Source organism: Acidovorax bellezanensis (assembly GCF_025421555.1).
GTDB lineage: Bacteria > Pseudomonadota > Gammaproteobacteria > Burkholderiales > Burkholderiaceae_C > Comamonas > Comamonas bellezanensis.
Window position 1 is genome coordinate 1 of the sequence record NZ_JAODYH010000007.1, and the last position, 56,631, is coordinate 56,631.

Annotated in this window: 50 protein-coding genes, 2 tRNA genes and 1 riboswitch (1 of these 53 only partly in view); of the genes, 31 read left to right on the forward strand and 21 right to left on the reverse strand. The window is 64.4% G+C overall.

Features of this window, described 5'->3' with window-relative positions; genetic code table 11:
- Window positions 1-26 precede the first annotated feature (26 nt).
- From N0K08_RS23250 to N0K08_RS14075, 4 genes are all read left to right on the forward strand, one after another.
- The gene (locus N0K08_RS23250) at window positions 27-2,972 is read left to right on the forward strand and encodes a type I secretion C-terminal target domain-containing protein (RefSeq protein ID WP_315968010.1); all 2,946 of its coding nucleotides are present in this window, start codon (window positions 27-29) and stop codon (window positions 2,970-2,972) included.
- 154 nt (window positions 2,973-3,126) lie between these two features.
- Window positions 3,127-3,843, forward strand: a complete 717-nt coding sequence (locus N0K08_RS14065; RefSeq protein WP_261501020.1) for a transglutaminase-like cysteine peptidase — start codon at window positions 3,127-3,129, stop codon at window positions 3,841-3,843.
- An 88-nt stretch (window positions 3,844-3,931) separates the two neighbouring features.
- Window positions 3,932-5,911 (forward strand): bifunctional diguanylate cyclase/phosphodiesterase, encoded by a 1,980-nt coding sequence (locus N0K08_RS14070; protein WP_261501021.1) that lies wholly within the window; start codon window positions 3,932-3,934, stop codon window positions 5,909-5,911.
- A gap of 108 nt (window positions 5,912-6,019) precedes the next feature.
- Window positions 6,020-6,094 (forward strand) — tRNA-Val (locus N0K08_RS14075).
- A gap of 75 nt (window positions 6,095-6,169) precedes the next feature.
- Here N0K08_RS14075 and N0K08_RS14080 read toward each other — a convergent pair.
- Together N0K08_RS14080 and N0K08_RS14085 are read right to left on the reverse strand one after the other, a co-directional pair.
- Window positions 6,170-7,036, reverse strand: coding sequence for an ADP-polyphosphate phosphotransferase (locus tag N0K08_RS14080; RefSeq protein WP_261501022.1), 867 nt, complete (start codon window positions 7,034-7,036; stop codon window positions 6,170-6,172).
- An 82-nt stretch (window positions 7,037-7,118) separates the two neighbouring features.
- On the reverse strand, window positions 7,119-7,754 hold the full coding sequence (locus tag N0K08_RS14085; protein ID WP_261501023.1) for a YbhB/YbcL family Raf kinase inhibitor-like protein: 636 nt from the start codon (window positions 7,752-7,754) through the stop codon (window positions 7,119-7,121).
- 354 nt (window positions 7,755-8,108) lie between these two features.
- Between N0K08_RS14085 and N0K08_RS14090 the strand changes: the two genes are divergently transcribed.
- From N0K08_RS14090 to N0K08_RS14105, 4 genes are all read left to right on the forward strand, one after another.
- Complete coding sequence (locus N0K08_RS14090) at window positions 8,109-8,666, forward strand: cytochrome b (protein WP_261501024.1); 558 nt, start codon at window positions 8,109-8,111, stop codon at window positions 8,664-8,666.
- Window positions 8,667-8,688: 22 nt separating this feature from the next.
- On the forward strand, window positions 8,689-9,396 hold the full coding sequence (locus tag N0K08_RS14095) for a VIT1/CCC1 transporter family protein (RefSeq protein ID WP_261501025.1): 708 nt from the start codon (window positions 8,689-8,691) through the stop codon (window positions 9,394-9,396).
- A 199-nt stretch (window positions 9,397-9,595) separates the two neighbouring features.
- Complete coding sequence (locus tag N0K08_RS14100; RefSeq protein ID WP_261501026.1) at window positions 9,596-10,363, forward strand: phosphatase PAP2 family protein; 768 nt, start codon at window positions 9,596-9,598, stop codon at window positions 10,361-10,363.
- Complete coding sequence (locus N0K08_RS14105) at window positions 10,360-12,036, forward strand: phosphoethanolamine transferase (protein ID WP_261501027.1); 1,677 nt, start codon at window positions 10,360-10,362, stop codon at window positions 12,034-12,036. Before N0K08_RS14100 ends, N0K08_RS14105 begins: the two co-directional genes overlap by 4 nt.
- A 9-nt stretch (window positions 12,037-12,045) precedes the next feature.
- On the opposite strand, the gene N0K08_RS14110 is transcribed toward N0K08_RS14105, so the two are convergent.
- Together N0K08_RS14110 and N0K08_RS14115 are read right to left on the reverse strand one after the other, a co-directional pair.
- The gene (locus N0K08_RS14110) at window positions 12,046-13,026 is read right to left on the reverse strand and encodes a tripartite tricarboxylate transporter substrate binding protein (RefSeq protein WP_261501028.1); all 981 of its coding nucleotides are present in this window, start codon (window positions 13,024-13,026) and stop codon (window positions 12,046-12,048) included.
- Window positions 13,027-13,071: 45 nt separating this feature from the next.
- Complete coding sequence (locus N0K08_RS14115) at window positions 13,072-14,163, reverse strand: threonine aldolase family protein (protein ID WP_261501029.1); 1,092 nt, start codon at window positions 14,161-14,163, stop codon at window positions 13,072-13,074.
- 84 nt (window positions 14,164-14,247) lie between these two features.
- On the opposite strand from N0K08_RS14115, the gene N0K08_RS14120 reads away from it, so the two are divergent.
- Window positions 14,248-15,165: a LysR substrate-binding domain-containing protein gene (locus tag N0K08_RS14120; protein WP_261501030.1), complete on the forward strand. Its 918-nt coding sequence runs from the start codon at window positions 14,248-14,250 to the stop codon at window positions 15,163-15,165.
- Here N0K08_RS14120 and N0K08_RS14125 read toward each other — a convergent pair whose 3' ends face one another.
- From N0K08_RS14125 to N0K08_RS14155, 7 genes are all read right to left on the reverse strand, one after another.
- Complete coding sequence (locus N0K08_RS14125; RefSeq protein ID WP_261501031.1) at window positions 15,166-16,146, reverse strand: Bug family tripartite tricarboxylate transporter substrate binding protein; 981 nt, start codon at window positions 16,144-16,146, stop codon at window positions 15,166-15,168.
- Between the two features lie 168 nt (window positions 16,147-16,314).
- Window positions 16,315-17,289, reverse strand: a complete 975-nt coding sequence (locus N0K08_RS14130) for a Bug family tripartite tricarboxylate transporter substrate binding protein (protein ID WP_261501032.1) — start codon at window positions 17,287-17,289, stop codon at window positions 16,315-16,317.
- Between the two features lie 34 nt (window positions 17,290-17,323).
- On the reverse strand, window positions 17,324-18,061 hold the full coding sequence (locus tag N0K08_RS14135) for an enoyl-CoA hydratase/isomerase family protein (RefSeq protein ID WP_261501033.1): 738 nt from the start codon (window positions 18,059-18,061) through the stop codon (window positions 17,324-17,326).
- Window positions 18,062-18,105: 44 nt separating this feature from the next.
- Window positions 18,106-20,229 carry an acetate--CoA ligase family protein gene (locus N0K08_RS14140; protein WP_261501034.1) on the reverse strand — a complete coding sequence of 708 codons (2,124 nt, stop codon included), beginning with the start codon at window positions 20,227-20,229 and terminating at the stop codon, window positions 18,106-18,108.
- A gap of 35 nt (window positions 20,230-20,264) precedes the next feature.
- Window positions 20,265-21,026, reverse strand: coding sequence for an enoyl-CoA hydratase/isomerase family protein (locus N0K08_RS14145; protein ID WP_261501035.1), 762 nt, complete (start codon window positions 21,024-21,026; stop codon window positions 20,265-20,267).
- Window positions 21,023-21,613 (reverse strand): cysteine dioxygenase family protein, encoded by a 591-nt coding sequence (locus N0K08_RS14150; protein WP_261501036.1) that lies wholly within the window; start codon window positions 21,611-21,613, stop codon window positions 21,023-21,025. Before N0K08_RS14150 ends, N0K08_RS14145 begins: the two co-directional genes overlap by 4 nt.
- Entirely contained in the window at window positions 21,613-22,779 is a 1,167-nt protein-coding gene (locus N0K08_RS14155) for a CaiB/BaiF CoA transferase family protein (protein WP_261501037.1), read from the reverse strand. The genes N0K08_RS14150 and N0K08_RS14155 overlap by 1 nt, the downstream gene beginning before the upstream one ends.
- A 319-nt stretch (window positions 22,780-23,098) precedes the next feature.
- On the opposite strand from N0K08_RS14155, the gene N0K08_RS14160 reads away from it, so the two are divergent.
- Together N0K08_RS14160 and N0K08_RS14165 are read left to right on the forward strand one after the other, a co-directional pair.
- On the forward strand, window positions 23,099-23,863 hold the full coding sequence (locus N0K08_RS14160) for an IclR family transcriptional regulator (RefSeq protein ID WP_261501038.1): 765 nt from the start codon (window positions 23,099-23,101) through the stop codon (window positions 23,861-23,863).
- An 84-nt stretch (window positions 23,864-23,947) separates the two neighbouring features.
- Window positions 23,948-26,296 carry a molybdopterin guanine dinucleotide-containing S/N-oxide reductase gene (locus tag N0K08_RS14165; protein ID WP_261501039.1) on the forward strand — a complete coding sequence of 783 codons (2,349 nt, stop codon included), beginning with the start codon at window positions 23,948-23,950 and terminating at the stop codon, window positions 26,294-26,296.
- A 10-nt stretch (window positions 26,297-26,306) separates the two neighbouring features.
- On the opposite strand, the gene N0K08_RS14170 is transcribed toward N0K08_RS14165, so the two are convergent.
- The 3 genes from N0K08_RS14170 to N0K08_RS14180 all read right to left on the reverse strand — a co-directional run bounded on the left by N0K08_RS14170 (window position 26,307) and on the right by N0K08_RS14180 (window position 29,850).
- A complete protein-coding gene (locus N0K08_RS14170) occupies window positions 26,307-27,287 on the reverse strand; it encodes a Bug family tripartite tricarboxylate transporter substrate binding protein (RefSeq protein ID WP_261501040.1) in 981 nt (326 codons plus the stop codon).
- Between the two features lie 68 nt (window positions 27,288-27,355).
- A complete protein-coding gene (locus N0K08_RS14175) occupies window positions 27,356-28,123 on the reverse strand; it encodes a 3-oxoacyl-ACP reductase (protein WP_261501041.1) in 768 nt (255 codons plus the stop codon).
- Window positions 28,120-29,850, reverse strand: coding sequence for an acetolactate synthase catalytic subunit (locus N0K08_RS14180; RefSeq protein ID WP_261501042.1), 1,731 nt, complete (start codon window positions 29,848-29,850; stop codon window positions 28,120-28,122). Before N0K08_RS14180 ends, N0K08_RS14175 begins: the two co-directional genes overlap by 4 nt.
- 120 nt (window positions 29,851-29,970) lie before the next feature.
- On the opposite strand from N0K08_RS14180, the gene N0K08_RS14185 reads away from it, so the two are divergent.
- The 7 genes from N0K08_RS14185 (at window position 29,971) to N0K08_RS14215 (ending at window position 37,308) form a co-directional block, all read left to right on the forward strand.
- Window positions 29,971-30,720 carry a GntR family transcriptional regulator gene (locus tag N0K08_RS14185; protein ID WP_261501043.1) on the forward strand — a complete coding sequence of 250 codons (750 nt, stop codon included), beginning with the start codon at window positions 29,971-29,973 and terminating at the stop codon, window positions 30,718-30,720.
- A gap of 157 nt (window positions 30,721-30,877) precedes the next feature.
- Window positions 30,878-30,952: transfer RNA gene (locus N0K08_RS14190), tRNA-Val, on the forward strand.
- Window positions 30,953-31,071: 119 nt separating this feature from the next.
- Window positions 31,072-31,324, forward strand: a riboswitch (cobalamin riboswitch).
- Window positions 31,325-31,540: 216 nt separating this feature from the next.
- Window positions 31,541-33,589 (forward strand): TonB-dependent receptor, encoded by a 2,049-nt coding sequence (locus tag N0K08_RS14195; RefSeq protein ID WP_261501044.1) that lies wholly within the window; start codon window positions 31,541-31,543, stop codon window positions 33,587-33,589.
- 3 nt (window positions 33,590-33,592) lie between these two features.
- Window positions 33,593-34,654 carry an ABC transporter substrate-binding protein gene (locus N0K08_RS14200; RefSeq protein WP_261501045.1) on the forward strand — a complete coding sequence of 354 codons (1,062 nt, stop codon included), beginning with the start codon at window positions 33,593-33,595 and terminating at the stop codon, window positions 34,652-34,654.
- A complete protein-coding gene (locus N0K08_RS14205) occupies window positions 34,651-35,745 on the forward strand; it encodes a FecCD family ABC transporter permease (RefSeq protein WP_261501046.1) in 1,095 nt (364 codons plus the stop codon). Before N0K08_RS14200 ends, N0K08_RS14205 begins: the two co-directional genes overlap by 4 nt.
- Window positions 35,742-36,533, forward strand: coding sequence for an ABC transporter ATP-binding protein (locus N0K08_RS14210; RefSeq protein ID WP_261501047.1), 792 nt, complete (start codon window positions 35,742-35,744; stop codon window positions 36,531-36,533). Before N0K08_RS14205 ends, N0K08_RS14210 begins: the two co-directional genes overlap by 4 nt.
- The gene (locus N0K08_RS14215; protein WP_261501048.1) at window positions 36,523-37,308 is read left to right on the forward strand and encodes a (2Fe-2S) ferredoxin domain-containing protein; all 786 of its coding nucleotides are present in this window, start codon (window positions 36,523-36,525) and stop codon (window positions 37,306-37,308) included. The genes N0K08_RS14210 and N0K08_RS14215 overlap by 11 nt, the downstream gene beginning before the upstream one ends.
- On the opposite strand, the gene N0K08_RS14220 is transcribed toward N0K08_RS14215, so the two are convergent.
- Entirely contained in the window at window positions 37,298-38,296 is a 999-nt protein-coding gene (locus N0K08_RS14220) for a Bug family tripartite tricarboxylate transporter substrate binding protein (RefSeq protein ID WP_261501049.1), read from the reverse strand. The genes N0K08_RS14215 and N0K08_RS14220 overlap by 11 nt on opposite strands.
- Between N0K08_RS14220 and N0K08_RS14225 the strand changes: the two genes are divergently transcribed.
- The 6 genes from N0K08_RS14225 (at window position 38,295) to N0K08_RS14250 (ending at window position 46,148) form a co-directional block, all read left to right on the forward strand.
- Window positions 38,295-39,470 (forward strand): AraC family transcriptional regulator, encoded by a 1,176-nt coding sequence (locus N0K08_RS14225; protein ID WP_261501050.1) that lies wholly within the window; start codon window positions 38,295-38,297, stop codon window positions 39,468-39,470. The two genes, N0K08_RS14220 and N0K08_RS14225, sit on opposite strands and share 2 nt — an antisense overlap.
- Before the next feature lie 206 nt (window positions 39,471-39,676).
- The gene (locus N0K08_RS14230; protein WP_261501051.1) at window positions 39,677-40,657 is read left to right on the forward strand and encodes a quinone oxidoreductase family protein; all 981 of its coding nucleotides are present in this window, start codon (window positions 39,677-39,679) and stop codon (window positions 40,655-40,657) included.
- Between the two features lie 26 nt (window positions 40,658-40,683).
- A complete protein-coding gene (locus N0K08_RS14235) occupies window positions 40,684-41,532 on the forward strand; it encodes a TauD/TfdA dioxygenase family protein (protein ID WP_261501052.1) in 849 nt (282 codons plus the stop codon).
- 46 nt (window positions 41,533-41,578) lie between these two features.
- Entirely contained in the window at window positions 41,579-43,234 is a 1,656-nt protein-coding gene (locus N0K08_RS14240; RefSeq protein WP_261501053.1) for a fatty acid--CoA ligase, read from the forward strand.
- Between the two features lie 274 nt (window positions 43,235-43,508).
- Window positions 43,509-44,726 carry a porin gene (locus N0K08_RS14245; RefSeq protein ID WP_261501054.1) on the forward strand — a complete coding sequence of 406 codons (1,218 nt, stop codon included), beginning with the start codon at window positions 43,509-43,511 and terminating at the stop codon, window positions 44,724-44,726.
- 57 nt (window positions 44,727-44,783) lie between these two features.
- Window positions 44,784-46,148: an MFS transporter gene (locus N0K08_RS14250; RefSeq protein ID WP_261501055.1), complete on the forward strand. Its 1,365-nt coding sequence runs from the start codon at window positions 44,784-44,786 to the stop codon at window positions 46,146-46,148.
- A 33-nt stretch (window positions 46,149-46,181) separates the two neighbouring features.
- On the opposite strand, the gene N0K08_RS14255 is transcribed toward N0K08_RS14250, so the two are convergent.
- The 5 genes from N0K08_RS14255 to N0K08_RS14275 form a co-directional block, all read right to left on the reverse strand.
- Window positions 46,182-47,117, reverse strand: coding sequence for a BKACE family enzyme (locus N0K08_RS14255; protein ID WP_261501056.1), 936 nt, complete (start codon window positions 47,115-47,117; stop codon window positions 46,182-46,184).
- Between the two features lie 57 nt (window positions 47,118-47,174).
- A complete protein-coding gene (locus tag N0K08_RS14260) occupies window positions 47,175-47,933 on the reverse strand; it encodes an SDR family NAD(P)-dependent oxidoreductase (RefSeq protein ID WP_261501057.1) in 759 nt (252 codons plus the stop codon).
- 117 nt (window positions 47,934-48,050) lie between these two features.
- On the reverse strand, window positions 48,051-48,461 hold the full coding sequence (locus N0K08_RS14265; RefSeq protein WP_261501058.1) for a carboxymuconolactone decarboxylase family protein: 411 nt from the start codon (window positions 48,459-48,461) through the stop codon (window positions 48,051-48,053).
- A 13-nt stretch (window positions 48,462-48,474) separates the two neighbouring features.
- Window positions 48,475-49,464 (reverse strand): Bug family tripartite tricarboxylate transporter substrate binding protein, encoded by a 990-nt coding sequence (locus tag N0K08_RS14270; protein WP_261501059.1) that lies wholly within the window; start codon window positions 49,462-49,464, stop codon window positions 48,475-48,477.
- Window positions 49,465-49,537: 73 nt separating this feature from the next.
- On the reverse strand, window positions 49,538-50,596 hold the full coding sequence (locus N0K08_RS14275) for a BKACE family enzyme (protein WP_261501060.1): 1,059 nt from the start codon (window positions 50,594-50,596) through the stop codon (window positions 49,538-49,540).
- Window positions 50,597-50,781: 185 nt separating this feature from the next.
- Between N0K08_RS14275 and N0K08_RS14280 the strand changes: the two genes are divergently transcribed.
- From N0K08_RS14280 to N0K08_RS14310, 7 genes are all read left to right on the forward strand, one after another.
- Window positions 50,782-51,777 (forward strand): AraC family transcriptional regulator, encoded by a 996-nt coding sequence (locus N0K08_RS14280; protein ID WP_261501061.1) that lies wholly within the window; start codon window positions 50,782-50,784, stop codon window positions 51,775-51,777.
- A gap of 126 nt (window positions 51,778-51,903) precedes the next feature.
- Window positions 51,904-52,215 carry a DUF883 family protein gene (locus tag N0K08_RS14285; RefSeq protein ID WP_261501062.1) on the forward strand — a complete coding sequence of 104 codons (312 nt, stop codon included), beginning with the start codon at window positions 51,904-51,906 and terminating at the stop codon, window positions 52,213-52,215.
- Window positions 52,216-52,243: 28 nt separating this feature from the next.
- A complete protein-coding gene (locus tag N0K08_RS14290; RefSeq protein ID WP_261501063.1) occupies window positions 52,244-52,639 on the forward strand; it encodes a phage holin family protein in 396 nt (131 codons plus the stop codon).
- Window positions 52,636-52,977 carry a hypothetical protein gene (locus N0K08_RS14295; protein WP_261501064.1) on the forward strand — a complete coding sequence of 114 codons (342 nt, stop codon included), beginning with the start codon at window positions 52,636-52,638 and terminating at the stop codon, window positions 52,975-52,977. Before N0K08_RS14290 ends, N0K08_RS14295 begins: the two co-directional genes overlap by 4 nt.
- Before the next feature lie 352 nt (window positions 52,978-53,329).
- Window positions 53,330-53,776 carry a universal stress protein gene (locus N0K08_RS14300; RefSeq protein WP_261501529.1) on the forward strand — a complete coding sequence of 149 codons (447 nt, stop codon included), beginning with the start codon at window positions 53,330-53,332 and terminating at the stop codon, window positions 53,774-53,776.
- Window positions 53,777-53,805: 29 nt separating this feature from the next.
- On the forward strand, window positions 53,806-54,078 hold the full coding sequence (locus tag N0K08_RS14305) for a hypothetical protein (RefSeq protein WP_261501065.1): 273 nt from the start codon (window positions 53,806-53,808) through the stop codon (window positions 54,076-54,078).
- Window positions 54,079-54,165: 87 nt separating this feature from the next.
- Complete coding sequence (locus N0K08_RS14310) at window positions 54,166-55,710, forward strand: methyl-accepting chemotaxis protein (RefSeq protein WP_261501066.1); 1,545 nt, start codon at window positions 54,166-54,168, stop codon at window positions 55,708-55,710.
- 33 nt (window positions 55,711-55,743) lie between these two features.
- Here the strand turns inward: N0K08_RS14310 and N0K08_RS14315 are convergent, their stop codons facing one another.
- Window positions 55,744-56,631: the 3' portion of a quinone-dependent dihydroorotate dehydrogenase gene (locus N0K08_RS14315; RefSeq protein WP_261501067.1), read on the reverse strand. Its footprint extends 159 nt past the window's final position; 888 of the gene's 1,047 nt are visible here — the last part of the coding sequence; the start codon falls outside the window, past its right edge — the gene reads right to left on this strand; the stop codon is at window positions 55,744-55,746.

A 56,631-nucleotide genomic window follows, 5' to 3' on the forward strand; every position in this document is an offset into this window, starting at 1 on the left:
TCTTCAACATCAGCCTGAGCCACGGCGTGGACACCATCACCAAGCTGAGCTTCACGCTCAGCGGCCAGGTGGATGCGGGCGACATCGGCATGCCGACCGTCACCGTGGGCGGCACGGCCGTCACCGTGACCCTGGCCGGCGGGGTGTATAGCTTCGACCTGCCGATAGGCGTGACTGGCGGCATCGTCGTCACGGTGCCGACCACCGACGACGCGGTGTTCGAAGGCAACGAAAAACTCGACCTGACCGCCACGCTGAGCGGCAACACCGTCACCGGCACGCCGCTGCCGGCCGGCATCACCGACACCGGCCATGCGACCGTCGTCGACCTGAATCATCTGCCTGTGGCCAAACCAGACACGGGTACAGGCAACGAAGACCAAGGTCTGATTACCGGCAATGTGCTGAACAACGATACGGACGCCGACGTCAATCAGACCTTGACGGTGGTGAATTTCACGATCGGGGGAGTGGTCTACGCGGCCGGAGCGACGGCCACACTGGCGGGCGGAACGCTGACCATTGGGAGCAATGGCGCATTCACCTTCACGCCGGCTGCGAACTGGAATGGCGTCGTGCCGCAAGCCAATTACCAGGTGACGGACGGGGTGACGTCCGTCAGTTCCACGCTGGACATCACGGTGAACCCCGTGAATGACGCTCCGACCTCTGCAGATAACTCAGTCCATGTCACGGAAGGCCTGGTCTATACCTTCCAGAGCAACGATTTCCCCTTTGCCGACCCTGTGGAAGGGCATGCGATGCAGGGGGTTGTCATCGGCTCACTGCCGGATGCGGCTGCCGGTGTGCTGTATCTGGGCGGACAAGCCGTGACGGCAGGGCAGTTCATCAGCTTGAGCGATATCAATTCGGGCCAACTGACGCTGGTGCAAAACCCCGCGGCCGGGGGCGCGGATGCGTCGCCATCCTTCAACTTCCAGGTACGGGATGTGGGCAGCACGGCCAACGGAGGGGTGGACACCTCGGCGCAACATGAGTTCACGTTGAAGGTGGACCAGGTGGTGGGCAATGACATCCCGACGGATGTGCATAACGGGGACAACACGTTCAACGGCGGCAGTGGCAACGACATCATTCTGGGCGACTCTGGCGGCATTAAAACCGTCGTTACACCTGGCTCCAACTACAACATCGCTTTGTTGATCGACGTTTCAGGGAGTATGAGCGATGACTGGACCAATAGCCAAGGAGTGGTCCAATCGCGCATGGCTTTGGTGAGAGACGCGTTGAAAAGCTTGGTGCTGAGCGATCTTGTTGACCACAATGGGATTATCAACATCGCCTTGATTGGATTCTCCACCACCGCCTCGGTGAGAATCAGCGTCGCGGACTTGTCTTCCGGCAATGTCCAGGGCTTGCTCGATCAGATTGATTTGTTGGTGCCTACCAATAGCACCAATTACGACAATGCCTTCAAGGAAGCAACGACCTGGTTCGGTACGATGCCCACGGGGTCGTATCAGAACCTGACGTTCTTCCTGACGGATGGACAGCCTTCTTCCGGGGCGTTTTCCAACGCGTACAACTTCGCCGGGTTGAGCAGCGTGAGTCAGGTCAACAGCATCGGCATTGGTACCGGGATTAATGCGGCCATTCTTGATTCCTTTGACAATACCGCACTCACTCCTGCTGTCACGACGGTCTCCGGCAGCATCACGGTAGCGGATTTCGGTACGACGGCTCAATGGGGGGCGGCAGCATCGTGGACCACTACTGGCACGGGTACGCTGACAACCAACAGCGATCGACTGAATTTGATTGACACCACGCGTGATTCAACCGAATTCACAGCGACCGGCCCTATGTTTGTCATTAATTCCGGCAGTCAGATGAAGCTGAGTTTTGATTTCAGCAGCAGAAACTTTGGATCAGGCGATACGTTCACGTGGAAGCTCATGGAGCTTGTGGGTGGAGTGTGGACGCCGGTGGAGAGTGGGTCGCGTACCAATAGCAGCAGCACAACGATCTCGACCACGGGTGTGTATGACGGCGGTACTTATCGATTCATCTTCGGAGTGAGTGATGCAACCAGTAGTGGCGGTGATGCTCAGGTACGAATTGATAATGTTGTCATGTCGGGCACCGCATCTGTCACCACGGGTCATGCCGACATTGTGCTGATGCCGGAGGATCTCAATACCGCGCTGTCAGGCGGCGGCGTCAACAACCTGCCTGCGCCGGTGGGCAATGACATCGTCAACGGCGGTGATGGTGCGGACATTCTCTTTGGCGACGTGATCAATACCGACAATCTGCCGTGGAACACCCTGCCATCCAACCCTGTTCCCCCCGTTCAACCGCCCGCTGGCTCTGGTCTGTCCGCCTTGGTGACGTTCCTGGGCGCGCAACTGGGGCACGCGCCCACGGATGCCGACCTGTACAACTACATCAAGCTGCACCACGATGTCCTTAACGTGGCAACGGATACACGTGGCGGCAACGACACCCTGGATGGTGGTGCCGGCAATGACATCCTGTACGGCCAGGGCGGCAACGACAGCTTGATTGGCGGTGCAGGGGATGACATCCTCTACGGCGGAACCGGCGATGACACATTGACGGGAGGGGTTGGCAATGACATCTTGATCGGTGGTGCGGGCAATGACACTTTTGTCTGGAAGGCGGGGGACCAAGGTTCTGTCGCCACACCGGCCAAGGATGTGGTCAAGGACTTCGGCAATGGCGCCGATGTGCTGGACCTGCGCGATCTGCTGGTGGGCGAGGACGCTCCTGCCGCCGATCTCACCAAGTTCCTGCACTTCGAGACGCAGGTGGTGGGCGCGCAGACCAACACCGTGATCCATGTGTCGACAACCGGGGCGCTGGCGGTGGATGGCAGCAACTTCAACCAGCAAATCACGCTGGAGAATGTGAACCTGAGCACCGCTGACCAGAACCAGCTGATCAATGACTTGATCAGCCAAGGCAAGCTCAAGGTCGACGGTCATTGACAGGGCACAGGCCCTTGGTGGGCCAGAAAGGCGCACGCATGTTGCGGTGCGTGCGCCTTTTTCTGTAAGCATTCGGTGACAATGGTCCACTGTCGTCGGCGGATTGCCGGCTTTGGCAGACCATCCCACGCCGGTCCGGCGTTTTGCAGAAAGCATGGGTGTGATCCCGTTCTTGCCGTTTTCCTTTCATCGCCATACCAGGCTTTCCCGCCGCAGCCTGCTGTCCGTCAGCGTTGCGGCGGTCGGCCTGTGGGCGTTGCGTGGCGCGGTGGCACTGGACCTGGATGTGGGGCGGCTGCACCAGACCATGCAGTCCCGCTATGGCGCGCGTGGCACCCAGGCCCTGGACGCGTGGCTGGCCATGCTGCAGGCTCAGGCAGGGCGTCCGGTGGCCCAGCAGTTGCAGGCGGTGAACAATTTCTGGAACCAGACGGTGATGGCATCCGAGGACAGCGCTGTCTGGTCGCAGGCCGATTACTGGGCGACGCCGCTGGAGAGCCTGGGGCAGCGAGCCGGGGACTGCGAGGATTACGTCATTGCCAAATATTTTTCACTGATCCGGCTGGACGTGCCGGCGCAAAAGCTGCGCCTGATCTATGTGCGCGCCCGCATGGGCGGCGCAGGCAGTACCCAGAGCGTTGCCCACATGGTCCTGGGCTATTACGAGACGCCTGCGGCGGATCCTCTGGTGCTAGACAACCTCGTTAGCAGCATTTATCCGGCCAGCCAGCGCAGCGATCTGACGCCTGTTTTCAGCTTCAATGCCCAGGGGATTTATGTGGCCGGCGGCGGCAGGCCGGCGCCCGTGGACCGGATTGGTCGTTGGCAGGATTTGCTGGCGCGCATGCGCCAGGAAGGGTTCATGCCATGAGCCGAGGTCTTTTGATGATGTGCCACGAGGGCAGGCCAGCGCACGGGATGCGGTCTGTGTGGCGAATGGTGATGAAAGGACGGGAACCATGTCTTTGTTAAAGCAGTTGTTGCTGAGCGTGACGCTGGCGATCCTGGTCATCCTCTTTGGTACGCTGGCACTCAGCATCGAGTCGGCACGCCAGTACCTGGACGGGCAGTTGCAATCCGAAAGCGAGAATGCGGCATCGTCGCTGGCCTTGTCGCTGTCGCAGTCCGCGAACCAGGACCCGGTGATCCGTGAGTTGCTGATGCTGGCCTTGTTCGACAGTGGGCGGTTCAAGTCCATTGAATTCACGGCGCCCGACGGCACCAGCCTGTTTTCACGCCGCCAGGCCGAAGGCAAAGGCCAGCCTGGGCTGGCTCCGGCCTGGTTTACCCGTTGGCTTCCTTTGGCACCGGCGCAAACGGTGCGCGAAGTCAGTGATGGCTGGCGCCAGGTCGGGCGGCTTTCGATCCAGGTCGACAGCGGTTACGCCAACGATGCGCTGTGGCGCAGCAGCTCGCGCATGGCCTTGCTGGTGTTGACTGCCGGGGCTGTCTGGGCCTTGTTCGTGGTGGGTCTGCTGAACTGGTTTCGGCGTGTGTTGCGCGATGAAATCTCAGCCCAGGTGCGCAATATCGGCAGCCGGGAAGGCACTGAGGGGCTGGGGCCGCAGCCGACCAAGGCGCCGGTCGACGAGTTGACGGTGGTGGTCCGCGCCATTCGCGACACGCGCGAGCGGGTACGCGCCACCGACCAGGAGCAGACGGCACGCATCGAGTCCCTGGAGCTGGAGACGAACTGCGACGCCGTGACCGGTTTGCCCAATCGCAAATATTTCGTGCACGAGCTCGGTCGCGTGTTGCACGGTGAGCTGGGGAACGCCGCGGCCCATGGCCAGGTGCTGCTGTTCAGACTGCACGATCTGCCTGGCCTGAATGCGGGCATGACGCGCACCAGCGTTGACCAATGGCTGGTCCTGGTGGGGCAGCGCGTCCTCGCGGTGCTGGTCGAGCAGGGGCAGACCACGGCCCAGGTGGCCCGGTTGAATGGCTCGGAGTTTGCGGTGCTGCTGCCAGGCCTGCTGGGGCCGCAGGCCATGCAGGTGGTGCAACAGCTGCGCCAGGCACTGCAGGCGCTGCGCATGCCTTTGGCCGACGGGCGCTGCTCGCGCTGGAGTTACGCCTTGACGGATTACAGTCCCTCGTGCCGCGTGAGCGAGGTGCTGACGCGCCTGGACCAGGCCTTGATGGGCGGCACAGGCCACGATGAAGTGGAGTTCTTGGCGAATGAGGGCCACAAGACGCTGCGCAGTGCGGTGAGCCAGAGCCAATGGCAGCAGCTGCTGTCGACGGCGCTGGCAGCGCCAGACAGCTTGTCGCTGGCGGTGTACCGCCATGTCTACGCGGGCTCGGAGGGCGAGCATGTCCTGAATGAGGCACTGTTGGTGCTGCATGCGGCCGAAGAAAATGCGCTGGCCGGTTCGCTGTTCATGCCGGTGGCCGTGCGCCTGGGCTTGTCGGCTGCGTTCGATCTGCGGGCGGTGGCGCTGGGCCTGCAGTGGCTGCGGCAGCACCCCGATGAGCGCCTGGTGCTGCGCGTGTCCTTGCCGTCCCTGGCCCATGCGGATTTCCTGGGCCAGTTGCAGGAGGTGATGCACAGCGACGCCTCGGACCTCGTGCTGCCGCGCCTGTCCCTGGAGCTGGATGCGCATGGCCTGGTCGCTTATCCGCTGGAAATGCGCGCCTGCTGCGCGGCAGTGGCGCAAGCCGGTGCATCCACGGGCTTGCGGCGCCTGGACCAGGAGCCCAAGGCCCTCGCGTTGTTGCATACGCTGGCGCTCGCCTATGTGAAATGGGGCACGCATTCCAACGAAGAGGGCTTGGAAAGCCCTGGCGGTCGCTATCTGCTGGAAGCCGTGGTGCATACGACCCAGGCACTGGGATTGCGCCTGTACGTCACCGATGATGCCGATGGGCAGGAGGTCGCGCTGCTGCGCAGCCAGGGTGCTTATGTGCTGGTGGCCCAACCGTCCAGCGCGGCCTGAGCGGGCCAGGGCAGAAAAATGCGCGGCCAGGCCTCAAGCGAGGGCCAGGATAGTGCTAGAATAGCTGGATCGACAAAAAGCACAGGCTGCTTGCGTTGAACAGTATTTGGGTGATTAGCTCAGTGGTAGAGCACTGCCTTCACACGGCAGGGGTCACATGTTCGAACCATGTATTACCCACCAAAGTCAAACCCTCTTGGATCATTGGTCCAAGAGGGTTTTTTGTTGCCTGTTTGAGCACCGCGCCAGCCGCTGGCGTCACTTCGCGAGTTGCTTGCGAAAAGCCTTCAGCTCGCGCTGTCGCTCCGCGCTGACCACCGGGTAAGTGAGCTTGAGGTCCTCCAAGGCGTTGAGCACGATCTGCGACACGATCAGGCGCGCATTGTCCTTGTCGTCGGCGGGCACGATGAACCAGGGAGAGTCCGCCGTGCTGGTGGCGCTCAAGGCCTGGCCATAGGCCTGCATGTACGCATCCCAGTGCTTGCGCTCGGCGATGTCCGCGACGCTGAACTTCCAGTTCTTGTCGGGCTCATCGATGCGCGCCAGCAGGCGCTTGCGCTGCTCTTCCTTGGACAGGTGCAGAAACACCTTGACGATGCGTGTGCCGTTGGCGTGCAAATGCCTTTCCAGGTCGACGATGGAGCGGTAGCGGCCGCGCCACACCGTGTCTTCGTCCGCCGCATCGGGCAGGCCTTCGCTGAGCAGCAGGCTGCTGTGTACGCGCACGATCAGCACTTCTTCATAGTACGAGCGGTTGAAGATGCCGATGCGGCCGCGCTCGGGCAGGTCGCGCGTGGTGCGCCAGAGGAAGTCGTGCTGCAGCTCCTGCGCGCTGGGATGCTGGAAGCTGAACACCTGGCAGCCTTGCGGGTTGACGCCGGACATGACGTGGCGGATGGCGCCATCCTTGCCCGCGGTGTCCATCGCCTGGAAGATCACCAGCAGGGCGTGGCGGTTGGATGCGTAGAGAAGGCGCTGCTGCTCGCTCAGTTTCTCGACATGCTCCTGCAGCTGCTGGCGGGAGGCTTTCTGGGATTTGTACAGCGGCTTGATCTTCGTGGCCCAGCAGTCGAGGTCGATCTCGTCGCCTTCGCGGACCTTGAATCCCTTGGTGTCGATGTTCATACAGCTCCTTGTCGTCGCCATGACCCCTGCTGCCAGAGGTCGTATGTGTGTCCAGTAGAAAGCCCTCTCGCCTATCCGGTGCTCAAGCGAGTGGAACGGCAGGGTTCAGGCTGTAGAGGCCGGTCAGGCGGGCCTGTCCCAGCACCTGTGCGGAGCCCAGCGCGTCGCGCACATTGGCACCCGTCAGCGGCCCGGCAACGTCAAGCGTGGGCGTGGCCAGGGCATAAATCGTGAAGACGTAGTGATGGACCAGCGTGTCGTTCCACGGCGGGCAGGGGCCGTCATAGCCGTAGTAGTCGCCCTTCATCTGTTCGTCGTTCGCGAACCAGCCGGTGTAGTCGTTGAGACCATGGCGCCAGCCGTCGGCGGTGGCGGGGCCGGGTTTGCCGCGCGGCGTCACGCAGCTGGAATGTGATGCGGCCGGGATTTGCGTGACCTCGGCCGGGATGTCGAGCAGCAACCAGTGGAAGAAGTCGACACGCGGCAGCGTGGCAGGAACTTCACGCCCCACCTGGTTCACGTCGTCGCCACGGCTGGGTACATCGGGGTCGTGGCAGACGATGACGAAAGACTGGGTGCCGTCCGGGGCGTTGCTCCAGGCAAGGTGAGGGTTTCGGTTCGACGACAGGGCGACATGCGCCGTGGAGTCGGGCACTGCGAATGCGAATTCGCCAGGAATCGCGTGACCGTCCTGGAAGCTCTGGCTGATGAGTTGCATGTGAAATTTCGTCCTGCGAATTGACAAGGTTGATAGGGAGGTCGATCAAGTCCGGCGGCCGTCATGCCCGATGGTTCTGCATTTCCCCGTTGCTTGACGTGCATCAACGCCATGGATAGTCGACATGGTGCACCATCCCACAAATCGTGATCGATTGCGACATGCGGGCACTGTTCCATATTGTCTTACCGGATCGGGGTCCGCAGTGGTTCCCGCGCTGACCGCGCGGGACGTTGAGCGCTTTCACCAGGCGCTTGCTTTTTCTGCGCTTGTGCAGCATCTTGATGCATCCACCGCGCCATGGCCATGTCAACGGATGCGCGATTTGACGATCGCATTGGAGTACGGGGAAAAATGAGAGTCAAGAATTCCGGAACCCGCTATAGCTCTTGCGTCATCGGCTTGCACTGGTTGATGCTGCTGCTGCTCATGGCAATTTATGCGTGCATGGAGGTGCGCGACTTCGTACCCAAGGGCAGTGCGTTGCGCGCCAACCTGAAAACACTGCACTTCCTGCTGGGCTTGGGCATTCTGGCGTTGGTGGTGGTCCGGCTTGGTGTGCGATGGGGGGCGGGTGCCGCTCCGACCATCGAGCCACGGATGGGCTGGTGGGCGGCCTGGTCTGCACGGCTCATGCACTACGCGCTGTATGCCTTCATGATCGCTACGCCGATTCTGGGGTGGCTAGCTCTGAGCGCGGCCGCCAAGCCTGTCGATCTGTTTGGCTTGCCGCTGCCCATGCTGGTCGGCGCGAATGAAGCGCTGTCCCGCCAATTGAAGGACATCCACGAAGCGCTGACAACAGCAGGTTACGTGCTGATTGGCCTGCATGCGGCGGCGGCGCTGCTGCACCACTACCTTATCCGCGACAACACCCTCCTACGGATGCTGCCCGGGAGCAACGCCCGATAAAGCCCAGGAAGCGATGAATTCAATGAAGTCACTCCACGACAGATTCCATCGCGAACGCCATCGAACGGAACACATCGGGTGGCTGCGCGCCGCCGTGCTCGGCGCCAATGACGGCATTATCTCGACCGCAAGCCTGGTGGCCGGTGTCGCCGCGGCGCAGGTCAGCCACGCCAGCATCATGACGACCGTGGTGGCCGGGCTGGTGGCTGGTGCCATGTCGATGGCCGCCGGGGAATACGTCTCGGTCCACTCCCAGGCGGATACCGAGAAGGCGGACCTTGAGCGTGAGCACCGAGAACTGACCACCGATCCCGAGGCTGAGCATAAGGAACTGACGGCCATCTATGTGCGGCGAGGGATTCAGCCGGCCCTTGCCAGCGAGATTGCGACGCAGCTGACGGCGCACGATGCCTTGGGCGCGCATGCCCGCGATGAACTGGGCATCTCGGAAGCCTTCAGTGCCCGCCCTTTGCAGGCGGCCATCGCCTCAGCCGCCAGCTTTACGGTGGGAGCTGCCATGCCGCTGGGCGTCGTTGTGCTGGCGCCGCCGCAGTCATTGCTGCCCTGGGTGATTGCCACCGCCATATTCTTCCTGGTCCTGCTCGGTGCGATTGCCGCCAGGATCGGTGGCGCTCCAATGGGTTCCAGCGCATTGCGGGTGGGTCTCTGGGGGACATTGGCCATGGCGATGACGGCCGCGGTCGGGGCGCTGTTCGGCGCGGCGCCGTAGATCGACCCGCCAAGGGGCGGGTCCGGCGACACCCGGGACTTCCCGTAGTTGAGCTTGATATGGCTGTTACATCCCCACGCCATGGTGTCCAATGGCGCGGGGGGCGATGCGCGCCCCCATTGAGCATCGCCTCGCTCATACATGCGGGGCTTCAAATTCACCTCCCATGTCATTCGCACGGCCTCGTCATGACCTCAGCTTGCACGCACCTCTCATTGAGCGGTATGGCAAGCCATCGAATTTCCGGTTTATCGGCATGCACCTGGGCCTGCCGCTGGCGGCCGTGTTGGTGGGCAGCGGCCTGCTGATGGGCGCGGGCGGCGACCAGCTGCTGGCCGACAGGATCTACAGCCTGCAAGGTGAGCAATGGGTTTGGCGCGAATCCTGGGTGACTCGCCAGCTTCTGTACCAGGGCGGAAAGTGGTTCAGCAGCGCGGCGATGCTGATGGCCGCTGCACTGTGCCTGTGGGCCTGGCTGGCGTCCTCGCGCAGTGCACGGGCTGCAGGCTTGCGCGGGCCTTTGCTGTATCTGGTGCTGGCAGGGGTGCTGGGTGCGGGGATGGTGTCGCTGCTCAAGTCGCTCACCAACATGGATTGCCCCTGGAGCCTGGAGCGCTACGGCGGTCTGCACGAATTTGTGGGTTTGTTCGAGCTGCGGCCACAGGGCATGGAGCGCGGCATGTGTTTTCCGGCAGGGCATGCGAGCGCGGGCTACGCCTGGGTCAGCCTGTACTTCTTCGCGCTGCTGCTGCGTCCCGCCTGGCGCTGGTGGGGCTTGGCCGTGGGCTTGGTGGCCGGCGGCGTGTTTGGGGTGACGCAGCAATTGCGCGGCGCGCATTTTCTGTCGCATGACCTCTGGGCGCTGGCCACCTGCTGGGTGCTGGCATTGGGGGTTTATCTGTGTTTTCGAAGATGGGGCATGGGCCCCGGTGCGTTGAGCGCCGTACCCTCGGGAGCCTGCGCATGAGTACGCTGAATCCTCCGCTTTGGCCCAGGCTGGCGCGCTTGCGTGACTGGCGTCCGCAATTCTGCGTCGAGCGCCTGATCCTGCTCACCAGCGTCTTCTTCGCGTTGCTGTGCAATGGCTTGTTCTGGCGCAGCGCTATGGCCGTGCAGCCCGACAGTCTGCGGCTGGCCGCGTCGCTGCTGCTGGTTCTGATCGGCATGCACAGCCTGTTGATGGGCTTGCTGGTGTGGCGCTGGAATGCCAAGCTGGTGCTGAGTGTGCTGCTCCTCAGCACGGCACTGGCCGCCTATTACATGGGCAGCTTTCATGTCTATCTGGATGTGAGCATGCTGCGCAATGTGCTCGCGACCGACTTCAAGGAAAGCCGCGAGCTCATGACTTCGGCGTTGATCGTGCCGCTGCTGACGCTGGGACTGCTGCCCGTGTTGGTGGTGTGGCGGGTGCGTCTGGTGCGACGCAGCTGGGGTCGGGCCCTGGCCTGGCGCACAGGCCTTCTGCTGGCTTCGGTGCTGCTGCTCGTCGGCGGAGCCTTGCTGTCGTTCCAGGATTTGTCGTCGCTGATGCGCAACCAGCGCGAAGTGCGTTACCTCATCACGCCCGGAAACTTCCTGGTGGGTCTGCCCAGAGCGCTGCGCAATGTGCAGCCGGTCAAATCCGATGCCAAACTTCCCGTGGGCGCCGATGCCAAGGCGTTGGCGCGGGACGCGGACAGTCGGCCGCGCCTGCTGGTACTGGTCGTGGGCGAAACCGCGCGCGCCCAGAATTGGGGCCTCAATGGCTATGCGCGACAGACCACACCGCAACTGGCGCAGGCCGGCGTGATCAACTTTCCCGACATGCATTCCTGCGGCACCAACACCGAAGTCTCGGTGCCCTGCATGTTCTCGCCCTTTGGGCGGCGCAACTACGATGAAGACAAGATTCGCTCGCACCAATCGCTGCTGCATGTGCTGGAGCACGCTGGCATCGGCACCTTGTGGCGCGACAACCAATCCGGTTGCAAGGGCGTTTGTGAAGGCTTGCCCACGCAAAGCCTGACCGACGCCAAGGATGCCGCGCTGTGCACCGGAAAGCGTTGCCTGGACGAAATCCTGCTGACCGACCTGGCCGCGCAGGTGCGCGCCAAGCCGGGCGATCGCGTGGTGGTGCTGCACCAGCTGGGCAACCATGGACCCAGCTATTTCGAGCGCCATCCCGCGTCGCTGCGTCGCTTCACGCCGACCTGCGACACGGCCGACCTGGGCGATTGCACCCGCGAGCAAATCGTCAACAGCTACGACAACGCCTTGCTCTACACCGACTATTTCCTGGACCGCACCATCACTGCGTTGAAGGAGCTCGCGGACTACGACACGGCGATGATTTATCTTTCCGACCACGGCGAATCACTGGGCGAGAAGGGGCTGTTCCTGCATGGCGTGCCCTATGCGATTGCTCCGCAGGAGCAGACCCGCGTGCCGCTGGTCATGTGGTTCTCACCGTCATTTGCCGCCAGCCGCGGACTGGATCTGGCGTGCGTGCGCCAGCGTGCGCAGCGCTACACCGACCATGACAATCTGTTCCCGTCGGTGCTGGGACTGATGCAGGTGACGACCACGGCCTACGACCGCCAGTGGGATCTGTTCGCGGGCTGCGAAAGCGGCTCGGTGCGTGGCGCCGCGCACGCACCGTGAAGACCGCCGTCAGCTGCTTTGGGTCACGCCCGTTTGCTTGACCACATCCCGGAAGCGGCTCATCTCTTCGTTCACGAACTTCGAGAAGGCCTGGGGGCCGCGCGGCATGGGGTCGATGAAGGCGGTGCTGAACTTTTCCTGTACGGCAGGCAGATCGAGCACCTTCTGTATGGCGGCATCGAGCTGCTGCTGGATGGCGACCGGTGTGTTGGCCGGCACCATGAAGCCATACCAGGCACTGCCCAGAATGCCGGGCACGCTTTCGGCGAAAGTCTGCAGGTCCGGCAGCCTGGGGTTGCGCGCCGGGCTGGCAATGGCCAGCACCTTGAGCCGCTTGGCTTCGATGTGCGGCATGCAGGCAGGCATGGAGTTGATGACCATGGGCACTTGGCCGCCCACCGCATCCGTGAGCGCCATGGCACCGCCCTTGTAGGGAACATGCACCAGCTCCATGCCGGTCTTGAGCTTGAGCATCTCATACAGCAGATGGGGTGCCGAGCCCTGGCCCGGCGAGCCCACGCCGTACTGGCGCACCTGGCTGCGGGGCAGGGCCAGCAGTTCCTTGAGGTTGTTGGCCGGAAACGAAGGGTGGGCCACCAGCAATTGCGGCGATGAGCCGGTGAGCGTGATCGGCAGCAGGTCCTTGGCCGGGTCATACGACAGCTTGGGCACCACGGCGGCGTTGGTCGCATAGGCGGTGTCGGCCAGCAGCAGCGTATAGCCGTCGGCCGGGCTCTTGGCGACGGCATCCGTGCCTATCAGGCTGGAGGCGCCGGCCTTGTTCTCCACCACCACATTCCAGCCCATGGTCTCGGTCAGCTTCTGCGCGATGAGACGGCTGACGAAATCCGAGCCACCGCCCGCCGCATAGGGGACGACCAGGCGTATGGGGCGGCTGGGGTAGCTGCTGGCAAACACAGAACCACTGGCCGAAGCGGCCGCCAGGGCAGCGGCGCCAGCGACGAAATCGCGCCGGGAAAGGGATTGCATGACGAGTCTCCTGAAGTGTTCTGGTGGGGAAATGGCGCTCAACGCTCAGTCGAGCAGCGACCGCGCAGCGAGTTGGAAACCCAGAGCCGCTGCATCGATGTCGGCGGGGGCTATATGCCTGTGGGTGACCAGGCGGATGCGGCGCGGGCCCCATGGCCGGATCAGCACGCCGTGCCTCTTGAGCTCCTGCGCCCAGACCTGGCTGTCGGGAACGTTGGTCGGAAGCTCCACAAAAACGATGTTGCTGGCTGGCCGGGTGATGCCTATGCGGTCCGGGCGTATCTTGCCCAGGGCGTCGCTGAGGCGGCGCGCCAGTGCATGGTCCTGGGCCAGTCGCTGGGGCATGGTCTCCACGGCTTCGAGCCCCGTGGCGGCCAGCACGCCGATCTGGCGCTGCGTGCCGCCCAGCATCTTGCGCAACTTTCGCGTGCGGGCGATGGTCTCGGCCGGCCCCACCAGCACCGCGCCCGCGGGCGCGCTCAGGCCTTTGGAAAGGCAGACCGATACGGTGTCGGAAAAGCGTGCGACCGCGGCGACGCTCACCTGCAAGGCCACGGCGGCGTTGAAGATGCGCGCGCCGTCGATGTGCACGCGCGCGCCCGCCGCTTGCGCGATTTCACAGACCGACTGCATGTGCGCCAGGGGCAAGACGGTGCCGCCTGCATTGACGTGGGTGGTTTCCATGCACACCAGCTCCGTGCGCAAGCTGTTGCCGGGCTGCACGGCCTGTGCCAGGGCGTGGAGATCCATGGCCCCGGCAACGCCGGCGATGCCCTGGTACATGACGCCGCACAGCGTGGCGCCGCCGCGTTCCGTCAGGAACATATGGGACGTGCTTTCCATCACGACCTGGCTTTGCCGGCCGGCTTGCGCCAGAACGGCCAGCAGGTTGCCCATGGTGGCCGTGGGCACATACAGTCCGGCTTGCTTGCCCAGCAGGTCGGCAGTGCGCGCTTCGAGCTCGCGGGCCGTGGGGTCGCCGTCCAGGCCGTCGTCCCCGAGCCTGGCGCTGCGCATGCGCTCGTACATGGCGGGCGTGGGCTGCGTCACCGTGTCGCTGCGCAGGTCGATGAAGTCAGCGGAGTCGTCCTCCACGGGCGGGGTTTGCGGGAGGGTGGAGGTGTTGCCGAATGTCATGGAGTCAGTATTGCAGCGATCTCCTGATTCTTAAAATGCGTATTCATCTATGCCATATACAATTTTGATATGACAACTCGAAGCATGTCTCTCAAGCACATCGAAGCCTTTCGCATCGTCATGCAGACAGGCTCGATGACGGAGGCCGCGCGCCGGCTGCATACCTCCCAGCCGCAGGTGAGCCGGCTGGTGTCCCAGCTGGAAGCCATCGTGGGCTTTGCGCTGTTCGAGCGCTTTGGCACGCGGCTGCAGCCGTCCATCGATGGCAAGCGCTTTTTCCAGGACGTGGAGAAAGCCTTTGCCGGCTTGCAGGGCCTGGAAGGCGCCGCGGCCAATATCCGCTCGTTCGGGGGCGACCGGCTGGCGGTGGCGGCCATGCCGCGCATCGCCGGCGGCATGCTGAGCCGGGCGGTGGCGCAGTTCAAGGGCGACTATCCGGAGGCGCTGATCACCATCCATTCAGGCGCGGCGGCCACGATCAATACCTGGGTGAGTTCCGGTCTGTGCGAGCTGGGTCTGGCCATCCTCTACGGCGACGATCCGCCAGGCATGGACGTTGCCACCTTGCTGAACATGGACTGCGCCTGCGTGCTGCCCAGGAACCACCGGCTGGCCGGAAAGAAGCAGATCCAGGCCGCGGATCTGGACGATGAGCCCTTTGTGTCTTTCCCCGTGGGTAGCAGCCCGCGCGAGCGCATCGACCGCATGCTGCAGGCCCAAGGCGTCAAGCCGCGCACCGTGCTGGAGTCGGATCTGGGGGCCTCGGTGTGTTCGCTGGTGGCGGCCGGCCTGGGCGTGAGCGTGATCAACCCGCTGGCCGCGCTGGAGGAACAGCGCAATCTGGACCTGGTCGTGCTGCCGCTGCGGCCCGCGATTTCGGTGCGCCTGGCGATCTTGCTGCCCCCCGATGGCCAGCGTTCGCGGCTGGTGGCGGCGTTCACGGACCACGTCAAGCGCGTGATCGCTTCCGATCTGCAGCACATCGGGCCTTTCAGGCGCTAATCAGCTGTCCGGCTGCAGCCCTATCTTGGGCAACAGATCCGCGTAGAACCGGTAGTCGCTTTGAATCGCCTGCTGCAGCTCGCCGGGCGGGCGCCAGTCGGGCAGGGTGCTGATGCGGCGCAGCCGGGCCTGGGTTTCGGGCTCCTGCAGCAGGGCGTGCAGGGCCTGGGACAGGCGGGCGTTGATGGCGGCCGGCGTGCCCCGGGGCGTCAGCAGCGCCCAGCTCGGGCCCGTGGGACGTGCAATCTGAAAACCCGTGTCAGGCAGGCTGGGCACATTCGGCAGCTCGGGGTGGCGGATGTTGCCGAAGGTGGCCAGAGGCACGACCCGCCCGGCCTTGATCAATGGAACGGCCGCGCCGTCGATGACCATGTCCACCTGCCCGCCGGCCAGGGCCGCGACGGCGTCGGCCGAGCCCTTGAACGGCACGTGCAGCAGGCGGATACCGGTCTCGCGCTGGATGATTTCGCCCGCGATATGGCCGAAGGAGGCCAGCCCGGCCGAGCCGTAGGTCAATTTGCCGGGCTGCGTCCTGGCCAGCTTGACCAGTTCCGCGAGCGTGGCAACGCCCAGGTCCTTGCGCACCGCCACGACCGACAGGTACTCCGCGACGGCGCCAATGGCGTCGAAGCTGGTCTTGGGGTCGTAAGGCAGCTTGCGCCGCAGATGGGGCAGCACGGTGAAGGCCGTCACGGCGCCGAGCAGCAAGGTGTAGCCATCGGGCGCGGAGCGGGCCGCCAGCTCGGTGCCTATCTGGGTGGTGCCGCCGGGCTTGTTTTCCACGATCACCGTCGCATGCAGGTTGGCGCCCAGCCGATCCGCCACCAGGCGGCCCAGATTGTCGCTGGTGCCTCCGGGCGGGTAGGGCACGATCAGGCGGATGGGGCGGTCCGGCCAGGCGTCGGCGCCGGCATGGGCGCCCTGCGTGAGCGCGGCGCCGGTGGCGGCAAGTACCGAAGACAGAAAAAGTCTTTTGTGCATTCTGTTTTCCTCTTCTCAGTAATCCATGGTTCAGCGCATCACCCACAGCCCACCCAGAGTTTCAGCTCAGGGCACCGAGCAAGGGCCGCCCCGCAGCGAGGGTGCCGTCCCCCTCCACCGAAGGATGAGAGGGGGAAGCGGCGTCAGCCGCTCAGGGGGTGCTTCTTCTCAGTCGACATGGATGTTGGCGCGCGCGATCAAGGTCTTGAAGAAGCTGCTGTCGTCCTGGATCTGCTTGGCAAACGCCGCCGGGCCGACAAACTCGGGAAACTGGCTCATCTTCAGCAGCAGCTGGCGGGCTTCTTCGGTGGCGAGGATTTTTTGCGTTTCCGCGGCCAGGCGTTCCACGGTGGGCTGGGGCGTGCCTTTGGGCGCGAACAGGCCGAACCAGCTGCGGGTGTCGATGTCCAGGCCTTGCTCGCGGATGGTGGGCACATTGGGCAGCTCGGGGTGGCGGGCCTTGCTCATCACGGCGAGGGCTTTGACCTTGCCGGCCTTGACCTGGTTGAGAGTGACAGGGTCATACATCATGTCGATGCGTCCGCCCATGAGGTCGCCCAGGGCTTCGGCGGAACCTTTGTAAGGCACATGCAGCATATCGATGCCGGCCTTGTACTTGACCATTTCCCCGGCCAGATGGGTGGCCGTGGCGGGCCCCGCCGAGCCGAACGTGAGCTTGCCCGGCGCCTGGCGTGCGGCGGCGATCAGGCCGTTGAGGTCGTTGAAGGGCGCGTCCTTGCTGGCCGTGGCAATGGAATAGCTGCCCGACAGCTGGGCGATCGGCACGAAATCCGTGAACGGCTGGTAGCCCACTTTGCGCAAGTGGGGCGTGATGGCAAACACGGCCGTGGGCGCGATCAGCAAGGTGTAGCCGTCGCCGGGGGAGCGGGCCGCCAGCTCGGCGCCAATGGTCGCACCCGCGCCGCCCTTGTTCTCCACCACCATGGATTGGCCTACCGCGCGGCCCAGCTTGTCGGCGATGTAGCGCGCGATGGCGTCCGAGTTGCCGCCGGCCGGGTAGGGAACGATGACGCGGATGGGCTTGTTCGGCCAGGCCGCGGGCTGGGCCCAGACGGTGGGGCCGGCGAGCAGGGCGACAGCGGCGCCCAGGGGGGCGATGAAAGAACGCAATGCAAAAGTCATGGACAGGCTCCGATTCGTCTGGGACAGGGTGGGATCAGCGGCCGGAGTACAGCGGCGTGCGCTTTTCGCGGAATGCGGCCATGCCTTCCTGGATGTCGTTGCTCTCGCGCACCACGTTGAGCTGGCGCATGGTCTCGGCCATGGCTTCCGACGGGCTCTTGGGCAGCACATGCTGGTTGACGAAGCGCTTGATGGTGGTCAGCACCAGGGGCGCGGACTGGGCCAGCGTCTGGGCCTGCTCCATGGCGACTTCGACCTGCTTGCCCACGGGTGCGATTTCGCTGGCCAGGCCTACGTCGTAGGCGCGCTGCGCACCCACGGGGCGGCCCAGCAGCATCAAGTCCATGGCCACCTTGTGCGGAATGCGCGCGGCCAGGCCGGCGATCATGCCGCCGGTGAAGCCCAGCTTGGCTTCGGGGTAGGAGAACTTGGTGTTCTCCGCCGCCACCAGCAGGTCGCACATCATGGTCAGCACCATGGCGCCGCCCACGACCCAGCCGGCCGTGGCCGCAATGATGGGCTTGTCGGTGGTGAAGCCCGAGCCGGGAATGCAGCGCCACAGTTCGGGCAGGTTGCTGACGTCGGCGCCCGACGAGAAGGCGTCATCGCCAGCGCCGGTGATCACCGCCACGCGCTGCTCGGATGCGTCGAACTCGGCGAAGCCGGTCTGCAGCTCCAGCGCCGTGTCCTTGCAGATGGCGTTCTTGCGCCCGGGGCGGTTGATGGTGAACAGGGTGACCTTGCCGTGGTGTTCTATGGTGATTTGGGGCATTTTGTTTGTCTCCGGGATGGTTTTTTGAAGGATGGAAAGAAAGCTCAGGCCTGGCCTATGCGCGCGCGGGCGTCCACGGCGACCACGCCCTGGCCTTGCAGGCGTACCTTGAGCGGGTTGACTTCGATCTCGAAGTCGCCGCTGGCCTGGTCCAGGTCGTGGGCCAGCCAGCCCAGGCGGACGATGGTGTCGACGATGGCGTCGACATCCAGTGCTGCGCGACCGCGGTAGGCGCCCAGCAGGGGCGCGATTTTCAAGGCCAGCACGGCGCGGCGTGCGCTTTTCGCATCGACGGGCGCGGGCAGCACGGCAATGTCCTTGAGCAGCTCGACCAGCACGCCGCCGGCGCCAACCACGACCTGGGGCCCGAACTGGGCGTCGCGCCGCGCGCCGACGATCAGCTCCAGCTCGCCGCTTTCCTGGGCCTGCAGGGAGTAGCCGTCAATGCGTGCCTGGGGCGCGGCCTGGGCCAGGCGGGCCTGCATGCGTGCCAGCCGGGCGCGCAGATCGTCGGCATCGGCGATGTTCAAGGCCACGCCGCCCACGTCGGACTTGTGGGCGATGTCGGGCGAAGCGACTTTGAGCACCAAGGGATAGCCGATGTCCGCGGCCGCGGCCACGGCCTCGTCGGCACTGCGCACCAGGCGTTCGAGGTTGACCGCAATGCCCGCCTGGGCCAGCAAGGCCTTGCTGGGGCCCTCGCCCAGTGCGCCCTGTGCGGCGGCCCGGGTCACGGCCATGCCGGCCGGGCGCACGGGCGTGTCGGCTGCCTGGTGGTTGGACCAGGACTTCCAGGCCTTGAGCATGTCCATGGCTTCGGCCAGTGTGTCCACATAGGGCAGGCCGCGCTCTATCAGCATGGCGCGCGCGGGGGCGGCCACGCGCCCGGGCAGCATCACGTACAGCGTGGGCTTGTGACCTGCGGACGGGCGTTCGGCGCCGTCGGCCAGCTGGCGGGTCAGGCCGGGAACGTCAGGCGCCGTGGTCAGCACCATCAGGCCCAGGTCGACCGCCGGGTCGCTCAACGCAATTTCGGCCGTCACCACCCCCAGCTCCGCCGTGCCGTCGTGCTTGCGCCCGCCGATATCGATGGGGTTGGCGGCCTGGCCTTCGGCGTAGTGCTCGGCCAGACCGGTTTGCGTGGCGGCGTTGAAACGCGCCAGGCCTATGCCTGCATGGGACAGTTGATCGGCCGTGATCGCGCCGCCACCGCCGGAGGTGGTGATCAGGGCGACGTCGCGCACGCGGCGATTCGGGTAACGCACCATGGCGCGCGCCAGGCTCAGCATGTTCAGCGGATCGTCCATCATGACCACGTTCTCGCGCTCGCAAATGGCCTTGAGCGCCGCGTAGTCGCCGGCCATGCTGGCCGTATGGGAGTAGGCCGCGCGGCTGCCATCGTCGGTGGCGCCGGCCTTGACCATCAGCCAGGGCTTGCCAGCGGCGCGCGCACGCCGCGCCAGGGCCACGAAGCGCTCCGGCGATTTGATGCCTTCGACATAGCTGCAGATCACCTCGGTGCGCTCATCCTCGATCAGGAACTCGACAAAGTCATTGAGCTCCAGGTCGGCCTGGTTGCCCACGGACACGCAATGCGAAAAACCTATGCCCATGCCATGGGCCCTGTCGAACAGCGTGCCCATCAGTGCGCCGCTCTGGCTGATGAAGCCTATGGGCGCTTCGATCAGCTGCTCCACATTCAGCGCTGGCGAAGAGCACAGCACCAGCTTGTTGACGGGGCTGATCAGGCCCAGGCAGTTGGGGCCGATCAGGCGCATGCCGTACTCGGCGGCCGTGGCCACGATGTCCTGCTCCAGCGCCAGGCCTTCGGGTCCGGCGTCGGAGAACTTGGAAGTGATGATGATGCCGGCCTTGGCACCGCGCGCCGCGCAGGCCGCGATCTCGGCTTTCACCTTGTCGCGCGGCAAGGCCATGATGACCATGTCGGGGGCCTCGGGCGTCGCGTCCACGTTGGGAAAGGTCTTGAGGCCGAACAGCGTGTCCCGCCCGGGGTTGATGGGGTAGACCGCGCCCGCGTAGCGGTGCTGCAGCAGCGTCTTGTACAGGCGGCCGCCGAATTTGCTCTGGTCTTCCGAGGCGCCGATCACGGCCACGGAGCGCGGGTTGAGCAGGGTCTTGAGAGGCGTGGGAAACAGGGGTGCGTTCACGGTGATCATCCTGAAAAAAGACGAAGAGAAGGCGTTTAGCTCTTGCGCTGGGCGGCCCGGTAGGAAACGATGCGTTCGCGCAGGCCGGCGCGCGCGGCCGACTGCACCAGCCGCGCCAGGTCTTGCGCATCGCCGGCATCGCCGCGCGGCCGGCGTGCAGTGCCCAAGGCGGCGTGGATGGCGCGGTAGGCGGTGCTGTCCAGCCGCTGTACGCGCTCCTGCAAAGCGTTCAGAGCGTCGTTCAGCGCGTCGGCCGGCACGGTGCGTGTGGCCAGTCGGGCTTGCAGCGCGGTGGGGTGATCGACCGTCGCGCCGGATTGCAACCACTGCGCGGCCTGCTGGGCCCCGACGAGGTCGCCCAGGCGTGAGGTGCCCAGCACCAGGCCGAAGCCCACGCCGGGAAACGCAAACTGCGCTTCGTCCACGACCCAGCGCTCGCTGCAGGCGGCAAACAGGTCGGCGCCGGCGCCCATGGTGCGGCCGTGGGCCAGGGCGAGCGTGGTGAACGGCGCGGCATGCACTGCTTGCAGCAGCAGTTCGACGCGGGTGAAGCGGGCCAGCAGGCTGTCGTCGGTTTCGTCGCCCAGGTCGGACAGATCGAAACCGGTGCAAAAGTGCCGTCCTTCGCCGGACAGCACCAGCAGGCGCAGGCTGTCGTCGGCGCTGGCCGCCTGTACGGCCGCGGTCAAGGCGCCCACCAGCTCGGCGGACAAGGCATTGCCCTTGTCGGGGCGGTTCAGGCGCAGGTGCAGCGTGGCGCCGCTGCGCGTGGCGATCAGCGCGGTGGCATCACTCATGCGGACTCCTTGGCCCAGAGGTTGGGCGTGAACAGGTTGGAGTAGCCCGAGACAAAGGGTTTGACTTCCCCGGTTTCGGGAACGAAGACATGGCGCGCGATGCGGCCGATGTTGCCGCCGTACAAGTGGATGCTGATCGACGGGCGGTCGTCATAGGCATTGCGCACGAGGTGGATGTCGCCGAGGGTGGGCGAGACGCTGTCGATGTCGCCGGGATGCAAACGCAGCTCGGGTCCGCTGGGAACGAGGGCACCGTTGGCCTGGCGCGCATAGGCCTGGCCACACTCGCTGCCGCGCAGCATGCCTATCAGGCCCCAGACCGTATGGTCGTGGACTGGCGTTTTCTGGCCCGGCCCCCAGACAAAGCTGACCAGCGAAAACCGGTCCAGCGGGTCGCCGTAGAGCAGGTGCTGCTGGTAGTACTGGGGATGGGCGGCCGCCATGGCTTCGGGCAGCCAATCGTCGGTGGACACCAGATCGCGCAGCAGCGGCGTGGCGCCGGCCATCAACCGGCTTTCGTCGCCGGGGTGGGCATCGACCAGACGCGTCATGGCCGCCACGAAATGGAGTAAACGCTGCGCGGCCATCAGGCGGACTTTCCGGCGAACTGGTCGCGCACTTCCTGGGTGTGCTGGCCCAGCGCGGGCGGCATGCCGCGGATCGCAAAGCCCTGGCCGTTGAGTCGCACGGGCGAGGCAAAAGTCTGGGTCTGGCGGCCGTTGGGCAGCTCCAGCGGCTGCACCCACTGCATGTATTCAGTTTGTTCGTCGGCCAGCGCCGCCGCGTAGTCGTTGATGCGTGCATGCGGCACGCCCGCCGCATTGAAGGCGGCTATCCAGTGCGCCACGGGCTGCTGGGTGAATACCTGCTCCAGGATGTCCTTGAGCGCTTCCTGGTGCTGGGCGCGGTCGGTGGTGCTCAGAAAGCGCGGGTCCTGGGGTAGATCGGGCAGATTGACCACGCGGCAGACGTCCAGCCACAGCTTGTGGTTGCCAGCGGCAATGGCGAAGTAGCCGTCGCCCGCGCGAAACGCCTGGTAGGGCGCGTTGCGCGGATGGGCCGAGCCGAGCTTGACGGGGCTGCGCTGGTTGCCGAAGAACTCGCTGGTCTGCAGCGCCGCGATACCCAGCGTGCAGCCGAACATGGGAATGTCGATGTGGGCGCCTTTGCCGCCGGCGCGCACCTGGGCCAGCATGGCCGCGATGGAAAACGCCGCATATAGGCCCGAAGCGAAGTCCGACAGCGGCACGCCGCATTTGACGGGTGCGCCGCCGGGCTCGCCGGTGACGCTCATCACGCCGGCCGCGGCCTGGATGGTGAGGTCGAAACCGCCTTCGCCCGAACGCGGGCCGCTTTGGCCGTAGGCCGAAATCGAGCAGAACAGCAGCTGCGGCCTGAGCTCGGCAAAACTGGCATAGCCCAGGCCCAGTCGGTCCATCACGCCCGGGCGGTTGTTCTCGACGACCACATCGGCCTCGAGGATCAGCTTGCGGGCCAGCGCCAGATCTTCGGGGTCCTTCAGATTGAGCACCACCGAGCGCTTGTTGCGGTTGAGGGCGGCGAAATTCTCGCTGAAGCCGGCGTTGAGCGGCGGCCACTGGCGCAGGCCGTCGCCCGTAGGCGGCTCGATCTTCACCACATCGGCGCCCATGTCCGACAGGAGCATGGTCGAGAAGGGGCCGGAGGCGGTCGAACAGAATTCGACGACGCGCACTCCGGACAGGGGCAGGGCAGCGGTCTCGGTGGTTTTCATGGCATGGGGGCGGCGAACAGGCGGTCAAAGAGGGTTTGCAAGGCTTTCGCCCTGGGCGTGCAAACGATCTTATGGTCGTTCTTGAATTGATAACAACAGTTCTATTATGTGGAAATGTTGATCACCAACCCGCATTGAAATTCTGTGCCACGCAGGCGCTGTGCCATGGCCGCTTGCCCAGGATGTGACCCATGGCTGCATAGATCATTCCGGAGATTTCTGAAATATGGAACGACAGTTTTATAATTTGAAAATGCCATAAACATCCATCAGGAATCCGCCTGAAGCAATGATTTCTGGCATTCACCGGGCGACATCCATGAACAACACCCTCGTCAAGGGACTGTCCATCATCGAACTGCTGGCCCATAGCGACAGGGCGCTGGGGCTGACGGAAATTGCCACCGAGCTGAACCTGGCCAAAAGCAATGTGCACCGGCTGCTGCAGGCGTTGACGGAAACGCGCTACATCGTGCGCGACGAAAGCAGCGGGCGTTACACCGCGGCCATCAAGCTCTGGGAACTGGGCTCGGCCGTGCTGTCCAAGCTGGATTTGCGCGTGCATGCCGAGCAGGTGATGGAGCGCTTGCTGGCCCAGACCCGGGAGACGGTCCATCTGTCCGTGCTCGACGGCGATGAGGTGGTCTACGTGCACAAGCTCGACAGTCCCAACCCGGTGCGGGCCTATACGCAGATCGGCGGCCGGGCGAGCGCGTCCTGCGTGGCCACGGGCAAGGCCATGCTGGCGTTCCGCTCGGCCGATGCCTTGCAAGTCCTGGCGCAGACCCTGGTGGCGCGCACCCCGCAGTCCATCGTCGATGCGGACAAGTTCCTGCAGGAGATGGCGCGCGTGCGCAGCCAGGGTTTCGCCGTGAACAAGGGCGAATGGAGCGAAAACGTCTGCGGCATCGCTTCGCCGGTGACCGATGTCAGCGGCCATGTGGTCGCGGCCCTGGGCCTGTCCGGGCCGAAAGAGCGTTTCAAGGCCGCGCAGATCAAGGAATTCGCACCGCTGGTAGTGGAAGCCGCGGCGCAGATCTCGGAGCGATTGGGTGCCCGGTATGCGGTTCCGCTGTGGCGCTGAATTCTGAAATGTAGAACATTTATTTCGAAATATGGAATCGTTATAGGATGCGACGCGGCACATGCAGTGCCCGGAGCACAGGCGATGACACAAGAACGCGAGCTGACTTCCGCCCATTGGGGCGTCTACGAGGTAGACCGGCATGAGGGCCGGGTCCGGGGGCTGAAAGCGCTGGCCGAGGATCCGGATCCTTCCCCCATCGGCCTGGCCATGTGGGATGCCTACCGTTCACCCGTGCGTGTGCACCGGCCCGCGGTGCGCCGCAGCTGGCTGTACGAAGGCCCGGGCGCCAGGCCCGAGTTGCGCGGCCGCGAGCCCTTCGTCGAAGTCGAATGGGAGCATGCGCTGGACCTGGTGGCCCAGGACATAGAGCGGGTGCGCAGCCAGCACGGCAACCAGGCCATCTTCGGCGGCTCCTATGGCTGGTCCAGCGCCGGGCGCTTTCACCACGCGCAAAGCCAGGTGCACCGCCTGCTCAATGCCGTGGGCGGCTATGTGCGCAGCGTGGACAGCTACAGCCTGGGTGCCGCGCGTGTGCTGATGCCGCATGTCATCGCCCCCATGGATGAGCTCATGGCCATGCACCACGGCTGGGACGTGATGCAGGCCAACACCCGGCTGTTGGTGGCATTTGGCGGCATTCCCGCGAAGAATGCCCAGGTCAGCGCCGGCGGAGCGGCCGAGCACCGCCTGCGTCCCGGCCTCGCAGGGCTGGCCCGCGCCGGCTGCCGCATGGTCAACATCAGCCCGGTCAGCGACAACTTCGACGCACCCGCGGGTTCGGTGGAATGGATTCCCATCCGTCCCAACACCGATGCCGCGGCCTTGCTGGCCATGGCCTTTGAAGTGGTGCAGGCTGGGCGGCATGCGACGGCTTTCCTGCAAAGCCACTGCGTGGGCTTTGATGCCTGGTGGGCGTACCTGAATGGCGAAAGCGACGGCGTGGCCAAGAACGCCGAGTGGGCCGCCGGCATTACCGGCATTCCCGCGCCGGTGCTGCGCCAGCTGGCGCTGGACATGGCCGGGACCCGGTCGTTCGTCAACATCGCCTGGTCCTTGCAGCGCGCCGACCATGGCGAGCAGCCTTACTGGGCGGCACTGTCGCTGGCTTCTGTGCTGGGACAGATCGGCCTGCCCGGTGGCGGCCTGGGCGTGGCCTATGGGCCGGCCAATCTGATGGGCAGCCCGCACACGAAATTTCCCGGACCCACCTTGTCTCAGGGCCGCAATGCCGTCGCGGCCTTCATCCCCGTGGCCCGCATCGCGGACATGCTGCTGCACCCGGGTGCCCGCTTCGATTACAACGGCGCCAGCCATGTCTACCCCGACATCGACCTGATCTACTGGGCTGGCGGCAATCCTTTTCACCACCACCAGGACCTGAACCGGCTGGCGCGCGCCTGGCGCAAGCCTTCGACCATCATCGTGCACGAGCAGGTCTGGAATGCACACGCCAAGATGGCCGATATCGTGCTGCCGGCCACGTCCACCCTGGAGCGCGACGACATCGGCTTTGCCACGCGCGAGCCGCTGCTGGTCGCCATGAAGGCGGTGATGCCTGCGCCAGGCCAGGCGCGTGACGACTATGCGATCTTCGCGGACCTGGCCCGGCGCCTGGGTGCAGGGGAGGTCTATACCGAAGGGCGCGACACGGCGCAGTGGCTGCGCCATCTCTACGAGGAGTCGGCCGAGCGTGCCCGGCCGCTGGGCGTGGAGCTGCCGTCGTTCGATGATTTCTGGCGGGCCGGCGAGTTCCGGCTGCCCGCCGCGAAGCAGCCCGTGGTGATGCTCGAAGCCTTCCGCGCCGACCCTGTCGCCCATGCGCTCAAGACACCCAGCGGCCGCATAGAGATCGCTTCGGCGAGGATCACGGGATTTGCCTATGACGATTGCCCCGGCCATGCCGTGTGGCAGGCACCGCGCGAATGGCTGGGCGCGGCGGCTGCGGCCGTCCATCCGCTGCACCTGATTTCCGACCAGCCGCATACCAAGCTGCACAGCCAGCTGGATTTTTCCGCCTACAGCCTGGCCAACAAGGTGCAGGGCCGCGAGCCCATCGTGCTGCACCCGGGCGATGCCAAGGCGCGCGGCATTGCCGCGGGCGACGTGGTGCGCGTTTTCAATGCCCGCGGCGCCTGCCTGGCGGGCGCGGTGGTGAACGAAACCGTGATGCCCGGCGTGGTGCGCATGTCCACGGGCGCCTGGTGGGACCCTGTCGCCGCGGGCGAAGCGGACACGCTGGACAAGCACGGCAATCCCAATGTGCTGACTTGCGACCAGGGCGCTTCACGCCTGTCCCAGGGCTGCGCGGCCCAGACCTGCCTGGTGCAGCTGGAGCGCTTCAACGGCGAACTGCCGCCGGTGACGGCCTATGACCGGCCGGCGCTGGAAGCGCTGGACCGCGGCAAGATGCGGTCCAGCGACGGGGCTTGACCTGCCCGGCTCAGTTCATGCGCGGCAGATTGGCGGCCTTGATGGCCACGCCCATGGCGTCGCGCCCCTCGATCAGCTTTTGCCGGTACTCGGCGCCGCTCAAGGTGGCAGGGTCCACGCCGGCGGTCTCGAAGATCCTGGCCAGTTGGGGGCTGCCCGCGGCGGTCATCGCCACCCGTTCCATCTTGTCGCGCAGGTCCTTGGGCGTTCCCTTGGGGTAGGCCAGGCCGATCCAGGAGTCGATTTCCACGTCATAGCCCTGTTCCTTGAGCGTCGCCACCTCCGGCAGCTCTTTCCAGCGCATGGGGCTGGCACTGGCCAGAAAGCGCATCTTGCCGGCCTTCACGTGGGGCACGATGTCGGACGGGTTCTGCACGATGACATCCACATGTCCGCCGAGCAGGGCGGCCACGGTCTCCGCGCCTGACTTGTAGCTCACCTGTTCGAACTTGCCGCCGGTCTTGCGGCCCAGCTCGAACAGCGCAATATTGTTGGGCGCCGAGGGCGCGCCAAAGAAGACGCCCTTGCCGGTCTTGGACGCGGCGACCAGGTCCTGCATGGTCTTGTAGGGGGAGTCCGCACGCACCGCGACGCCATAGCGGTAGCGGGCCACACCGGCGATGAAGTCGAAATTGTCCACCGTGTAGTCGACGTTCATCAGATGGGGGGTGATGGCGATGGTGGAAAAAGTGACGATGCCCAGGGTGTAGCCGTCGGTCTTTTGCTTGGCGAGACTCGATACGCCCAGCGTGCCCTGGGCTCCGCCGCGATTGTTCGGCACCACCGGCTTCTTCAGAATGCTTTCCATGCCATTGCCTATGGCCCGGGCCGCGACGTCCGTGTTGCCGCCCGCGCCATAGTTGATGATCATGGTCAGTTCCCGCTCGGGGAACCGGGCCGCATCGTCGGCCCATGCCGCCAAAGGAGCGCAGACCGAAGCCGCGCAGGCAAGGAGAAAAGAACGTTTGGATGCAAGGAGGGGGTAGCGCATTTGTCTCGCCTTCTGGAGCTGCCATCTCTGTGGCAGATGATTGAAATTCTGGCCTGTGGTGGTCCGGCTCAGCCCATGAGGAAGCCGCCGTTGACGTCGATCACGGCCCCATTGGTGAAGCCCGCGGCTTCGCTGCACAGATAGCGGATGGCGGCGCCCACTTCCGCGGGCTCGCCGATGCGCTTGACCGGAATCTGCTGGGCGTAGCGCTGGTTCACTTCTTCGCCGGCTTGCATCGCCATCTGGGTGAGGATGCGTCCCGGGGCCACGCAATTGGTGGTGATGCCGAACTCGCCCATCTCGGAAGCGATGGAGCGGCTCAGTCCCAGCACGGCGGACTTGGTCAACATATATGCCGGGCCGGCCACAATGGATTTGCCGCGGCCGGCCAGCGACGAGACGTTGACGATCCGGCCCCAGCGCTTGTCCTTCATGCCCGGCAGCACGAGCTGGCACAGGCGCAGCATGGCGATGACGTTGATGTCCAGCATTTTCTGGACTTCATCCAGCCCGACGTCCAGGATGCCGTTGGACTGTCCGGCCGCGTTCTTGAGGCTGATGCCCGCGTTGTTGACCAGAATGTCCAGGCTGCCGTGCTGCTCGCGGATCGCCGCCACCAGCTTCTGGCAGGCCGCGGGGTCGGAAACATCGAGCAACTGGGCAAAGGCGTTGGCGCGCAGCGACTCCGGCAGCGCCGACAGGTCGGGCAGGCGCAGATCCGTCAGCACCACTTTGCGGCCGTCCTGGAGCAGTTCGATGGCCGTGGCCAGCCCAATGCCTTGGGCGGCGCCGGTGACCAGGGCTACGCGCTGGGGTGTTTGCTGGGTGCTGCTCATGCGTTGCTTTCGGGCGTGTAGAACGTGATGGGGGGGAACGCGTTTTCGGTGCACATGACTTCGATCAGCGTGGAGTCCTCGCTGGCCATGGCTGTGCGCAGCGCATCGGCAATCCGCGCGGGGTCGCTGACGCGCACGCCGTGGATGCCGCAGGCCCGGGCGATGGCGGCGTGGTCCACGCCGGAGAAATCCACGGCCGAGGTGTGCTCGCCGAACTTGACGTTCTCGGCATGCTTTTGGTAGCCCAGAATGCCGTTGTTGATGAGCAGCGTGATGACCTTGATGCCCATGCGCTTGCAGGTTTCCATTTCCGACCAGACGTGACCGAAGCCGCCATCTCCCACCAGGCAGAAGACCTGGCCGTCCTGCTTTGCCAGGCGCGCGCCCATGGCCATGGGCATGCCCCAGCCCAGGCCGGCGAGGCCGCGGGGGGTGATGAAGCGTTGGCCGGGTTTGCGGGCCGTCAGGTAGTTGGTGACCCACAGCGTGGAGTAGCTGGCATCCGCCACCACCGTGTCCTCGCCGGTCAGCAGCGCGTTCAGCTCCTGCATGATGCGTTCGGGGCGGATGGGCATGGCATTGCTGGTGCGCACGTCGTGCGATTCGGCCAGGTGCTGTGTCTTGCCCTGGGCAATGCGCGCGACCAGCGCTTGCTTGCCGGCGCTGCGCTGGCGCAGGTCGGCACCCTTGGCGATTTCCGTCATGGCCTGCAGTGCCAGCTTGGCATCGCCGACCAGGCGCAGGGCATCGTAGTTGCGGCCGATTTCCTGGCCGTCGATGTCCAGGTGGATGAACCGGGCGTTCTTGGGGTACAGCGCCCAGCTGTCGGTGCCGTTCTGGTTGGTGCGGTTGCCGATGAGCAGGATCACATCGGCGCCGGTGATGAAATCCTTGAGATAGCGGCCCGAGCCGTTGGGGCCCATGCAATTGGCCATCACGCCCAGGGACAGGGGCGCGCTTTCGTCCACCGCGCCCTTGCCCATATTGGTGGTGCCGACGGGAATGCTCACGGTATTGGCAAACTCGACCAGTGCGTCGTGCGCGCCAGAGCCGTGCACGCCGCCGCCCGCGATGATCACGGGATTTTTGGCCTGGATCAGGGCATCCACGGCCTGGCGCAGCAGCGCGTGGTCGGGCGTGGAACGGTCCAGGGGAAAGCGGCCCAGGTTGGAGGTGCGTGGCACGGAAGAGGAAACGCCGGCTTCGGTGAGCAGGTCGGCGGGCAGCATCAGCGCAACCGGGCCCGGGCGGCCGCTGCAGGCGGCGATGATGGCCTGCTCCACATAGTCTTCCACGCGCGAAGCCTGGTCGACGCGGCGCACCCATTTGGTGACGGGCTTGAACAGGCCGATATGGTCCAGGTCCTGGAAAGCGTTCTTGTCGGTCTGGTCGCGGGCAACGTCCTGCACCAGGGCGATCACGGGAATGGAGACTTTGAGGGCTTCGGCCAGCGGCGCGACCAGCAAGGTCGCGGCCGGGCCGTTCTGCGCGGTGATGACGGCGGGCGTGTTGCTCATGCGGGCATAGGCATCGGCCATGTAGCCGCCGGCATTTTCCGTTCTATAGGCAATTTGCCGCATCCCCATTTCCTCGGCCGCCAGCACGAACATGCTGGGCAGGCTTTGGCCGAAGAATTGGGTGATGCCGTGTCTTTGCAGCGTTCTGGCGACAATGTGCCCTACAGTGTCGTGCGCGTTGAGGCCGGGGTTGGAGAGAGGTTTCAGCATGGAGACAGGTTTCGTGCAACAGGATGGGAATGCATTTTTTTATAAAATAATGCAGCAACCAACATAGTTGAACAGTGGCAAAAACTGGAATCAATAGGGGTAACCCTTGGGGATATGGCCGTGGCCGAGCAAAACCATACGGATGTCGTGCGTGAGCGCATTCTTGAAAAACTGATACATGCCGAGTACATGCCCGGCCATGCTTTCAAGCTCAGAGAGATGACCGAGGACGGGGAATTCAAAGGCCTGAGCCAGACGCCCATCCGCGAAGCGCTGCTTCAACTGGTGGCCAAGGACATCCTCGTGGGGCAGCGCGGATTCACGGTGCGTGTGCCCATGCCTACCGTCGCGGGACTGGCGGAAGTGCGTTCCATCCGGATACAGCTGGAAATCATGGCGGCAACGGCGGGCATGCAGGACTGGACCCAGCAGGGCACGCACAGGCTGGAGCAGATCCACGGTGAACTGCTCCAGGCCAAGGCCGTGGGAGATGTGGCGACGATTCTGCGCAAGAACGTGCAATTCCATTTCGCGCTCTACGGCCAGGACAGGATGCCGTATCTGATGTCGCTGCTGCGCTCGCTGTGGGCCATCACGGGGCCCAGCATCCGCTTCCTCTACGAGGAAGGCCGTCCCATGGATGTGTCGGGACACCACGCCCATGAGGATGTCATCCTGGCCATGCGCACCCAGGACCGCCATCTGCTGGAAAAAGCCATAGCGCAAGATGGCTCGGAGCACGGCGAGAAAATCCTGCAGGTGCTCAGAGACAAAGTCAGTCCCGAAGCGCTGACGGTGCAGTCGTTCCAGAAGATGGAGCTGCTCAGAACCCGGGCCAAGCGCGGGCGCAAGATCCAGCACGAGCAGTAAGCCCCGGGCCTGATGCGTCGGGCGTTCCAGGGAAATGCATTCCGGGCCCACGCAGTCGGGGGCATGGGGCAAAAAAATGCGGTTTTTTGCCTGGCAGCCCTTTGCCGCGCTGTTAGAATTTGGGCATTGACCAGTCAATGGCTGGCACAACAGTTCAGGGTGATTAGCTCAGTGGTAGAGCACTGCCTTCACACGGCAGGGGTCACATGTTCGAACCATGTATTACCCACCAGACAAAAACCTCTTGGATCCGCGATCCAAGAGGTTTTTTTCGTTGGGGCCGGCGTTTGCCGCCGGGCCCCAAACCGCCCCTATTTTGCTGCGTCACTGCTAGAATTCGCGCTGCCAATGATTTGGCAAACTGCTTCAGGTGTTCGCATGCAGATGCGAGTGAAACGGGAACAAGGTACAGGCCGCAAGGCCTCAAGCCTTGGCTGCCCCCGCAACGGTAGACAGGAAACCATCCGACGGAGCCCCGCAGGGGGCCCAGCCACTGAACGATAGCGATTCTTATCCACGATAAGGGTTGAACGTTTGGGAAGGCCGGATCTGGCGCATCGCGCCGCCTGTGAGCCCGGAGACCGGCCTGAGGATAGTCGTGGTGCGCTTTGCGCATCGTTCTCAAAACTGTCTGCGGGGTGTGGACGGCGGCCTATTTGCGCTTTGCCGTTCCCCGTGGGCGGCAAGGTGCCATGTGTGCGGCCTTCACATCAGGTGGTATGAGCCTTTTGTTCCAATGCCTTACACATGCTTGCGCTCTGCTGAGCGCGTTCGTCTTTTTTCTTCCCCCCGTTTTTTCCTGACTATCGGCTGCGCCGCGGTGCAGCTGGCCTTTCCCCTGGCCGCCATGGCGCAGGCGGCGCTGCCCGATGTGCTGGTCAAGGATTCGCGCGACGACCCGGCTTTGCAGCTGGATCGGCCTTCGCGTTCGGGCTCCTATGTGGCCGTGCCCATTCAGGATCTGCCGGCCAGCCTGGACAGTGTGTCGGCGGAGCAGGTCAGCGAACGCGCGGACCATGCGGTGGGGGATGCGGTCAGCCGCACGGTAGGCCTGACGGCGACCGGCTCGCCCGGCAACGGCGGCCTGTCGTTCGCCAGCCGCGGCTTTGATGGCGTCGATTCCGTGGGCGTGGCCGAAGATGGCCTGGTCCTGGGCGTGGCCGCGGGCACGACCACCTACCCGAGCAACAGCTGGGGCTACGAGCGCTTTGAAGTGCTGCGCGGCCCGGGCTCGCTGATGTATGGCAGCGGCACCATGGGCGCGACGGTCAACGCCATCCGCAAGCAGCCCAGCCGCGAGCGCGCGACCGAAGTCCTGCTGGGCGCAGGCGCGCATGGCACGGTCCGCGCCGGCATCGGTGCCAGCGGCGCACTGGGCCAGGAATGGAGCTACCGCGTCGACGCCTATGGCGAGCGCAGCGACGGCGAGCGGGATCTGGGCCGCAGCGACAGCCAGAAGCTGATGAGTGGCCTGCGCTGGCAGCCGCGTGGCGATCTGCAAGTGGACTTGACGGCCGACTTCAGCGACCAGAAGCCCGAGCGTTACTTCGGCACGCCCGTGGTGGATGGCCGCCTGGCCACCGAGCTGCGCGACAAGAATTTCAACTTCCTGGACAGCGATATCCACTACAAGGACCAGCGCTACAAGGCCAAGCTGCAGTGGCAGCCGCGGGACGGCATGACGCTGCGCAATGAGCTCTACCATTTCAAGGCCGACCGCCACTGGAAGAATATCGAAGGCTACAGCTACGACAGGGCCGCTGGCACGGTGGATCGTTACGACTATCTGCAGATCGGCCACGATCTGGCGCAGACCGGCAACCGCCTGGGCTGGGTCATGGCGCCTGCCGACCACCAGATCGCCATGGGCTGGGACCTGTCCGAAGCCAAGCTCACGGTGGCCAGCAACTCGCCCTACGGTGGCGAATCGCAGGTGTCGGCCTGGAATACACGCAACGGCTATTGGGACAGCCCGGATGCCTACCGGGCCCGCGTGGCTTCCAGGATCCGGCAGAACGCCCTCTATCTGGAAGATGTCTGGCAACTGCACCCGCAATGGCAGTTGATGGCCGGCGTGCGCCGCGACATGTATGACTTCGATCGCCAGGATTTGGTGAACGGCGCGGCATTCGACAAGTTCCTGGGAGGCACTTCCTGGCGCCTGGGCCTGACGCACCGCATCAGCGCGCGCAGCAGTGTCTATGCCCAGCTGAGCGCCGGCCATGACCCGGTGACCAGCCTGCTGTCGCTGAACAAGTCCTCGTCGGGCTTCAGCCTGACCCAGGGCCGCCAGGTGGAAGTCGGCTTCAAGCAGCAACTGCCCGAGGGGCGCGGCGAATGGACGCTGGCGGTGTTCGACATCACCAAGAAGGACATCATCACCCGCGATCCCAACCGTCCGTCCGAGTCCATCCAGGGTGGGCAGCAGTCTTCCACCGGGGTGGAGTTCACTTCGGTGCTGCATGCCACGAAGTCCTTGCGCGTTGAAGGCAACCTGGCCTATGTGGATGCCCGCTTCGATACGCTGCGCGAAGGCAGCGCCGGCATGGACCGCTCGGGCAACCGGCCCGCCAACGTGCCGCGCTACTCGGCCAACGTCTGGGCCCACTACAAGACGGGCGACTGGCGTGCGTCCCTGGGGCTGCGCCATGTGGGCAATCGCTACAACGACAACGCCAATACCTCGGCCTTGCCGGCGTATACGGTGGCGGATGCGGTGCTGGGCTGGCAGCTCAACCCCAGGACCACGCTGAATCTGGTGGCGCGCAATCTGACCAACAAGACTTACGCGGCCTCGGCCTATGGCAGCACCCAGTGGCTGCTGGGCAACCGCCGCAGCGTCGAGTTGGCCGCCCACGTGCGCTTCTAAGCCATGCGCACGCGCCCACCGGCCTGGCAGGCCGTCGCACTTACTGGACTGATGCTGGCGCTGCTCGCGGGCTGCGAGCAGCAGGCCTTGCCCGCTGGGCGGGAGGCAAAGCCTTTGCTGCACGCATCGCCCGTGGTGGTGGAAGTTTGCGGCCAGTCGCAGAGCTATGCCGCGGTGCCGCAGCGCGCCATCACCCACGATGTGAACATCACCGAGATGTTTCTGTTTCTGGGGCTGGGCGACAAGCTGGTGGGCTACTCCGGCATTTCGTCGAAGAAGGAGATCGCGCCGGACTTCGAAGCGGCGCTGGACCGGCTGCCCAATCTGTCGTCGCAGGAGATGAACCTGGAAGCCATGGTGGCAGCGCGTGCGGACTTTGTCTTCGCGGGCTGGAGCTATGGCTTCGTGTCCGGCGGCGTCACGCCGGAACTGCTGGCCGGCCATGGCATCGCGTCCTATGTGCTGTCGGAGTCCTGCATCCGCGTGCGGCCGCGCCCGCGCGTGGCCTTGGAAGACGTGGAGCAGGACCTGCAGAACATGGCCCGCATTTTTGGCGTGCAGCAGCAGGTGCAGGGCCGCATTGCGCAGTTGCGCCAGGCACGAGAGCGTCTGGCGCGCCAGATGCAGGGCAATACCGAGACGCCCCGTGTCTTTGTCTTCGACAGCGGCGAGAAAATCCCCATGACCGCCGGGCGCTTGGGCATGCCCCAGGCGATCTTGACGGCGGCGGGGGCGCGCAACATTTTCGATGACATTCCCAGCAACTGGCCGCTGGGCAATTGGGAGGACATGCTGGCGCGCGACCCCGAATGGATCGTCATCGTGGACTACGGCCTGCCCAGTGCCCAGGGCAAGATCGATTTTCTGCTCAGCAAGCCCGAGCTGGCGCAAGTCAGCGCCATCCGCAACCGGCGCTTTTTCGTCATGCGCTATGCCGAGGCCACGCCCGGGCCCCGCAGCGTGCAGGCGGCCCAGCGCCTGGCCGCGGCCCTGCACCCCCAGCGCCAGATCACCCAGGACGATGTCTTGATGCAGGCCGCGACTTCCGCCGGAGAGCGGCCTTGAAGCCGTTGCAGGCGCCCGTGGCGGCACTGATGGGAATGGTCCTGTTGTGGCTGGCCCTGGGCCTGGCCATGCTGGCGGCGATCACCTGGGGCTCGGCGTCGGTGCATATCGGCACGGTCTGGTCCATCGTGCTGGACCGCGCGGCCCATGCCCTGTCCGCGCAGGCGTGGCTGGACGGGCGTTCCTGGAGCAGTCAGCAGTTTCAGATCGTTTGGATGATCCGCATGCCCCGGGCGCTGCTGGCCGCCCTGGTCGGCGCGGGGCTGGCGGTGGTGGGCGTGATCATGCAAGCCATGGTGCGCAACCCCCTGGCCGATCCCTACATGCTGGGCGTGTCGTCGGGGGCGTCGGTGGGCGCGGTCTCGGTGCTGGCCTACGGCAGTTTTGCCGCGGCCGGCGTGTTCGCCATCACCGTGGGCTCGTTTGTCGGCGCGCTGGTGGCGACCGTGCTGGTCTATCTGCTGGCCCACCACCGCGGACATATCCAGTCGGCGCGGCTGATCCTGAGCGGCGTGGCCGTGGGCTATACCTTGATGGGCATCACCAGCCTGATCACGCTGACGGCCGGCCAGCGGGAGTTGGCCGGAGCGCTGCTGACCTGGACCCTGGGCAGTCTGGCGGGCACGCAATGGCGGGTGCTGGCACTGCCGGCGACGGTGCTGGTGCTGGGCATGCTGTGGCTGGGGCTGCAGGCCCGCAACCTCAACGCCCTGCTGGCGGGCGAGGAAACGGCGGCCACCCTGGGTGTGAACACGCAGCGCCTGCGACGCCAGTTGTTCGTCGCCGTCTCGCTGCTGACCGGCACCATGGTCGCGGCCAGCGGTGCGATCGGCTTCATCGGCCTGGTGATTCCCCATATCGCCCGCATGCTGGTGGGCAGCGACCACAGGCGCGTGCTGCCCATCAGTGCGCTGCTGGGAGCCATATTCCTGGTGATCGTGGACTTGCTGGCGCGCACCTGGTTCGCGCCCATGGAAATTCCCGTCGGTGTGATCACTTCGCTGATCGGCGGGCCGTTCTTCATCTGGATGCTGTGGCGCAATGCGGCGGCTTCGCAAGGCGCGGACCGCGCGATCGGAGGGGCGCCATGATGCTTACGGCCAGCGATGTGAGTTGGCATCTGGGCGGTCGCGGCGAGGGGCGGCGGATTGTCCGCGGCGCATCGCTGGGCGTGCAGGCCGGCGAGTGCGTGGGCCTGGTGGGGCCCAACGGCTGCGGAAAATCCACGCTGCTGCGCATGCTCTACCGCAGCCTGGCACCCGTGCCAGGGGGGCAGGTGCGGTTCAACGGCCGCGACATCTGGCGCATGAGCGCCCGGGAGTTCGCGCAGCAGACCGCCGTGCTGGCCCAGGATGCATCCCAGGGTTTCGATAGCAGCGTCTGGGACACGGTGATGCTGGGACGGCTGCCCCACCAGTCTGCCTGGGCCAAAGACAGCGCCAAGGACAAGGCGCTGGTGCGGGAAAGACTGGAGCAGGTGGGCGCCAGGCATCTGGCCGGCCAGCGCTTTGCCAGCCTGTCGGGCGGCGAAAAGCAGCGCGTGCTGCTGGCGCGGGCGCTGGCCCAGCAGCCCCAGCTGCTGTTCCTGGACGAGCCGACCAACCACCTGGACATTCGCTACCAGCTGGAATTGATGCACTTGCTCAAGGCCTTGGCCTGCACCGTGGTCGTGGTGCTGCACGACCTCAATATCGCCGCCCAGTTCTGCGATCGCATTTATTTGATGCAAGAGGGCGCGCTGCTGGCCTGCGGCGCGCCCGAACAGGTGCTGACGCCCCAACGCATCCACCAGGTGTTTGGCGTGCGGGCCGAAGTCGATGTCCACGCGGCCACCGGCCGGCCGCGCATTGCGTATTGGATGGAACAACATGCAGCTTGACGCTGGAATCGGCATTGTGCTTTTGGGTCGCGGCGGCCTTGGTTCGGCGGCGAAGACCGAGCTGGCGGCCTTGGTGCAGGCGCTGCAGCAGTCGCTGCCTGCCAACGCCCCGGCCGTGGTCGCGGCCTTTGTCGACAGGACGGCGCCCGCGCTGCCCGAAGCGCTGGATGCGCTGGTGATGGCGGCCGCCGAGCCCTTGCAGACCATCGTCATCGTGCCGGTGTTCGTGCCCGATGAGCCCGCCTTGCGCCGCTGGCTGCACAAGGCGGTGATGCGCTGGCGGGCCGCATCCACGGGCGTCTTGCCGCGCACCGTGTTTGCCAGCCCCTTGCTGCAGACCACGGGCTTGCCGGACTTGCTGCGGGACAAGGTGGCCCAGGCCGCCGTCGCGGCCCAGGAGCCCGACGAGGGCGATTGGCAATCGGATCCCAAGGCCTGGTCCGAAGTGCCGGAGCACCAGCGGCATGTGCTGTGGTGCACCGGCCCGCGCTGCGCGGCCAAGGGGGCGCTGTCCATGTGGCCCGCGCTGACGAAAGTGGTGCGCGAAGACCCGCAGCTGAACAAGCAGCTGATGCTGTTGCAGACCAGCTGCCAGTACCCTTGCAACCACGGCCCCTTGATGATCGTCTACCCCGAAGGCGTCTGGTACGGCAAGCTGGACGAGAGCGCGCTGAAGACCGTGCTGACCGACCATGTGCGCCAGGGGCTGGTGAGCCGCAAGCATTGCGTCCATGGGGCGCCCGTGGGGAGCGACGCGTCGCCTGTCAAAGCTTGATATCGGTACCGGCCAGCACTTTGCCCACGCGTTCGTAGTCGGCCAGCAACTCCTTGTGCAGCGTCGCCGAATCGCGCAGGCTGCTGGGCTCGAAGCCCGCGCCCTCGAGGATCTTGCGGTAGGCCTGGGCCTCCAGCACCGCCTGCACCTGCTGCTTGATGGTGTTTTGCGCGGCCGCGGGCAGGGCGGCGTTGGCCCACAGGCCCATCCAGCCGGTATAGGTGAGCTGGGGGAAGCCCAGCTCCTGGAACGTGGGGACGTTGGGCAGCAGGGAAGAGCGCTGCGCGGAAGTGACGGCAATGGCCTTGATCTTTCCCGAACGGATCAAGGGCAGGGAGGTCGCCATGCCGTCGAACATCAAGGGCGTATGGCCGCCCATCACGTCGCTCAATCCGGGCGTGGAGCCCTTGTAGCCTATATGCACCAGGCGCGCGCCGCTGGCCTGGGACAGCAGCAGGCCCGCCACATGCGACATGGTGCCGGGGCTGTAAGAGGCGTAGCTCAGACCTTCGGGACGTGATTTGGCCAGTGCGATCACTTCCTTGAGGTTTTGCACCGGCAGATCGGGGGCCGCCACCAGGACCAGGCCGCCGCGCGACAGTTCCGCCAGCGGCGTGATGGCCTTGCGCGTGTCGTGGCGCATCTTGATGATGTGCGGGATTTCGCTCACCAGCGAGCTGACGCCGACCAGCAAGGTGTAGGCATCCACAGGCGCCTGCATCAGGTCGTTGATGGCCAGGGCGCCGGCCGCTCCGGGCTTGGGGTCGACCACGAACGGGTGCTGGAGGCTGCGGCCCAGTTGATCGCCCAGGGCGCGGGCCACCACGTCCGCGTTGCCGCCGGCAGGCCCGGCGACGATGAGGCGCACGGGCTTGCCGGGCCAGGCGTCGGCGGCATTTTCGGCACTGGCCTGCAGTCCATAGCTGGCCAATGTCAGAGCGGATGTGGCGCGCAGCAAGGCGCGTCGGGTCATGTGATGGGTATGCATGTTGTCTCCTGTCCTGGTGGGCGAAAAATCGCCACAAGCCACTGTAGAGACTTGGCGTTACCATCTTTCTCTTTTGGCGCCTACTTTTTCTCTTATTGCGACATTCCGCGTAAACCCTGATGGGTGTCAAGGCGCCGTGGCCAAGACTCTCCTACCTGCTTTTGGTGTTGCTATGGATACCCTGGTTAGAACGGTGACCCTCAACGGGTTTTTGACGGTCTGCAATCTGCATGGCTTGAACTCGCATGAGCTGCTGCGTGCGGTAGGGTTGAACGCGGGCTCATTGGTGGACGCCGAATGCCACATTTCCGCGGAAACCCTTTGTCGCCTGCTGGATCTGGCGGCGCAGGAATCAGCGTGTTCGGCGTTTGGCGTGCAAATGGCCCAGAACCGCCAGATGCTGGATTTCGGCATCATGGGCGTTTTGATGCGGCATCAGCCCTGTCTGCGCGACATGTGGCTCAGTGCCATCCGTTATCGGCAATTGCTCAATGATGCCTTGGCCATTTCCCTGGAACCCGCCGGCGATCTGGCGGTGCTGCGCTTTGAGCTGCTGGTGGACACGCGCATACCCCAGACGCAGTCCTGCGAACTGGTCGCGGGAATCATGGTCCGCACCTGCCAGGCCGTGCTCGGGCCTTTGTGGACGCCGCAAAGAGTGAGCTTCATGCATGCCGCCCCGCAGGAGACCCACCACCACAAGCGATTCTTCGGCTGTCCGCTGGATTTCGGCAGTGAATTCAATGGCCTGGTTTTTCATGCGGCGGATTTGAAAGTCCCCAACCCTTCCGCCGACCCGGAGCTGGTGCGTTATGCCGAAAGCGTGGTGATGCCCTTGCATGCTTCTGGAGACAAAGCCGTGCTCCAGGAGGTCAGGCGGAACATCTATCTTCTGATGCCGCTGGACCAGGCAAAAATCGAACGCGTCGCGGAAAGAATGAATTTGAGCGCGCGCACCTTGCAACGCCAGCTCGATCAAAGCGGCACCAGTTTCTCCGAGTTGCTGGACAGCGTGCGCAAGAATCTGGTGCTCAGATACCTGCAAAACCAGCGCTATTCCATAGGCCAGGTCGCATCGTTGACGGGCTACTCACGCCAGGCCTCGTTCACGCGCTGGTTTCAACAGAATTTCGGAATGTCGCCACGGCAGTGGCGCCAGGTCAATCCCTCTTGATCTGATCGCTGGAGGCGCTGCCCCGCGGCCGCGCACGCCTTCTGGCGCCCTAGGTGTTTTCCATGCGTGACGTCTAATGAGAAAGCATTGGCGCGGATAGAGAAATTTCAATCCTGGGCCTGACTACAGTGGATTCCATCGATTTCATGTTCGCATGCCGGCGCAGGGTCGGCATGCATTCATGTCGAATTTTGATTGGAATATGTATGCCCAAGATGACCCGTTTTTATGCAGTCGGTGGACCCGAAGTGCTGCGCTATGAGGACGTGGAGGTCGGTGATCCAGGCCCGGGCCAGGTGCGTCTGCGCCAGGCTGCCGTGGCCTTGAATTTCGCCGATACCTATTTCCGCACCGGCCTGTATCCCGCGCCGCTGCCTGCCGGCATAGGCAGCGATGCCTGCGGCACGGTCACGGCCGTGGGGGCTGGCGTGACGGGTTTTCGGCCGGGCGACCGCGTGACCTATACCGGCGCGCACAACACCTTGGGCGCCTACAGCACGGAGCGCTTGATCAATGCATCGGTGCTGATCCGCCTGCCCGATGCCATAGGCTTCGAGACGGCCGCGGCCATCACCATGCGCGGTCTGACGGCGGCTTACCTGATGCGCCGCATCCATGATTTCAAGGCGGGCGACAGCATTCTGCTGCACGCCGCCGCGGGCGGAGTCGGCCTGCTGGTGTCGCAATGGGCCAAGCTGCAAGGCCTGCAGGTGATAGGCACGGTCTCGTCGCAGGCCAAGGCCGAAGTGGCCAAGGCGCATGGCTGCGACCACACCATCAACTACAGCCACGAAGACGTGGCCGAGCGCGTGCGTGCCATCACGGACGGGCAGGGCGTGAACGTGGTGTTCGACAGCGTGGGCAAGGACACGTTCGAAGGCTCGCTGAACAGCTTGAAACGCCGCGGCCTGATGGTCTGCGTGGGCACGGCTTCCGGCCCCATTGCGCCGTTCAACCCGCAACTGCTGGCCATGAAGGGCTCGCTGTTCCTGACCCGTCCGGCATCGGCCGATTACCTCGCCGATCCCGCGGACAAGGCGGCGCTGGCCAGCGAGTTGTTCGAGCATGTGGCGCAGGGGCGTATCCGCGTGGATATCTCCAAGCGCTACGAGCTCGCGGATGCCGTGCAGGCGCACCGCGATCTGGAAGCCCGAAAAATCATAGGTTCGGCCATCTTCACGATCTGAACCCCGCCGCACAGGAGGAGACCCGCATGCAAATAAAACCATTGAACTGCGCCATTGGCGCTGAACTCACCGGCCTGCGCTTGAGCGATGCCGTGCATGACGAAGCACTGTTTGCCGAAATCCGCGAAGTGCTGTTCAAGCACCGCGTGCTGTTCCTGCGCGACCAGGACATCACCCGGGCCGAGCACGTGGCCTTTGCGCGCAAGTTCGGCGAGCTCGAAGACCATCCCGTGGTCGGCAGCGACCCCGCCAATCCGGGTCTGCTGCAGATCTACAAGACGCCAGAGCATCCTCCTGAACGCTACGAAAACGCCTGGCATTCGGACACCACCTGGCGCGAAGCCCCCCAGTTCGGCGCGGTGCTGCGCTGCGTGGAATGTCCGGAGATTGGCGGCGACACCATGTGGGCGAACATGGTGCTGGCCTACGAGCGTCTGCCGCAACACATCAAGGACCAGATCCAGGATCTGCGTGCGCGCCACAGCATCGAATGCACTTTCGGTGCCGCCATGCCCATGGAGAAGCGTCTGGCGCTGAAGGCGCAGTTCCCCGATGCCGAGCACCCGGTGGTGCGCACGCATGCGCAGACGGGCGAGAAGATCCTGTACGTGAATGGCTTCACCACGCACTTCACCAACTACCACACGGCAGCGCGCGTGCGCTACGGCCAGGACGCGAATCCCGGGGCAGGGGACTTGCTGCGCTACCTGATCAGCCAGGCGCAGATTCCCGAATACCAGGTGCGCTGGCGCTGGACGCCCAACAGTTTCGCGATCTGGGACAACAGCGCGACCCAGCACTATGCGGTGATGGATTACCCTGCTTGCCATCGCAAGATGGAACGCGCGGGCATCATGGGCGTGCGTCCTATCTAAGCTTGGCCGCCAGTCGCTCCCTCTCTTCCCCTGAATGCGAAACGAAATGAAGTCCACTGCCAACCTGCTCACGCCCACACCTTCGGCGTATACCTATCCCCTGCTGATCAAGCAATTGCTGGTCAATGCCATGAGCTTGCATGGGGACCAGGAGATCAGCTATCGCGGTCAGATGCGCTACCAGTACCGCGATTTCCAGCGCCGCATCGGTCAGCTGGCCAATGCCTTGACGCGCCTGGACGTGGGCGCTGGCAGTACCGTGGCGGTGATGGACTGGGACAGCCACCGTTATCTGGAGTCGTATTTCGGCATTCCCATGATGGGCGCAACGCTGTTCACGGTGAACGTGCGCCTGTCGCCCGCACAAATCCTCTACACCTTGCAGGATGCCGACACGGATGTGCTGCTGGTGCACACCGATTTCCTGCCCATCATTGCGCAGATCCGCGACCAGCTGCCCCGCATTCGCCATATCGTCGTGCTGTCCGATGACGGCCAGGTGCCGGCGGCCGGCATGGATGTGGCCGGCGAGTACGAAGCCCTGGTCACGCAAGCCCCCGCGGGCTACGATTTTCCGGAACTCGACGAAAACACCAAGGCCGTGACCTTCTACACCACGGGCACGACCGGCGATCCCAAGGGCGTGTGCTACAGCCACCGCCACATCGTGATGCACGCCATGGCCACGGCCTTGAGCCTGTGCTCGCCTGGCGGCACGCAGCGCCTGCACCGCGCCGATGTGTACATGCCCATCACGCCCATGTTCCATGTGCTGGGCTGGGGGCTGCCGTATATCGCCATCATGCTGGGCCTGAAGACGGTGTTGCCGGGCCGCTACCTGCCCGAAGTGCTGCTGAAGCTGCGCGAAACCGAGAAAGTGACGTTCTCGCATTGCGTGCCCACCATCTTGCAGATGCTGCTGCTGGGCGCGGACAAGACCGGCCAGGATTTGTCGGGCTGGAAGCTGGTCATCGGCGGTTCGGCCCTGCCGCCCAGCCTGTGCGAAGCCGCCCTGGCCAAGGGCATGGACGTTTTTGCGGGCTATGGCATGTCCGAGACCGGCCCCGTGGTTTCGCTGGCCTTGACGCCCGCCAGCGGTGCACCGGCGACGCGCGAAGAAGACCTGCGTCTGCGCTGCTCCACGGGCCAGCCGTCCCTGATGGTGGACTTCCGTGTGGTGGACGAGGACATGCGGGACGTGCCTCGCGATGGTCTGACCCGCGGCGAGATCGTGCTGCGCTCACCGTCGCTGACGCCGCTGTACGCCAAGAAGCCGCAAGCTTCCGAAGAGCTGTGGCGCGGCGGCTACCTGCATACCCAGGACCTGGCCGTGATGCATCCCAATGGCGTGGTGCAAATCGTCGACCGCCTCAAGGACGTGATCAAGACGGGCGGCGAATGGGTCTCGTCGATTGAAGTCGAAGGGCTGATCACCCAGATTCCGGGCGTGCAGGAAGCAGCGGTGATCGGTGTGCCCGATGACAAGTGGGGCGAGCGTCCCATGGCCTTTGTGGTCGCGGCTACCGCCGTGAGCGCGGCCTTGGTGCGTGAGCAACTGTTGGTCCATGTGCAAGCCAAGCGGCTGAGCGCCTATGCGGTGCCCGAGCTGGCGCGCATCTGCCTGGTGGCCGAGATTCCCAAGACCAGCGTGGGCAAGATCAACAAGAAGCTGTTGCGGGAAGCAGCGCCTGCCACGGTGTAAACAGCTTTCTCTCCCTTTCTCCCCGGGCGCGCGTGACAGCGCGCATCCCACGGCCTGCCAAGGATTTTCCTGGCGGGCCGTTTTCATTTGCGCGGTCGAGCGCGGCGAGTCCAGGAGATCGCGGTTAACCCGATTGTCGTAATCCCGCATGTGGCATGGGATGAGAACGATATGGCGTCAAAGGAGAAAACCGGAAATGTGCTCCAGCACACACTCCATTTCGGGTTCGCGTTGCATGAACTTTGACAAAACCATCAATAAATCTGGAGACATCTTGAAAATATCCCATCGCCCGGGCCTCAGCATGGTGGCTGTTTATGCGCTGGCATTACCGGCCTTTGCGCAAAGCAGCGTCAATTTGTACGGCACCGTGGATGCAGGTGTCTTGAATATGTCGAATTACAGTGCGGGCCTGGGTTACCTGCCCACCACGGCGCATGAAGCCGGGGGCTGGAAAGCCAAGGATGCCGGTTTGGGCGTCAGCCACTGGGGTATCAAAGGCTCGGAAGACCTGGGCGGCGGAATGCGCGCGCTTTTCCAGCTGCAAGGCAATATCAACAGCGTCAGCGGAGTCACGGGAGCGGCCAATTCCACCGGGCAGATCGCTTTTTTCAACCAGATGTCGGTCGTGGGGCTTTCCGGCCGCTTTGGTGAAGTCAAGGCGGGACGCCAGTTCTCACCCATGGCCCTGGCCATGCAAAGTACCGATGTGCGCGGCATGCGCTATTTTGGTTCGGTGTTGACGGCCCTGGTCGGCATGAACAGCGCCAGCAAGGCCTGGATTGGCAACAACTCCAATGTGGCATTCGGCACGATTTATGACGACAACACCGTGCTTTACACCACGCCGATATGGAACAACCTGAAGTTTGACTTTGCCTACTCGTTCGGCGAAGGCGGCGGCAAGGCCAACTCGCAGCAGTCGGTGACGGCCTTGTACCACTCGGGTGGGCTCAAGCTTTCCGGGCTGTATTACAACGGCTACGGCAACAACCTGGCGAGCGCCCAGGCCGTGTTTACCGGTGCCAATGGCGGCAACCCCGTTGCAGGGGCCGCGGCGGCCGCCGCCGCTGGCTTCTCGCCCACGGCCAATACCAACCGCCTGTATTCCGTGGGCGCCTTGTACACCACCGGCCCCTACACCATAGGCAGCCAATATTACGCCGCGCGCAATCCGGACCATGTGCTGGTGCCCGGCGGATCGGACAGCCTGGATATGTGGACGCTTGGCGCGGGCTGGCGCCCGGCGGCGAATATCAATGTGACGGCGGGCTATTACCTGGTCAAGGACAACAAGAACGCGGGCCACAAGTCCACGCAGTTCGCCATGGGCGCGGAATACCTGCTGTCCCGCCGCACCTGGCTGTACGTGCAAGGCGCGACGGTCACCAACAAGGGCGCGAATATGGCGTTGAGCCCCATGTATGCCAGCCCGGTCGCTGCCGACAAGAATGTGCATGCCTTCATGACCGGCATTCGCCACAGCTTCTGAAAATCAAAATGTGAACTGCCCGGCGCAGTTCACTGTAAACAACATTGGAGAATCAGGATGATAACTGCCGCTACAGGTGATGCAGAGAATGCGTGCATAGACTCCCATGTCAGTCGTCCCCGGGCATGGTTTGCCTTTGCCATGATTTTCCTGTTGATGATGTCGGATTATATTGACCGACAAATCATCGTTTCTCTTTTTCCGCATTTGAAAGCCGAGTGGGGGCTGTCCGATAAGCAACTGGGCGGCCTGGTGTCGGTGATTTCCGTGGTGGTGGCCGTGGGCAGCATTCCCGTGGCTTTGCTCGCGGACCGCTTTGGCCGCGTCAAAAGCATTTTCATCATGTCCTCCATCTGGAGCATGGCCACCATTGCCTGCATGTTTTCCAGAAGCTACGGCCAGCTGTTTGCCGCGCGGGCGGTGGTCGGCGTGGGCGAAACGGGTTATGGCTCGGTGGGGGCCGCGCTCATCGGTGCGCTGTTTCCCAAGCGCCAGCATGCGACCTTGCTCGGTGCCTTCTTTGCCGCGAGCTCCGTGGGGGCCGTGCTGGGCGTGGTGCTGGGCGGCCTGATCGCCGAGCATTGGGGCTGGCGTGCCGCCTTCGGTGCCGTGGGCTTTCCCGGGCTGATCATGGCGCTGCTGTTCCTGCTGGTGCCGGACTACAAGAACGTGATCGTCAGGATGTCACCCAAGCTGGGGCCGTCGGGCGCGAAAGCAGTGGTCTCCCGCCTGCTGAGCACCTTGAGCCGGGGGCCGACCATGGTGCTGCTGTGTGTGGCCGGTTCATTCCAGATGATGGTGGTGTCCGCCATGTGGTCGTGGATGCCCAGCTTCTTCAACCGTTACCACGGCATGCCGCCGGCCATGGCCGCGAAATACGCCGGCGTGCTGGTCTTGTGCGGCGCCTTCGGTGCCTTGTTCTGGGGCTGGGTCGCGGACAGGGTCAGCCGCCGCCATGCGGCCAACAAATTGCTGCTGCTGTGTGCCACGACGGTGGCGACCGCGGTGCTGTTCATTTTTGCCTTCACGGCTGCGCTCGCGCCGTCCACGCAGTACATCGCCATCTTGCTGGGTGGCTCGATGATGACCTGCACGGTGGGCGTGTCGGTCAGCGTGGTGCTGGATGTGACGCATCCCGGCCTGCGCTCCACGGGAGCGGCCGTCCATGCCTGCGCCATCAACCTGTTCGGCCTGGCCGTGGGGCCGTTTGTGGGAGGGGTGATTTCCGACCTCTGGAGCCTGAACACGGCCTTGGCCGCGATCCCCGCCGTGGGCTTTCTCTCCGCTGCCTTCTACTGGAAGGCTTCGCGGTCCTACGAGGCGGACATGAAAACCGTGGCCGCCATGGTCCGTGAGGAACCTGAAGCGCAATCCACCCCCAATGCCTGGGCGCCGGCCGCGGTCGTCCCTGCGTCTTCTTGATCCAGCAAGAGGCCGTTCGGCCTCTTGCCGTGTTCAGAATGCCACGGCGTCCTTGCCTTTCAGTTGCAGCATGGCGCGGGTCTCATCGGGCGTGGCGATTTCCAGGTGCAGCGACTGCAGAATGGAAACGATGCGCTGGACCTGCTGCGCATTGCCGGTCGCCAGCTTGCCCGGGCCGTCCCAGAGCGAGTCTTCCAGGCCGACGCGGACATTGCCGCCCATGGTGGCCGACAGCGTCGCCAACGGGATCTGGCTGCGGCCCGCGCCGAGTACCGACCAGTAGTAGTCCTGCCCGAAAAGCCGCTCCGCCGTGCGGCGCATGTGCATGACGTCCTCGGCATGGGCGCCGATTCCGCCGAGCAGGCCGAACACCGACTGGATGAAGAACGGCGGCTTGAGTATGCCTCTGTCGATGAAGTGCGCCGCCGTGTAGAGGTGGCTGGTGTCGTAGCACTCGATCTCGAAGCGCGTGCCGTTGCCGGCGCAGGATTCCAGGATGTAGCGGATTTCCTTGAAGGTATTGCGGAAGACGCGGTCTTCCGAGCCTTCGAGATAGGGACGCTCCCAGTCGTGCTGGAACGTCTTTTGCCGCTCCAGCATGGGGTAGAGGCCGAAATTCATCGAGCCCATGTTCAGCGAAGCCACTTCGGGCTTGAGCGCCAGCGCGGGCTGCAGGCGTTCTTCCACCAGCATATTGGGCGCGCCGCCGGTGGTGATGTTGACGATGGCATCCGAGCGCTGCGCGATCTGCGGCAGGAACTGGCGAAACAGGTCCGGCTCCTGCGAGGGGCGCCCGTTCGCCGGATCGCGTGCGTGCAGGTGCACGATGGACGCGCCGGCCTGCGCCGCGGCGACGGCTTCGTCCTCGATCTGCTGGGGCGTGATGGGCAGGTAAGGGGACATGGAAGGCGTGTGAATGCCTCCGGTGATCGCACAGGTCACGATCACTTTCTTCTGCGCTGCGGCCATGGGGGAAGTCTCCGAAAGAGTGGTTGAGAATGGATAGAGCAATGCGTGGGCAGGGCCTCACATGGCGGTCTTGCCGCCGTTGACCTGCAGAATCTGGCCCGTGATGTAGCTCGCCTGCGGCGAGGCCATGAACAGGATGGCATCGGCCACTTCCTCGGGCTGGCCTATCCGTCCCGCCGGGATGGTCGACGCCACCAGCGGAATGTTGTGCGCGCCGCCGGCAATGCGATCGAGCATTTCGGTGGCGATGGGGCCGGGCGCGACCGCGTTGACGCGGATGTTGTACTGACAGGCTTCGAGTGCCACGGCCTTGGTGAAGCCTTCGATGGCGTGCTTGCTCGCGACATACATCGGCGCCTGCGCGTTGCCGCGGCTGCCCATGGTGGAGGAGAGATTCACGATGGCCCCGGACTTCTGGCGCGACATGACGCGCATCTCATGCTTGAGGCACAGAAAAGTGCCCAAGGCATTGGCGTCGAAGGCCGCGGCATAGGTCTGCGGCGTCTGCTCCATGATGGAGCCGCGCATGCCTTCGAGGCCTGCGCTGTTGACGGCCACATCGAGGCGGCCGAAGCGCGCGACGCAAAAAGCGACGAGCTGCGCCACCTGGTCTTCCTGGCTGACGTCGGCGGCCATGAAGGCCGCCTGCGCGTCCAGGGCGTGCAGCTCGGAGACCAGCGTGGCGCCCGCGGCGGCATTGCGTCCGCTGACGACGAGGTGCGCACCCTGGTGGGCGAAGGCCAGCGCGGCGGCCCGGCCAATGCCTGCGGTGGCGCCTGTGATGAGTACGACCTGCTTGTCAAACTGTGGTTTCATGAGGAACTTCGGTGGGTGGGGAGGGAAGGGCGAGCGCCACGGCGGCGCAGCGAAAAAAAAGCCAGCCAGCGGTGGGTGCGGACTGGCATGGCCTGGGGTGGCGTGCTGGATTGCGCGCTATTCGGCCTGGGCTTTCTGCGGGGCCTGGGCCTTGAAACGCGCCACCTCTTCCAGCAGCATGGGCGCGCCCATGCTGTTGGCGTGCAGGCCCAGCACGCTCACGCCCTGGAGCACGGCCGCGATTTCGTCCTGGGTCGCGCCCAGCTCCAGCGCGCGGCGGATATGGCGCCGGGTGCCTGGGCCGTACATGTGCGTGCAGGAGGCATCGACAGCAATGGAAATGAATTCCCAGACCTTGGGCTCGATCAGGCCCTTGCGCATGGGGTGCATGGCCATGTCCAGGAATTTTTCCGTCCATAGGGGGTCGAGCTCGGTGAAGCTGTCCCATTCGGGATTCCAGTAGCCGCTGTCGCGCAGCGTGTCGCTGACCGGGGTGGAAGAAGTGGCATCGGTGTTCTGGTCGTGCATGAGAATCTCCCCCTCAGGGCTTGTAGTGGATGGCGCGCAGCATCTGGCCGGTGTATTCATAGTCCTGCTGCAACGACTTTTCCAGATCGGCCAGGGTCTGGGCCGGGTTGCCCGCCTCCATGCCCAGGACCGCGAGCTGGCTCTTGACCGTTTGCGTCGCGATGGCCTTGAGCAGCTCCTGGCGCAGCTGGTTGCGGATCTCCTGCGGGACGTCGGGCGTGGACCAGATGGTCGTGCCCATGGTCTGGCTGAGGGCGGGATAGCCGGACTCCGCCAAGGTGGGCACGTCGGGCAGCAGCGGGGAGCGCTGGGCCGAGGTGACGGCCAGTGCGCGCAGCTTGCCGGCCTGGATCAGGGGCAGCGAGGTACCCATGCCGTCGAACATGAATTGCACCTGGCCGCCCATCAGGTCCTGCAAGGCCGGGGGCGAGCCCTTGTAGCCGGCATGCTCCATGTCCAGGCCTGCCGCCTGGTTGAACTGTATGCCCTTGAGGTGCGAAATCGTTCCCGGGCTGTAGGAGGCGTAAGCGGTCTTGCCCGGGTGGGCTTTCACATACTGCGTCATCTCGGCGATGTTGCGCAGGGGCAGGCGCGGGTCGGCGACCAGCACCAGCGCCACGCTGGCGACTTCGGCCACCGGGGCCAGGTCCTTGAACGGCGAAAAGCGGAATTTATAGGTGTAGGGGTTCTCGGTCGCCAGGGAGTTGGGCGACAGCACCAGGGTGTAGCCGTCGCGCGCGGCCTGCATCATGGTTTCGACCGCGAGAATGCCGCCCGCACCGGGCTTGTTTTCCACGATCACGGTCTGGCCCGTGCTTTTGCGGAGGCTTTCCGCGATGGTGCGCGCAATCATGTCGGAGGCACCGCCGGCCGGGGCCGGAACGATCAGCCGTATGGGGCGGCGGGGCCAGGTGCTTTGCGCCAGCACCTGGGACGCAGGCAGGGCCGACAGCAGTGCCATAAGGCATGTCCGGCGCGTGAGCAAGAAAACGGAAGAGTTCATGGTGCGGTGGCGGTGAAGAAATCATTCAGAGCCAGCGGACCGGGGTCGTCCCGGTCCGCTGCCGGAAGAGGCCTCAGGCGACCTTGCGCAGATAGCCTTGCTGGCCGCCATTGCGGTTGGGCGCAAAGCCGTTCTTCTCCAGCGTTTCTTCCGTGGTTTCGTAGAACACGCCGATCTGGCTGATCTCGCGCGCCTGCTGGGGCGTGGCAATCGGACGGCTGCACAGCTTGGCGATCTGCACCAACTGCTCGATCTGCTCCACGGTGCCCATCTTCTTGGTGCGCGTCTGGTTCCAGAGGTTGTCTTCCGTGCCGCAGCGCACGTGCAGGCCCATGGCGATACCCATCATGTTGATGGGCAGCACGTTCAGCACCGAGCTTTCGACGGTGAGCACGGCGCCATCGGGGACGGCGCGCACGAAGTTGGCCAGGCTGTAGATGCTGGGGGCGTCCATGCCGCCGCCGATGGCCACCCAGTTCATGACCAGCGGGCCCTTGTAGACGCCGCGGCGGATCAGTCGCTCCACGGACTCGAAGCTGTTGATGTTGTAGCACTGGAAGGCGCTCTGGATGCCGGCGGCGCTCAGGCGGCGGATGTGCTCCTCGGCCCAGCCCGGCTGCGCGGGCACGGTCATTTCCTTGTAGGCGTTGAACACGGCCGGGTCTTCCATGGACGTGCCCGCGATGTCGCGCGCATCGAACTGCTCGAGGATGTTCATCTGCGAGGTGTTGATGGTCACCGTCACCTGGTCGGGCTTGGGGTCCAGCTCGGCCAGCATGTGGCGGGTGTCGTCGCTGAGCCACTTGGCGGCGGCGCCGTCGCTTTCAGGGGCAAAGCTGATGGAGCCGCCGACCTGGATGATCATCTCGGGCACGCGGGCGCGCACGCCGGCGATCAGTTCGTTGAACTTGGACAGGCGCTTGCTGCCGCGGCCGTCGAGCTCGCGCACATGCAGGTGCAGCACCTGGGCGCCGGCGTTGTAGCAGTCCACGGCTTTCTGGATCTGCTCTTCCATGGTGACGGCGATTTCGCCGGGAAAGTCGCCGGGCATCCACGACGGCGCGTAGGGGGCGGCGGTGATGATCAGGGGTTGCTGGTTCTCAGGGAACAGGTGGCCGTCGAGGAAGTTCATGGTGTGGGCTTTCAGATCAAACAGTACGGGGCCTGGCACGGACGGCGTCGGAGCCGCTGCGCCAGGAGTACCGCGCGGTGTGCAAAAGCGCGGTTCCTGAGTCGCAATGTAGGCAGCTGGGCGCGTTGGTGCTTGACGTTTTGGGACGGTGGTTTATCCTTTTGGGACACCAAGGGAAAACCTCTATGACTGCATTGATGCGCAGCGCCAGCCTGGCCCACTACGCCGACCTGGCGACCAGCGTCGGCCTGGAGCCGCTGGACATGCTGGCGGCCGTGGGCCTGCCTCGCTCCTGCTTTGACAACACGGAACTGCGCATTCCCGCGGCCAGCGTCATGCGGCTGATGGAGCTGTCGGGCGAACGCTCGGGCGAGCAGGCTTTCGGGCTGCGCCTGTCGGTGACGCGTCGGCTGTCGTCGTTCGGCATCGTCGGCATGCTGGCCCGTGACGAGCCCACGCTGCGCCAGGCGATGGATACGCTCACGCGCTACCTGTACCTGCACAACGAGAGCCTGAGCACCCAACTCCATGAAGCCGGGGGCGTGGCCGTCATCGAGCAGGTGTTCCTGCCGTTTGTCCATGCCGGGCGCCAGTCGGTCGAGCTGGCGCTGGGCGCGCTCTATCACACGCTGTGCCTGGCGCTGGGGCCGCAGTGGCAGCCTCGCAGTGTCAGCTTCATGCACCCGGCGCCGGCCAACCTCGCATGGCATCGCAGCATCCTGGGCGGCAATCTGCGTTTTTCACAGGATTACAACGGCATTGCCCTGGCGTCGTCCGAGATGGATGCGCCGCTGCACTCCGCCGATCCCGTCATGCGCCAGCAGGTGCACCAGCTGGTGCACGAAGACCTGGGTCACAGCAACCTGTCGGTGCGCGATGAAGTCGTGCAGCTCATCATGGCCTTGCTGCCCACGGGGCGCTGCAGCGCGGACCAGGTGGCGCTGCACCTGGGTGTGGACCGGCGCACGGTGCACCGCAGGCTGGTCACGCAGGGCACGACATTCACCGAGGTGCTGGACCAGGTCAGGCTGGAACAGGCCCAGCGTCTCATGGGTTACGGGGATAGAAAGCTCTCCGATATTGCCCCTTTGCTGGGCTTCAGCAGCCTGAGCGCGTTTTCCCGCTGGAGGCGTTGTCAGGCCCGGGATGGGCGTTCGGCGGAGTTTGCAGGAACTGTCTGACAGTGCTGCGGCCCGGATTCTCTTGGAGCTCTCGTAGGGTTTCGCTAAGATGAAGGCAAGACGCACAGTTAGGCTGTGCGGGCAGCTTGCTGTTTTTGATTTTCATTGTCCACCTGAAAGGCCTCCATGACTTATTCCGTATCCGACACCGTGTCCCAAGCCCAGACCGAACTGGAAAAACTGGTGAGCGATCTGCGTGGTCTGCTGGACAGCAAGAACCTCGATTCCTTGCCTGAAATCCAGGTGCTGCGCAAGCGTCTGGACGAAGGCATCGACTCGGCACGCGAGTCCGCCGTGCGTGCGGCACGCGAAGCCGCGCGCCAGGCCAAGGATGCGGCCCGGGCCGCTGACCAGTATGCGCACGACGAACCTTGGCGCGTGGCAGGTGCCGCGCTGGCCACGGGTGCGGTGATCGGCTTCCTGCTGGCCCGCCGTTGAAGCCGGCACCCCTGCATCGGACATGGATGTGAACTGGCTGTCTGTACTGGGCCTTGACGCATGGCTGGCGCGTTGGCGCGCCAATATGATCGAAGGCGCGATTGCGGCGGAAGACCGCCTTGATCTCGCCCGGCTGGAATGGCAAGACCAGAAACGCCGGATTTTCTCCGTCGTGGTGATGGGCATCGCACTGGGCGGTTTGACCGTCGTGGCCTTGGTCGTGTTTTCCATGGCGCTGGTCGCGCAGTTCTGGGATACACCCCAGCGCATGACCGTGGCCTGGAGCGTCGCAGCTGCATGGCTGCTGCTTTGGGGCGGCCTGTTGCTGGGCCTGATTTCGACCCTGCGCAAGGCCGGCAATGCGTTTGCATTGACGCGCAATGAGCTGGCGCAGGATTGGCACGCCATCAAGGAGCGGCTGTGAATACAACGACTTCTGCTGCTACCGTGAGCAAGGCCGCGGCCACGCTGCGCGATGCGGCGCTGCCTGAAGCGCAGCGTGTGGTGTTGAAGCGCATTGCCGCCCAGCGCGAGCGCCTGAGCGCGCGGCGCAGTGCACGCGCCCAGGCGCTCGCACTGCGCAGCCAGCAGGCGGCTCAAATGCCGGTGGGCGGCCCCTTGGTCGAGCGGGTGGTGGCGTTTGCGCGCCTGCACCCCGTGGCCGTGGCGGCCGCGGCCGGGGTGGCGCTGATGCTCGGCCCAGGCCGGCTGATCCGCTGGACGGGCATTGTGTTGCCGCTGGTGGCCCGATTCCGGCGCTAGGGATCGAGAATCCTGGTGTCGGCGGTTCGACTGCGTCCCAGGCCACCCAACATGAAGCCCCAGATCAGAAATGGTCTGGGGCTTTTCTGTTGGTGCGCGAGGAGGTACTGGCGTGGATGGCACCGCGGTCCTGACCATTTCAGCCATCTTCGCCGCTGGACGTGCGCCCGCGATCCACAGCAGATCATGCGTCGCCAAGGACATGGCGAAATCACTGCGCCGTAGATAAAAAAATCCCCCGGAAAAAATACTCAATTTGAAACATGTGCAATTCTTGATTTTCGATGTTATCAATGTGCGAACAATTGAAAAGAAACAGCGCATCATGTCATTGTCTCAATGGAGAAGTGCCATGTACAAACATCTATTACTCCCAACAGATGGAACGGAACTTTCTGAAGCATCCGTACGTTCTGCCATAGCACTGGCACACGAGCATGGAGCGAAAGTGACGGGCCTGTATGTCATGCCAGATTATCAGACCGTTATTTATGGTGCCGATGCGCTGATGACCAATAGCAGTGCCGAGTTTGACCAGAGCGTGAATCTGGATGCTGACAAGGCGCTGAGCTTTGTCGAGGCGATCGCCAAGCAGGAAGGGGTCTCGTATGAATTGGCGAGAGTTACTTCCAACTCCACTTACAAGGCAATCATTCAGCACGCCAAAGACAAGGACTGCGATTTGATATTCATGGCTTCCCATGGTCGCAAGGGAATAAGCGGATTACTTCTTGGCAGTGAAACGCAGAAAGTACTGACGCATACAAGTGTTCCGGTATTGGTTTACCGATCTGCATGAGCTTGCTTGTCTGAATATCTGATGCCGACTTGAAACCTTGGCTCCGCCGTGGCAAGAAAGCGGGAGGCCATCGCGAGGTTCTCGACGAACTCCAAGGCGCGGGGCAGGCCAGGGCCCATGCCTTCGATGACATCGATATGTGCACCGCCAGGCGGCGGCATGCGCCTGCCGCCAGCAGAGTAGTGATCGCTGCAGTTCTGGCCACTTCAGTCACTCTCCCTGTTACCCATTCCGCCCTGCATAGCGCTGTGGCCAAGCAGGCCTTGGATTTCATGCAGCGCACGGCCATCAGTGCGATCTGATGTGGATTTTGATGTCTATTCGGGTTACCGGCCTATTGATCATGCTCCGATAGTGTGGAATCCCATTCACTTCCGGTGAGGTTTGTTATGCGTGTCAACAGCCCTGTTACCCAGCGTGAGTACGAGTTCCCTGACAACGCGACCCTGATGTCGACCACCGACACGCAGAGCCACATCACCTACGCCAACGCCGCCTTCGTGGCCGTAAGCGGTTTCTCGCAGGACGAAATCCAGGGTCAGCCGCACAATCTGGTGCGCCATCCGGACATGCCCCAGGAGGCCTTCGCCGACATGTGGTCCACGCTCAAGGGCGGCGAGCCCTGGACCGCACTGGTGAAGAACCGCCGCAAGAACGGCGACCACTACTGGGTGCGCGCCAACGCCACACCTGTGATCCGCAACGGCAAGTCGGTGGGCTATATGTCGGTGCGTACCAAGGCCACGCGGGAAGAAATTGCCGCTGCTGAGCATTTGTACGCGGACATGCGCGCGGGCGGCGCCAGGCACCTGAAGCTGCACAAGGGCTTGCTGCTGCACACCGGGTTGATGGGCGCGAGCACCCTGTTCAAGACCATGCGCGTGCGCAGTCGTATTCGTCTGTCGCTGACGGTGCTGCTGGCGGGGCTGCTCGGTGGTGCCTGGGCATTGGACATGCCGGCCATGCAATGGGCTCAGCTCGCCGGCCTGAGTGCCGTGGCTGTGGGTCTGGCAGGCTGGTTCCTCGAATCACAGTTGGCCGGGCCGCTGGAGTTCCTGCGTGAGCAGGCATTGCGTGTGGCCACGGGCGACACGCAGAAGGTGGCGCACATGGACCGGGTGGACGAAATCGGCATGACGATGCGCAGCATCAGCCAGCTGGGACTGATGTTCCGCTGGTTGATCGACGATGTGAGCCAGCAGGTGCTGACCGTGCAGTCCGCGGTGGCCGACATCGCGCAGGGCAACAATGACCTGAGCCAACGCACCGAGCAAGCCGCCTCCAGCCTGCAGCAGACGGCCGCGTCGATGGAGCAGATGACCGCCACCGTGCGGCAGAACGCCGAAACCTCCAGCCAGGCCAATCAACTCTCGGGCACGGCCAGCGAGGCCGCTTCGCGCGGTGGTCAGGCGGTGTCGCAGGTGGTGAGCACCATGAGCGCGATCACCGAAAGCTCGCGCAAGATCCAGGACATCATCGGCGTGATCGACGGCATCGCGTTTCAGACCAATATCCTCGCGCTCAACGCCGCGGTGGAAGCTGCCCGTGCGGGCGAGCAAGGACGTGGCTTTGCCGTGGTGGCGGGTGAAGTGCGCAACCTTGCCCAGCGCAGCGCCGAAGCAGCCAAGGAAATCAAGCAGCTGATTGGCGCCAGCGTGAACAGGGTGGAGGCCGGCACGCGCCTGGTCGACGACGCCGGCAAGACCATGAGCGAGATCGTGCACCAGGTCAAACGCGTGTCAGGACTCATCAGCGAGATCAGCTCGGCCACGATAGAGCAGAGCAGCGGCATCCAGCAGGTGAGCCAAGCCGTAGGCCACCTGGACCAAGTCACGCAGCAGAACTCCGCGCTGGTGGAGCAGGGTGCCGCCGCATCACAAAGCCTGCAGCAGCAGACGCAGCGCCTGGTGGAAGCGGTGAGCGTTTTTCGCTGAATTGTGTTCCGGAAACGGTTCCAGATAAGCGGGTCAACGCATGTTGCGCAAGGCCAGCGCCGCGCGCTTGACCAGGGCCGGGCCTTCATAGATCAGGCCGCTGTAGATCTGCACCACGTCGGCGCCGGCGCGGATCTTCTCGACAGCGTCGTTGGCGCTCATGATGCCGCCCACGCCGATGATGGGGAACTTCGGGCCCAGGGCCGCGCGCAACTGGCGGATCACATGGTTGCTGGCGTCGCGCACGGGTGCACCCGACAGGCCGCCGGCCTCTTCGGCATGGGCCATGCCCTGGACGGCTTCGCGGCGGATGGTGGTGTTGGTGGCGATGACGCCGTCCATGCCGTGGCGCTGCAGGGTGGCGGCAATCACCGCGACCTGGTCCGCGTCCAGATCGGGAGCGATCTTCACGAACAGCGGCACGCGCCGGCCTTGCTGGGCCGCGAGCTGTTCGCGTCGCACGGCAACGGCGCCGAGCAGGCCGTCGAGAGCGTCATCGCTTTGCAGCGCGCGCAGGTTCTTGGTGTTGGGCGAGCTGATGTTGATGGTCACGTAGTCGGCATGCGGATACACGCCTTCCAGGGCGATCAGGTAGTCGCTGGTGGCTTCCTCGATGGGCGTGAGCGCGTTCTTGCCGATGTTCAGGCCCAGCAGCATGGGCTTGCCCTGGGCGCGGCATTGGGACTGGCGCACATTGGCCACGAAGGCGTCCAGCCCCTGGTTGTTGAAGCCCAGGCGGTTGATCAAGGCCTTGGCCTGGGGGATGCGGAACATGCGCGGCTGGGGGTTGCCCGGCTGGGGCTTGGGCGTCACGGTGCCGACTTCGACGAAACCGAAGCCCATGGCGGCCAGCGCGTCGATGCAGCGCGCGTTCTTGTCCAGGCCCGCGGCCATGCCCACACGGTTGGGGAACTTCAATCC

What these genes read in the sequence shown, in the direction of transcription:
- N0K08_RS14065 (WP_261501020.1), top strand. Translation starts at nt 3,127, where the DNA reads ATGGGTGTGATCCCGTTCTTGCCGTTTTCCTTTCATCGCCATACCAGG.
- N0K08_RS14275 (WP_261501060.1), bottom strand. Translation starts at nt 50,596, where the DNA reads ATGAACTTCCTCGACGGCCACCTGTTCCCTGAGAACCAGCAACCCCTG.
- N0K08_RS14130 (WP_261501032.1), bottom strand. Translation starts at nt 17,289, where the DNA reads ATGACTTTTGCATTGCGTTCTTTCATCGCCCCCCTGGGCGCCGCTGTC.
- N0K08_RS14230 (WP_261501051.1), top strand. Translation starts at nt 39,677, where the DNA reads ATGCCCAAGATGACCCGTTTTTATGCAGTCGGTGGACCCGAAGTGCTG.
- N0K08_RS14105 (WP_261501027.1), top strand. Translation starts at nt 10,360, where the DNA reads ATGAGTACGCTGAATCCTCCGCTTTGGCCCAGGCTGGCGCGCTTGCGT.
- N0K08_RS14170 (WP_261501040.1), bottom strand. Translation starts at nt 27,287, where the DNA reads ATGCGCTACCCCCTCCTTGCATCCAAACGTTCTTTTCTCCTTGCCTGC.
- N0K08_RS14120 (WP_261501030.1), top strand. Translation starts at nt 14,248, where the DNA reads ATGTCTCTCAAGCACATCGAAGCCTTTCGCATCGTCATGCAGACAGGC.
- N0K08_RS14310 (WP_261501066.1), top strand. Translation starts at nt 54,166, where the DNA reads ATGCGTGTCAACAGCCCTGTTACCCAGCGTGAGTACGAGTTCCCTGAC.
- N0K08_RS14240 (WP_261501053.1), top strand. Translation starts at nt 41,579, where the DNA reads ATGAAGTCCACTGCCAACCTGCTCACGCCCACACCTTCGGCGTATACC.
- N0K08_RS14090 (WP_261501024.1), top strand. Translation starts at nt 8,109, where the DNA reads ATGAGAGTCAAGAATTCCGGAACCCGCTATAGCTCTTGCGTCATCGGC.
- N0K08_RS14145 (WP_261501035.1), bottom strand. Translation starts at nt 21,026, where the DNA reads ATGAGTGATGCCACCGCGCTGATCGCCACGCGCAGCGGCGCCACGCTG.
- N0K08_RS14125 (WP_261501031.1), bottom strand. Translation starts at nt 16,146, where the DNA reads ATGCACAAAAGACTTTTTCTGTCTTCGGTACTTGCCGCCACCGGCGCC.
- N0K08_RS14215 (WP_261501048.1), top strand. Translation starts at nt 36,523, where the DNA reads ATGCAGCTTGACGCTGGAATCGGCATTGTGCTTTTGGGTCGCGGCGGC.
- N0K08_RS14220 (WP_261501049.1), bottom strand. Translation starts at nt 38,296, where the DNA reads ATGCATACCCATCACATGACCCGACGCGCCTTGCTGCGCGCCACATCC.
- N0K08_RS14180 (WP_261501042.1), bottom strand. Translation starts at nt 29,850, where the DNA reads ATGCTGAAACCTCTCTCCAACCCCGGCCTCAACGCGCACGACACTGTA.
- N0K08_RS14095 (WP_261501025.1), top strand. Translation starts at nt 8,689, where the DNA reads ATGAAGTCACTCCACGACAGATTCCATCGCGAACGCCATCGAACGGAA.
- N0K08_RS14085 (WP_261501023.1), bottom strand. Translation starts at nt 7,754, where the DNA reads ATGCAACTCATCAGCCAGAGCTTCCAGGACGGTCACGCGATTCCTGGC.
- N0K08_RS14255 (WP_261501056.1), bottom strand. Translation starts at nt 47,117, where the DNA reads ATGGCCGCAGCGCAGAAGAAAGTGATCGTGACCTGTGCGATCACCGGA.
- N0K08_RS14150 (WP_261501036.1), bottom strand. Translation starts at nt 21,613, where the DNA reads ATGGCCGCGCAGCGTTTACTCCATTTCGTGGCGGCCATGACGCGTCTG.
- N0K08_RS14285 (WP_261501062.1), top strand. Translation starts at nt 51,904, where the DNA reads ATGACTTATTCCGTATCCGACACCGTGTCCCAAGCCCAGACCGAACTG.
- N0K08_RS14155 (WP_261501037.1), bottom strand. Translation starts at nt 22,779, where the DNA reads ATGAAAACCACCGAGACCGCTGCCCTGCCCCTGTCCGGAGTGCGCGTC.
- N0K08_RS14260 (WP_261501057.1), bottom strand. Translation starts at nt 47,933, where the DNA reads ATGAAACCACAGTTTGACAAGCAGGTCGTACTCATCACAGGCGCCACC.
- N0K08_RS14210 (WP_261501047.1), top strand. Translation starts at nt 35,742, where the DNA reads ATGATGCTTACGGCCAGCGATGTGAGTTGGCATCTGGGCGGTCGCGGC.
- N0K08_RS14200 (WP_261501045.1), top strand. Translation starts at nt 33,593, where the DNA reads ATGCGCACGCGCCCACCGGCCTGGCAGGCCGTCGCACTTACTGGACTG.
- N0K08_RS14300 (WP_261501529.1), top strand. Translation starts at nt 53,330, where the DNA reads ATGTACAAACATCTATTACTCCCAACAGATGGAACGGAACTTTCTGAA.
- N0K08_RS14270 (WP_261501059.1), bottom strand. Translation starts at nt 49,464, where the DNA reads ATGAACTCTTCCGTTTTCTTGCTCACGCGCCGGACATGCCTTATGGCA.
- N0K08_RS14115 (WP_261501029.1), bottom strand. Translation starts at nt 14,163, where the DNA reads ATGACATTCGGCAACACCTCCACCCTCCCGCAAACCCCGCCCGTGGAG.
- N0K08_RS14165 (WP_261501039.1), top strand. Translation starts at nt 23,948, where the DNA reads ATGACACAAGAACGCGAGCTGACTTCCGCCCATTGGGGCGTCTACGAG.
- N0K08_RS14080 (WP_261501022.1), bottom strand. Translation starts at nt 7,036, where the DNA reads ATGAACATCGACACCAAGGGATTCAAGGTCCGCGAAGGCGACGAGATC.
- N0K08_RS14135 (WP_261501033.1), bottom strand. Translation starts at nt 18,061, where the DNA reads ATGCCCCAAATCACCATAGAACACCACGGCAAGGTCACCCTGTTCACC.
- N0K08_RS14225 (WP_261501050.1), top strand. Translation starts at nt 38,295, where the DNA reads ATGTTGTCTCCTGTCCTGGTGGGCGAAAAATCGCCACAAGCCACTGTA.
- N0K08_RS14070 (WP_261501021.1), top strand. Translation starts at nt 3,932, where the DNA reads ATGTCTTTGTTAAAGCAGTTGTTGCTGAGCGTGACGCTGGCGATCCTG.
- N0K08_RS14250 (WP_261501055.1), top strand. Translation starts at nt 44,784, where the DNA reads ATGATAACTGCCGCTACAGGTGATGCAGAGAATGCGTGCATAGACTCC.
- N0K08_RS14235 (WP_261501052.1), top strand. Translation starts at nt 40,684, where the DNA reads ATGCAAATAAAACCATTGAACTGCGCCATTGGCGCTGAACTCACCGGC.
- N0K08_RS14265 (WP_261501058.1), bottom strand. Translation starts at nt 48,461, where the DNA reads ATGCACGACCAGAACACCGATGCCACTTCTTCCACCCCGGTCAGCGAC.
- N0K08_RS14160 (WP_261501038.1), top strand. Translation starts at nt 23,099, where the DNA reads ATGAACAACACCCTCGTCAAGGGACTGTCCATCATCGAACTGCTGGCC.
- N0K08_RS14110 (WP_261501028.1), bottom strand. Translation starts at nt 13,026, where the DNA reads ATGCAATCCCTTTCCCGGCGCGATTTCGTCGCTGGCGCCGCTGCCCTG.
- N0K08_RS14175 (WP_261501041.1), bottom strand. Translation starts at nt 28,123, where the DNA reads ATGAGCAGCACCCAGCAAACACCCCAGCGCGTAGCCCTGGTCACCGGC.
- N0K08_RS14280 (WP_261501061.1), top strand. Translation starts at nt 50,782, where the DNA reads ATGACTGCATTGATGCGCAGCGCCAGCCTGGCCCACTACGCCGACCTG.